52 protein-coding genes (2 of these 52 only partly in view) are annotated in these 56,947 nt (G+C 75.8%); 19 read left to right on the top strand and 33 right to left on the bottom strand.

Annotation, left to right across the window (positions count from 1 at the left end; all coding sequences use genetic code 11):
* Window positions 1-635, bottom strand: the 5' portion of a protein-coding gene (locus PGN05_RS07160) for a MerR family transcriptional regulator (RefSeq protein WP_419751847.1). The gene continues 121 nt to the left of window position 1, outside the view; the window shows 635 of its 756 coding nt (coding positions 1-635); its start codon is at window positions 633-635; the stop codon falls past the left edge of the window.
* Between the two features lie 91 nt (window positions 636-726).
* Here PGN05_RS07160 and PGN05_RS07165 point away from each other — a divergent pair, with 91 nt between their 5' ends.
* Window positions 727-1,323, top strand: coding sequence for a DinB family protein (locus PGN05_RS07165; protein WP_419751848.1), 597 nt, complete (start codon window positions 727-729; stop codon window positions 1,321-1,323).
* Between the two features lie 11 nt (window positions 1,324-1,334).
* Complete coding sequence (locus PGN05_RS07170; protein ID WP_419751849.1) at window positions 1,335-2,240, top strand: haloalkane dehalogenase; 906 nt, start codon at window positions 1,335-1,337, stop codon at window positions 2,238-2,240.
* Here the strand turns inward: PGN05_RS07170 and PGN05_RS07175 are convergent.
* Window positions 2,152-2,604, bottom strand: coding sequence for a hypothetical protein (locus tag PGN05_RS07175; protein ID WP_419751850.1), 453 nt, complete (start codon window positions 2,602-2,604; stop codon window positions 2,152-2,154). The genes PGN05_RS07170 and PGN05_RS07175 overlap by 89 nt on opposite strands.
* Before the next feature lie 68 nt (window positions 2,605-2,672).
* On the opposite strand from PGN05_RS07175, the gene PGN05_RS07180 reads away from it, so the two are divergent.
* Window positions 2,673-3,260, top strand: coding sequence for a TetR/AcrR family transcriptional regulator (locus PGN05_RS07180; RefSeq protein ID WP_419751851.1), 588 nt, complete (start codon window positions 2,673-2,675; stop codon window positions 3,258-3,260).
* On the opposite strand, the gene PGN05_RS07185 is transcribed toward PGN05_RS07180, so the two are convergent.
* Both PGN05_RS07185 and PGN05_RS07190 read right to left on the bottom strand, forming a co-directional pair.
* Window positions 3,237-4,703 carry a diguanylate cyclase domain-containing protein gene (locus PGN05_RS07185; RefSeq protein WP_419751852.1) on the bottom strand — a complete coding sequence of 489 codons (1,467 nt, stop codon included), beginning with the start codon at window positions 4,701-4,703 and terminating at the stop codon, window positions 3,237-3,239. The two genes, PGN05_RS07180 and PGN05_RS07185, sit on opposite strands and share 24 nt — an antisense overlap.
* Before the next feature lie 105 nt (window positions 4,704-4,808).
* Window positions 4,809-5,411 carry a TMEM165/GDT1 family protein gene (locus tag PGN05_RS07190; RefSeq protein ID WP_419751853.1) on the bottom strand — a complete coding sequence of 201 codons (603 nt, stop codon included), beginning with the start codon at window positions 5,409-5,411 and terminating at the stop codon, window positions 4,809-4,811.
* Window positions 5,412-5,621: 210 nt separating this feature from the next.
* On the opposite strand from PGN05_RS07190, the gene PGN05_RS07195 reads away from it, so the two are divergent.
* Complete coding sequence (locus PGN05_RS07195; RefSeq protein ID WP_419751854.1) at window positions 5,622-6,719, top strand: MFS transporter; 1,098 nt, start codon at window positions 5,622-5,624, stop codon at window positions 6,717-6,719.
* On the opposite strand, the gene larC is transcribed toward PGN05_RS07195, so the two are convergent.
* The 3 genes from larC to PGN05_RS07210 all read right to left on the bottom strand — a co-directional run bounded on the left by larC (window position 6,704) and on the right by PGN05_RS07210 (window position 12,468).
* Window positions 6,704-7,876 carry a nickel pincer cofactor biosynthesis protein LarC gene (gene larC / locus PGN05_RS07200; RefSeq protein ID WP_419751855.1) on the bottom strand — a complete coding sequence of 391 codons (1,173 nt, stop codon included), beginning with the start codon at window positions 7,874-7,876 and terminating at the stop codon, window positions 6,704-6,706. The two genes, PGN05_RS07195 and larC, sit on opposite strands and share 16 nt — an antisense overlap.
* 102 nt (window positions 7,877-7,978) lie before the next feature.
* Complete coding sequence (locus PGN05_RS07205) at window positions 7,979-10,681, bottom strand: diguanylate cyclase domain-containing protein (RefSeq protein ID WP_419751856.1); 2,703 nt, start codon at window positions 10,679-10,681, stop codon at window positions 7,979-7,981.
* Window positions 10,682-10,794: 113 nt separating this feature from the next.
* Entirely contained in the window at window positions 10,795-12,468 is a 1,674-nt protein-coding gene (locus tag PGN05_RS07210; RefSeq protein WP_419751857.1) for a diguanylate cyclase, read from the bottom strand.
* A gap of 116 nt (window positions 12,469-12,584) precedes the next feature.
* Here PGN05_RS07210 and pheA point away from each other — a divergent pair, with 116 nt between their 5' ends.
* Window positions 12,585-13,511: a prephenate dehydratase gene (gene pheA / locus PGN05_RS07215; protein WP_419751943.1), complete on the top strand. Its 927-nt coding sequence runs from the start codon at window positions 12,585-12,587 to the stop codon at window positions 13,509-13,511.
* Between the two features lie 3 nt (window positions 13,512-13,514).
* Here pheA and PGN05_RS07220 read toward each other — a convergent pair whose 3' ends face one another.
* Together PGN05_RS07220 and PGN05_RS07225 are read right to left on the bottom strand one after the other, a co-directional pair.
* Window positions 13,515-14,396: a ketopantoate reductase family protein gene (locus tag PGN05_RS07220; protein WP_419751858.1), complete on the bottom strand. Its 882-nt coding sequence runs from the start codon at window positions 14,394-14,396 to the stop codon at window positions 13,515-13,517.
* 15 nt (window positions 14,397-14,411) lie between these two features.
* A complete protein-coding gene (locus PGN05_RS07225; protein WP_419751859.1) occupies window positions 14,412-16,556 on the bottom strand; it encodes an MMPL family transporter in 2,145 nt (714 codons plus the stop codon).
* A gap of 82 nt (window positions 16,557-16,638) precedes the next feature.
* On the opposite strand from PGN05_RS07225, the gene PGN05_RS07230 reads away from it, so the two are divergent.
* Window positions 16,639-17,112 carry a MarR family transcriptional regulator gene (locus PGN05_RS07230; RefSeq protein WP_419751860.1) on the top strand — a complete coding sequence of 158 codons (474 nt, stop codon included), beginning with the start codon at window positions 16,639-16,641 and terminating at the stop codon, window positions 17,110-17,112.
* Window positions 17,113-17,187: 75 nt separating this feature from the next.
* On the opposite strand, the gene PGN05_RS07235 is transcribed toward PGN05_RS07230, so the two are convergent.
* The 9 genes from PGN05_RS07235 to PGN05_RS07275 all read right to left on the bottom strand — a co-directional run bounded on the left by PGN05_RS07235 (window position 17,188) and on the right by PGN05_RS07275 (window position 28,680).
* The gene (locus PGN05_RS07235; protein WP_419751861.1) at window positions 17,188-18,252 is read right to left on the bottom strand and encodes an alpha/beta hydrolase family protein; all 1,065 of its coding nucleotides are present in this window, start codon (window positions 18,250-18,252) and stop codon (window positions 17,188-17,190) included.
* Window positions 18,253-18,283: 31 nt separating this feature from the next.
* Window positions 18,284-19,513 (bottom strand): LVIVD repeat-containing protein, encoded by a 1,230-nt coding sequence (locus PGN05_RS07240; protein ID WP_419751862.1) that lies wholly within the window; start codon window positions 19,511-19,513, stop codon window positions 18,284-18,286.
* A 139-nt stretch (window positions 19,514-19,652) separates the two neighbouring features.
* On the bottom strand, window positions 19,653-21,266 hold the full coding sequence (locus PGN05_RS07245; protein WP_419751863.1) for a PucR family transcriptional regulator: 1,614 nt from the start codon (window positions 21,264-21,266) through the stop codon (window positions 19,653-19,655).
* Between the two features lie 46 nt (window positions 21,267-21,312).
* A complete protein-coding gene (cutA, locus tag PGN05_RS07250; RefSeq protein ID WP_419751864.1) occupies window positions 21,313-23,712 on the bottom strand; it encodes an aerobic carbon-monoxide dehydrogenase large subunit in 2,400 nt (799 codons plus the stop codon).
* 5 nt (window positions 23,713-23,717) lie between these two features.
* Entirely contained in the window at window positions 23,718-25,256 is a 1,539-nt protein-coding gene (locus PGN05_RS07255; RefSeq protein WP_419751865.1) for a uracil-xanthine permease family protein, read from the bottom strand.
* Window positions 25,253-26,308, bottom strand: a complete 1,056-nt coding sequence (locus PGN05_RS07260; protein ID WP_419751866.1) for an amidohydrolase family protein — start codon at window positions 26,306-26,308, stop codon at window positions 25,253-25,255. Before PGN05_RS07260 ends, PGN05_RS07255 begins: the two co-directional genes overlap by 4 nt.
* 177 nt (window positions 26,309-26,485) lie before the next feature.
* Window positions 26,486-26,815: a GroES family chaperonin gene (locus tag PGN05_RS07265; protein WP_419751867.1), complete on the bottom strand. Its 330-nt coding sequence runs from the start codon at window positions 26,813-26,815 to the stop codon at window positions 26,486-26,488.
* A 55-nt stretch (window positions 26,816-26,870) separates the two neighbouring features.
* Window positions 26,871-27,218: a metallopeptidase family protein gene (locus tag PGN05_RS07270; RefSeq protein ID WP_419751868.1), complete on the bottom strand. Its 348-nt coding sequence runs from the start codon at window positions 27,216-27,218 to the stop codon at window positions 26,871-26,873.
* Window positions 27,219-27,228: 10 nt separating this feature from the next.
* A complete protein-coding gene (locus tag PGN05_RS07275) occupies window positions 27,229-28,680 on the bottom strand; it encodes a GuaB1 family IMP dehydrogenase-related protein (RefSeq protein ID WP_419751869.1) in 1,452 nt (483 codons plus the stop codon).
* 134 nt (window positions 28,681-28,814) lie between these two features.
* Here PGN05_RS07275 and serS point away from each other — a divergent pair, with 134 nt between their 5' ends.
* The 4 genes from serS to PGN05_RS07295 all read left to right on the top strand — a co-directional run bounded on the left by serS (window position 28,815) and on the right by PGN05_RS07295 (window position 33,624).
* Complete coding sequence (serS, locus tag PGN05_RS07280) at window positions 28,815-30,110, top strand: serine--tRNA ligase (protein WP_419751870.1); 1,296 nt, start codon at window positions 28,815-28,817, stop codon at window positions 30,108-30,110.
* Window positions 30,107-31,033, top strand: coding sequence for an HAD family hydrolase (locus tag PGN05_RS07285; RefSeq protein ID WP_419751871.1), 927 nt, complete (start codon window positions 30,107-30,109; stop codon window positions 31,031-31,033). The genes serS and PGN05_RS07285 overlap by 4 nt, the downstream gene beginning before the upstream one ends.
* The gene (locus tag PGN05_RS07290; protein WP_419751872.1) at window positions 31,026-31,829 is read left to right on the top strand and encodes an HAD-IIB family hydrolase; all 804 of its coding nucleotides are present in this window, start codon (window positions 31,026-31,028) and stop codon (window positions 31,827-31,829) included. Before PGN05_RS07285 ends, PGN05_RS07290 begins: the two co-directional genes overlap by 8 nt.
* A 160-nt stretch (window positions 31,830-31,989) precedes the next feature.
* Complete coding sequence (locus PGN05_RS07295) at window positions 31,990-33,624, top strand: methyl-accepting chemotaxis protein (RefSeq protein WP_419751873.1); 1,635 nt, start codon at window positions 31,990-31,992, stop codon at window positions 33,622-33,624.
* A gap of 57 nt (window positions 33,625-33,681) precedes the next feature.
* Here PGN05_RS07295 and PGN05_RS07300 read toward each other — a convergent pair whose 3' ends face one another.
* Both PGN05_RS07300 and PGN05_RS07305 read right to left on the bottom strand, forming a co-directional pair.
* A complete protein-coding gene (locus PGN05_RS07300; RefSeq protein WP_419751874.1) occupies window positions 33,682-33,975 on the bottom strand; it encodes a hypothetical protein in 294 nt (97 codons plus the stop codon).
* Between the two features lie 119 nt (window positions 33,976-34,094).
* Window positions 34,095-34,658, bottom strand: a complete 564-nt coding sequence (locus tag PGN05_RS07305; protein ID WP_419751875.1) for a bacterial proteasome activator family protein — start codon at window positions 34,656-34,658, stop codon at window positions 34,095-34,097.
* Between the two features lie 110 nt (window positions 34,659-34,768).
* On the opposite strand from PGN05_RS07305, the gene PGN05_RS07310 reads away from it, so the two are divergent.
* The 5 genes from PGN05_RS07310 (at window position 34,769) to PGN05_RS07330 (ending at window position 38,214) form a co-directional block, all read left to right on the top strand.
* A complete protein-coding gene (locus tag PGN05_RS07310; protein WP_419751876.1) occupies window positions 34,769-35,971 on the top strand; it encodes a cysteine desulfurase-like protein in 1,203 nt (400 codons plus the stop codon).
* 96 nt (window positions 35,972-36,067) lie between these two features.
* The gene (locus PGN05_RS07315; RefSeq protein ID WP_419751877.1) at window positions 36,068-36,604 is read left to right on the top strand and encodes a hypothetical protein; all 537 of its coding nucleotides are present in this window, start codon (window positions 36,068-36,070) and stop codon (window positions 36,602-36,604) included.
* Window positions 36,605-36,629: 25 nt separating this feature from the next.
* Window positions 36,630-37,073, top strand: coding sequence for a hypothetical protein (locus PGN05_RS07320; protein ID WP_419751878.1), 444 nt, complete (start codon window positions 36,630-36,632; stop codon window positions 37,071-37,073).
* Window positions 37,073-37,597 carry a sigma-70 family RNA polymerase sigma factor gene (locus PGN05_RS07325; protein ID WP_419751879.1) on the top strand — a complete coding sequence of 175 codons (525 nt, stop codon included), beginning with the start codon at window positions 37,073-37,075 and terminating at the stop codon, window positions 37,595-37,597. The genes PGN05_RS07320 and PGN05_RS07325 overlap by 1 nt, the downstream gene beginning before the upstream one ends.
* Window positions 37,594-38,214 carry an anti-sigma factor family protein gene (locus PGN05_RS07330; RefSeq protein ID WP_419751880.1) on the top strand — a complete coding sequence of 207 codons (621 nt, stop codon included), beginning with the start codon at window positions 37,594-37,596 and terminating at the stop codon, window positions 38,212-38,214. Before PGN05_RS07325 ends, PGN05_RS07330 begins: the two co-directional genes overlap by 4 nt.
* A 5-nt stretch (window positions 38,215-38,219) precedes the next feature.
* Here the strand turns inward: PGN05_RS07330 and PGN05_RS07335 are convergent, their stop codons facing one another.
* Window positions 38,220-39,212: an NAD(P)H-quinone oxidoreductase gene (locus PGN05_RS07335; RefSeq protein WP_419751881.1), complete on the bottom strand. Its 993-nt coding sequence runs from the start codon at window positions 39,210-39,212 to the stop codon at window positions 38,220-38,222.
* Window positions 39,213-39,454: 242 nt separating this feature from the next.
* Window positions 39,455-40,174 carry a TioE family transcriptional regulator gene (locus tag PGN05_RS07340; protein WP_419751882.1) on the bottom strand — a complete coding sequence of 240 codons (720 nt, stop codon included), beginning with the start codon at window positions 40,172-40,174 and terminating at the stop codon, window positions 39,455-39,457.
* 59 nt (window positions 40,175-40,233) lie between these two features.
* Between PGN05_RS07340 and PGN05_RS07345 the strand changes: the two genes are divergently transcribed.
* A complete protein-coding gene (locus tag PGN05_RS07345) occupies window positions 40,234-41,457 on the top strand; it encodes an erythromycin esterase family protein (protein ID WP_419751883.1) in 1,224 nt (407 codons plus the stop codon).
* A gap of 37 nt (window positions 41,458-41,494) precedes the next feature.
* Here the strand turns inward: PGN05_RS07345 and PGN05_RS07350 are convergent, their stop codons facing one another.
* Entirely contained in the window at window positions 41,495-42,169 is a 675-nt protein-coding gene (locus PGN05_RS07350; protein ID WP_419751884.1) for an NAD(P)-dependent oxidoreductase, read from the bottom strand.
* A 151-nt stretch (window positions 42,170-42,320) separates the two neighbouring features.
* On the opposite strand from PGN05_RS07350, the gene PGN05_RS07355 reads away from it, so the two are divergent.
* A complete protein-coding gene (locus PGN05_RS07355; RefSeq protein WP_419751885.1) occupies window positions 42,321-43,319 on the top strand; it encodes an AraC family transcriptional regulator in 999 nt (332 codons plus the stop codon).
* 106 nt (window positions 43,320-43,425) lie between these two features.
* On the opposite strand, the gene PGN05_RS07360 is transcribed toward PGN05_RS07355, so the two are convergent.
* The 6 genes from PGN05_RS07360 to PGN05_RS07385 all read right to left on the bottom strand — a co-directional run bounded on the left by PGN05_RS07360 (window position 43,426) and on the right by PGN05_RS07385 (window position 48,650).
* Complete coding sequence (locus PGN05_RS07360; RefSeq protein WP_419751886.1) at window positions 43,426-45,024, bottom strand: 4-coumarate--CoA ligase family protein; 1,599 nt, start codon at window positions 45,022-45,024, stop codon at window positions 43,426-43,428.
* A gap of 97 nt (window positions 45,025-45,121) precedes the next feature.
* Window positions 45,122-45,547, bottom strand: a complete 426-nt coding sequence (locus PGN05_RS07365) for a PaaI family thioesterase (RefSeq protein WP_419751887.1) — start codon at window positions 45,545-45,547, stop codon at window positions 45,122-45,124.
* Between the two features lie 107 nt (window positions 45,548-45,654).
* Window positions 45,655-46,035 carry a VOC family protein gene (locus tag PGN05_RS07370; protein ID WP_419751888.1) on the bottom strand — a complete coding sequence of 127 codons (381 nt, stop codon included), beginning with the start codon at window positions 46,033-46,035 and terminating at the stop codon, window positions 45,655-45,657.
* Window positions 46,036-46,101: 66 nt separating this feature from the next.
* Complete coding sequence (gene folP / locus PGN05_RS07375; protein ID WP_419751889.1) at window positions 46,102-46,962, bottom strand: dihydropteroate synthase; 861 nt, start codon at window positions 46,960-46,962, stop codon at window positions 46,102-46,104.
* A gap of 31 nt (window positions 46,963-46,993) precedes the next feature.
* A complete protein-coding gene (locus PGN05_RS07380; protein WP_419751890.1) occupies window positions 46,994-48,250 on the bottom strand; it encodes a serine hydrolase domain-containing protein in 1,257 nt (418 codons plus the stop codon).
* Window positions 48,251-48,365: 115 nt separating this feature from the next.
* Window positions 48,366-48,650, bottom strand: a complete 285-nt coding sequence (locus tag PGN05_RS07385) for an HU family DNA-binding protein (protein ID WP_419751891.1) — start codon at window positions 48,648-48,650, stop codon at window positions 48,366-48,368.
* A gap of 185 nt (window positions 48,651-48,835) precedes the next feature.
* Between PGN05_RS07385 and PGN05_RS07390 the strand changes: the two genes are divergently transcribed.
* Entirely contained in the window at window positions 48,836-49,759 is a 924-nt protein-coding gene (locus tag PGN05_RS07390) for an aldo/keto reductase (RefSeq protein WP_419751892.1), read from the top strand.
* A 41-nt stretch (window positions 49,760-49,800) separates the two neighbouring features.
* On the opposite strand, the gene PGN05_RS07395 is transcribed toward PGN05_RS07390, so the two are convergent.
* Window positions 49,801-49,974, bottom strand: a complete 174-nt coding sequence (locus PGN05_RS07395; RefSeq protein WP_419751893.1) for a DUF1059 domain-containing protein — start codon at window positions 49,972-49,974, stop codon at window positions 49,801-49,803.
* Between the two features lie 64 nt (window positions 49,975-50,038).
* The gene (locus tag PGN05_RS07400; protein ID WP_419751894.1) at window positions 50,039-51,133 is read right to left on the bottom strand and encodes an EAL domain-containing protein; all 1,095 of its coding nucleotides are present in this window, start codon (window positions 51,131-51,133) and stop codon (window positions 50,039-50,041) included.
* Window positions 51,134-51,317: 184 nt separating this feature from the next.
* On the opposite strand from PGN05_RS07400, the gene PGN05_RS07405 reads away from it, so the two are divergent.
* The gene (locus PGN05_RS07405; protein ID WP_419751895.1) at window positions 51,318-54,152 is read left to right on the top strand and encodes a SpoIIE family protein phosphatase; all 2,835 of its coding nucleotides are present in this window, start codon (window positions 51,318-51,320) and stop codon (window positions 54,150-54,152) included.
* 1 nt (window position 54,153) lies between these two features.
* Here PGN05_RS07405 and PGN05_RS07410 read toward each other — a convergent pair whose 3' ends face one another.
* Entirely contained in the window at window positions 54,154-54,873 is a 720-nt protein-coding gene (locus PGN05_RS07410; protein ID WP_419751896.1) for a trimeric intracellular cation channel family protein, read from the bottom strand.
* 116 nt (window positions 54,874-54,989) lie between these two features.
* A protein-coding gene (locus tag PGN05_RS07415; RefSeq protein ID WP_419751897.1) for an acyl-CoA dehydrogenase crosses the window boundary here: on the bottom strand, window positions 54,990-56,947 show its 3' portion. It continues 70 nt past the right edge of the window; only the last 1,958 of its 2,028 coding nucleotides appear in the window; its start codon lies off the right edge, out of view; the stop codon is at window positions 54,990-54,992.

Here is a 56,947-nt window from a genome sequence, read left to right on the forward strand (position 1 = left end):
CCCGCGTGGATCTCGTACGAGCAGTCGTAGAAGTTCCGGCTGATCTGCTGCCGGTGCTCCTCGGCCAGGTCCATCGCCGCCGCCGAGTCGGCGGGGACGCCGTCGCGCAGGGCCGCGGCGAACCGCGACTCGACGTCCTCCCCCTCGGCCTTGATCCGGACCCAGTCGTCCTTGGTGTAGGCGCGGGTCCGCCGCTGCGACTGCGCCCACGCCTCCGTGTCGCCCCACTTCTGCTCGGCCTCGGCCTCGTACTCCTCGGGCAGCCAGTCGCCGAACAGCTCGAACTTCTCCTCAGGGGTCAGGTCGATCCCCATGGCTCTCGCCTCCATCTCCTTCTCGACGGCCGTGACCATGGCCGACGTCCGCTCCACCCGGTCGAGCAGCAGCCGGTGCTGCCGGCGCAGGTGCTCGGCCGGGTCGGCGGACGGGTCGTCCAGCAGGGTCGCGACCTCCTCGAGGGGGAAGCCGAGCTCGCGGTACACCAGCACCTGGTGCAGCCGGTCCAGGTCGGCCGGCGAGTACCGCCGGTAGCCCGCCGACGTCCGCCCGGACGGCGACAGCAGCCCGATCCGGTCGTAGTGGTGCAGCGTGCGCACCGTGACCCCGGCCAGGGCGGCCACCTCTCCCACGTTCACAGCTCCTCCTCTCTCTGACGGGGACGAGTGCACAGCCTGACGTTGCGTCAGGGTCAAGCGCGATCCCGGGCGCGTCCGGCAGGCTGCCCGCGTGGACACCAAGGCGACGCTGCACCGGTACCTCGCCCTGCGCCGGGACGACCTCCTGGCCAAGCTCGACGGGCTCGGGGAGTACGACCTGCACCGGCCGATGACGCCGACCGGCACCAGCCTGCTCGGCCTGGCCAAGCACGTCGCCTACGTGCAGCTGGGCTACCTCGGTGACGTCTTCGACCGCCCCGCCGGCCGGCCCTACCCGTGGGACGACGGTGAGGACGACGCCGACATGTGGGCGACCGCCGACGAGCGCGGCGCGGACGTCGTCGCGCTGTACCGGTTCTCCGCCGCGCACGCCGACGCGACCATCGAGGCCCTGCCGCTGGACGCCGTCGGCGAGGTGCCGTGGTGGCCGGAGGAGCGGCGCCACCCGACGCTGCACACCGTCCTGGTGCACCTGACGGTCGAGGTCGCCCGGCACGCGGGCCACGCCGATGTGGTGCGGGAGCTCGTCGACGGCTCGGTGGGCATGAACCGGGACAACCCCAACCTCCCCGAGCGCAGCGCCGAGGAGTGGCGGGCCTTCCGTGCGCGGATCGAGGGGGCGGCCCGGACGGCGGCCCGGGCGGGTGCCCCCGCGGCGGATGGGTGAGGATCGCTGGCATGACCGCCGCCGACGTCTCGCCCGAGGACCTCTTCGACCGCAAGCGCGTCCGGGTGGACCGGCGGGCCGACGGCACCGCGGAGATGGCCTACGTCGAGGTCGGCGAGGGGGACCCGATCGTCTTCCTGCACGGCAACCCGACGTCGTCCTACCTGTGGCGCAACGTCATCCCGCACGTCCGGCACCTCGGCCGCTGCCTCGCGCCGGACCTCATCGGGATGGGCCAGTCGGACAAGCTGCCGTCGCCGGGGCCGGGCACCTACTCGTTCGCGGCGCACTCCGGCTTCCTCGCGCGGTTCCTCGAGGAGGTGGGTGCCACGGAGCGGGTGACCTTCGTCGGGCACGACTGGGGGGCGGCCCTGGCCTTCGCCTGGGCCCACCGGCACCCCGGCGCGGTGCGCGGCGTGGCCTTCACCGAGGCGATCGTCACGCCGCTGACCTGGGCGGACTGGCCCGCCGAGGCGCGGCGCACCTTCCGCGCTCTGCGCGAGCCGGGCGGGGGGTCGGCCGTGCTGGAGGACAACGCGTTCGTCGAGCGGATCCTCCCGGCGTCGGTGGCCCGCGGGCTGAGCCCGGAGGCGCACGACCGCTACCGCCGGCCGTTCGGCACGCCGGAGTCCCGCTGGCCGACCCTCGAGTGGTCCCGGCAGATCCCGATCGAGAACGTGCCGCCGCGGGTCCGTGACGTGGTCTCCCGCTACGGGCAGTGGCTGCGCACCAGCGACGTCCCCAAGCTGTTCCTCAACGCCGACCCCGGATCGATCCTCGTCGGCCGCCAGCGGGCGTTCGTGCGCAAGTGGGCCGCGCTCACCGAGGTCACCGTGCCAGGGGCGCACGTGGTGCCCGAGGACTCGCCGCACGAGATCGGCCGGGCGCTGGCCGACTGGATCCCGACGCTGCGCTGAGCGCCGCGTCGACGGTCGGCGCGGTCCCGGCGGTGCCGGGCAGGGTCGTGTTGCTGAACGTGCGCAGCCGCGGGCGCCAGGCGCGCATCGCCCCGCGGTGCGGCTCGGCCCGCGCGAAGGCGGCGACGGCGGCCTCGTCGTCCCACGCCGAGACGGTGGTGAACGTGCGGGCCAGCGGCTGCGCCCGCAGCAGCAGGGACCGCGCCCCGGGCGACGCCGCCACCTGCCGGCGGATGGCCAGCGAGGTGCGGAGGAAGGCCGGCACGTCGCGCAGTCGCTCGAGCTCCAGCCGGGTGACGAGGACGACGCCGGCGCCGCTGCCGGGAGCGGCGGCGGTCCACGGCAGGTCGGGAATGTGGATCACGGGGACCTCCTGCTTAACGGGTGTAAAGCAGAGGGTAGGGCAACGGTAAACACGTGTAAAGTCCGGCTGTGTCCCCTCGCGCCCCTGGCCGCCTGCGCGCCGACCTCCTCGATGCGGCGGCCCGCCTGATCGAGACCACCGGCTCCGTCGAGGCGGTCACCCTGCGCGCGGTCGCCCGCGAGGCCGGGGTCACCGCACCGGCGGTGTACGGCCACTTCGCCGACCTGGACGCGCTGGTGGACGCCGTCCTCGAGGAGGGCTTCGCCGCGCTGCGCGGGTCGATCGCCGCGGCGGTGGCCGGGCTCGGCGACCCGGTCGACCGGCTGGTCGCCGGGTGTCGCGCCTACGTGCGCGCCGGCCTCGCCGCTCCGGCGCGCTACCGGGCGATGTTCCGGTCGCGGCGGGTGCCCGGCGGGCAGGCGGCGTTCGCGGTGCTCGTGGACGCCGTCGTCGCCTGTCAGGCGGCCGGGCGCGCCCCCGGCCGGGACGCCGACGGCGACGCCGTCCTGGTCTGGACGGCGCTGCACGGCGTGGTGACCCTGCGGAGCGGCGGGCCGGACGTCCCGTGGCCCGACGCCGACGAGCAGGTCCGCGCGCTGGTCACCCGGCTGGTGCGGCTGGACGCCGGGCCCTCAGGGGACGAGCTGCCGCGCTGAGCGTCGCTGCTCCTTGACGCGGTACATGGCGGCGTCGGCCGCGGCGAGGGCGCTGTCCGGGGTGTCCTCGGGCCGGCACAGGAGCACGCCGACGCTGACGCCCACGCGGTGGGCACCGCCGGAGCCGTCGAGGAACGGCGCGTCGAACGCCGCGGTCACCCGGTCGGCGACCGCCTGCGCGTCGGGCAGCGCGGGAACGCCCGGGCAGAGGACGACGAACTCGTCCCCGCCGATGCGCGCCACGGTGTCCCCGGGGCGCACCGCGGCCTGCACCCGCCGGACCGCCTGCACCAGGACCTCGTCGCCGGCCGCGTGGCCGGCGGCGTCGTTGACCGGCTTGAAGCCGTCGAGGTCGCAGAACAGGACGGCGGGGGCGTCGCCGGTGCGCCGGCCGGCGTGCAGGAACTGCGCGAGCCGGTCGACCAGCAGGCTGCGGTTCGGCAGGCCGGTGAGCGGGTCGTGGAGGGCGGCCGCGCGCAGCCGCGCCTCGAGCTCGCGCTGCTCGGTGATGTCGGCCATGGCCACGACGGCACCGAGCAGCTCGCCGTCCTCCCCCCGCACCTGGCACCCGGAGGTGCGGACCAGCCGGCTGGGGCCGCCGGCGGGGCCGATGCGGATCTCGGCGTCGGTGATGCGTCCCTCCCGGTGAGCGCGGGTGAGCGGGACCTCGTGCGGTCGCAGCGGCCGGCCGGCCGGATCGGTGAGGGAGAAGACCGAGGCGAGCTCCTGCGGCTCGATGTCGGGCCGGGCGTCCAGGCCGTGCCACTGCCGGCTGACGCGGTTGAAGAGCCGGGCGTGGCCGTCGGCGTCGGCGGCGACCACGCCCACCGGCAGCGCCTCGAGCAGTGCCCGCGTGAAGGCCTCGGATCGGGCCAGCTCGGCGGAGGCGGCCTCGGCCTGCCGCCGGGCCACCACCTCGGCGGCGGCCGCGTCGGCCAGCCGGCGCACGGCGCGGCGCCGCTCGAACACCCCGACGACGACGGCGGCGAGGTCGGCGAGCCGGTCGCAGGTGGCCCGGTCGAGCGGGTGCGGCCGGTCGTCGAGGACCGACAGCGTGCCGACGGTGGTGTCGTCGACGACCAGGTGCGCGCCGGCGTAGGCCCGCAGCCGGCCGCGCCGGCCGTCGACCCAGGGGTTGCCGGCCAGGCGCGGGTCCCGGCTGAGGTCCGCGACGGCGTGCACGCCGGGGGACCACTCGGCGACGACCGCGCTGATCGGGGACTCCGGTGGGGCCACGAGGGTGCTGACGCCGTGCGGGGAGAGCAGGCGGACCCCGCCGTCCAGCAGGTCGACGGCGGCGTAGGGCATCCCGGTCAGCGCGGCCGCGACCCGGACGACGCCCTCGAGCTCGGGGTCGGTGCGCACGCCGAGGACCTCGAACTCGTGCAGCAGGGCGGCGCGGCGTACGACGAGCTCCTCGGCCCGTCCGCTGGCGCTCCCCACGGCTCTCCGTCCTCCCGGTGGCGCGGCCACCCGGCCGCCCCGGGATCGCAACGGCCGGGAACCCGCTCCGGTTGAGTACCGAGACGGGGGAGTCCCCCGGAGGGGTCAGCCGGTGAGGGTGCGCACCGTCTCCACGGCCGCCAGCACGGCGAAGACGAGGAAGAGCCCGGCGGCCAGCCGCCGGATGAGCGCCACCGGCAGCCGGTCGGCGAGCCGCGACCCCAGGAACACCGCCAGCGCCGACACGGTGAGCAGGGCCGCCCAGGACCCGACGAAGACCGAGACGGGGTCGTCGAGGCGGGCGGCGAGGCCGGCCGTGGCCAGCTGGGACAGGTCGCCCCACTCGGCGGCGAACAGGACGCCGAAGCTGATCGCGGCCGCCCGCAGGAACGAGGTCTGCTCGCGGGCCGCCGCGGCCTCGCCGGCGTCCTCCGGGCCGCTGGCGGCGCTGCGCCACAGCAGCACCGCGCCGACGAGGAACAGGACGGCGACCACGCCGCTGACCAGCGCCTCGGGCAGCAGGGACAGCAGGCTGCCTGCGGTGACCGCGATGGCGACCTGGAGGCCGAACGCCGTCCCGACGCCGACGAAGACCGGCAGCGGCGCGAACCGCGTGGCCAGGACCAGGCTGGCGAACAGGGTCTTGTCGGGGAGCTCGACCGGCAGGACGAGCACGAACGCGCTCGCGACGACCGTCAGTGACAGCACAGGGGACTCTCCTCCGCTCGGCACTGCCGGACGGGGTGCGGGCAGTCCTCCGTAGTCCACGGTAACCGGCGAATCCGGGTGCGCCGGGAGGGCGGTCCCGGCTACGGTCCCGGCATGCCGTTCCGTTGACGCCCGTCCTCGGCTCCCCTCCCGCCCGCGGCCCGGCCCCTGGCCCGGCTGGCGGTCGGCTGGGCCGCGCTGTCGGAGCTGGTGCCCTACTACCCGCTCTACGCGCTGCTCTTCCTCGACACCGGGCTCTCCGGCGCCCAGGTGTCCCTCCTGTTCGCGTTGTGGTCGGTCACCGGGCTGGTCACCGAGGTGCCCGCCGGCGTCCTGGCCGACCGGTGGTCGCGGCGCGGCGTCGTCGTCCTCGCCGGCGTGCTGCAGGCCGCCGGCTTCGCCGTGTGGACGGCGGCCCCCGCCACCTGGAGCTTCGCGGCCGGCTTCGTCATCTGGGGCGCGTCCTCCGCGCTGGTGTCGGGCGCAGCGGAGGCGCTGGTCTACGACGGGCTGGCGGCGGTCGGCGCGGAGGCCGACTACACCCGGGTCAACGGCTGGATGACCGCCGCCGAGCTGCTGGTCCAGGTGCCGACGGCGTTCGCGGCCAGCGCGCTGTTCGCCGTGGGCGGGTATCCGGCGGTCGGCTGGGTCAGCGTCGCGGTGTGCCTCGCGGCCGCCGCGCTGGCACTGCGCTTCCCCGAGGTCCGGCACGTCGCCGGGGCCGAGGACGACGACGAGGAGGAGGTCCCGCTCCGGCAGGGGGTCCGCGAGGCGCTGCGCTCCCCGGGGCTGCGGCTGACCGTGCTCGCCGTCGCCCTGCTGGGCGGGCTGGACGCGGTCGAGGAGTACTTCCCGGTGCTCGCCGCGGACTGGGGCGTGGCGACCTCCGCCGTGCCGTTCGCGGTCCTGGCCACCGCCCTGGCGGGGGCCCTCGGCGGTGCGCTGGCCGGCCGCGCCGAGCGGCTGCCCGACCGGGCGCTGCCGGGGCTGCTCGTGCTCGCCGGGCTGCTGCTGCTCGTGGCCGCCGCCTGGGCCCGGCCTGCGGCGCTGGTCGCGCTGAGCGCCGCCTACGGCCTCTACATCGCGGTGCTCGTGGTCGGGGAGGCCCGCCTGCAGCAGCGGATCACCGGGCCGCACCGGGCGACGATCACCTCGGTCGCGGGGCTGGGCGTGGAGCTGGCGTCGCTGCCGGTGTTCGCCGCCTGGGCGTTCGGCGGGCTGGGCGGCATCGCGGCCGTCGTCCTGGTCGTCGTCCCGCTGGTGGCGGCCGGGCTGCGCAGCCGGCGGCCGGCTCAGGCCACGGGATAGGCGGCCGCGGCCGCGGCGGTGGCGGCCCGCAGCACCTCCTTCACGGGCAGCGCGAGCTCGGCGGCGAGGGCGGCGACGTCGTCGTACTCGACGCTGACGTTCACCAGCCGGCCCTCGAGGACGGCGAGCTTGACGCCCACCCGGCCGCCGAGGACCTCGACCGACGCCGCCGACCGCGCCAGCTCGACCTTGCCCACCGGCGTCGTCCGCAGCCCGATGGTGGACGTCGTGGCGAACACCGCCCGCTGCACCGCGGCGACCGCGTGCGGCGGGCACAGCGCCGACAGGGTGTGCGCCGGGCGGCCCTTCTTCATGAGGACGGGCGTCAGCCAGGCGTCCGAGGCGCCGGCGGCGAGCAGGGCCTCGAGGACCCCCGGCCACACGCGCGGGTCGAGGTCGTCGACGTTGGCCGCCAGCACGACGGGGGACGCCGGCGCCGGCCGCTCGGCCTCGCCCAGCACCAGCCGGACGACGTTGGGCAACTGCTCGGGATCGCGGGCGCCGGCGCCCACGCCCACCCGCTGCACCCGCATCGGCGGCAGCGTCGTCCACTCCTCCACCCGGGTGGCCAGCAGGGCGGCGCCGGTGGGCGTGCACGCCTCGGCCGGCACCGGACCGGCGTGCACCGGCACGCCGGCGAGCAGCTCCAGCACCGCCGGCGCGGGGACCGGCACGACGCCGTGGGCACTGCGGGCCGAGCCGCTGCCCAGGGCGACCGGGGACGCGGTGAGCCGGTCCAGCCGCAGGTGCTCGAACGCGGCGACCACGCCCACCACGTCGGCGAGCGCGTCGAGCGCCCCGACCTCGTGGAAGTGCACCTCCTCCGGGGCGACCCGGTGCACCCGCCCCTCGGCGCGCGCCAGCCGCTCGAACACCGCCAGGGCGCCGTCCTGCACCGCGGGCGCGAGGTCGGCCGCGGTCAGCAGCGCCCGGACGTCGGCCCAGGTGCGGTGCTCGGTCGACGGCGGTGCCTGCACGTGCACGCGGGTGGCGCCCAGGCCGTGCCGGCTGACCTGTTCGGGAACCAGCCGGACCGACTCGACCGGCAGCGCGGCGACCGCGGCGGCCGGCACGTCGAGGGGCACCCCGGCGTCCACCAGCGCGCCCAGCAGCAGGTCCCCGGACGCGCCCGCCGCGAGGTCCAGCCACCCGATCACGTGAGGATCATCCCCCGCGCCCCCGCCGAGTTGATCATCGGCGGGTGGCTGGTCGACACGCCGGAGCCGCCGACCACCTGACGATGATCGACTCGGGAGGGGTCAGCGCCTGGTGCGGCGGGCGATCCGCGCGGCGAAGGCGCCGGCGGCGTGGCCGTTGTCGATGTTGCTCACCACGACCCCGGGTGAGGCCGAGTTGAGCATGGTCAGCAGCGCGCTGAACCCGCCGAACGAGCCCGGCTGCCCGGTCGAGGTGGGGACGGCGACCACCGGGACGTCGGTCATCGCGCCGACCAGGCCCGCCAGCGACGCGTCCAGCCCGGCGACGACGACCAGGCAGTCGACGTCGTCCAGCAGCGTGCGGTCGGTCAGCAGAGGCCGGATGCGGGTGCCGCCGACGTCGTCCACCCGGACCACCTCGGTGCCGGAGACCCGCGCGGCGAACGCGGCCTCGGCGGCCACCGGCCGGTCCCCGCCGGCGCCGCACAGGACGCCGATCCGGCCGGCCGGCTCGGGCAGGGGCCCGACGGCCGCCGACATCGCCGCGGCGTCCACCGTCGTGTAGGCGTCGTGCTCGCTGGCCAGGGCCACCAGGGTCTCGGCGGTCGCCCGGACCACCACGGCCGGCCGGTCGGGGAACTGCCGGCGGGCCTCCCGGACCAGCGCCAGCACCTGCTCGGTGCTGCGGCCGGTGCCCCAGATGACGTCGGGCTCGGCCGGTCCCGGGACCGCCGGGGGCACCGGCGGCTCCGGCGTGGCGGGCGCCACCGGCACCGGGCCGAGCACGGGCTCGGCCGGGCTGCCCAGCCCCAGGGGCGGGTCGAGGAGGAGGGGGGCGAAACCGCCGGTCTCACCGGCCGGGTCGTCCAGCGGGGAAGGCTGCACGGCAGGGACCCTAGGTGCCGTGACGGCGCCGTCCGGGGACGCGGCGGAGGACGTGTCGTCCCCAGCGGACCCGTCCGTCCCAGCCGTCCCCGGCTCCGTCGGCGGCCCGAAGAGCGCGTCGAGCGGGTTGTCCCCGGCGCGGGTCTGGGTGACCGCCGAGAGCCGGACGACGCGGTTGCGGCCGCTGCGCTTGGCGTCGTAGAGCACGCCGTCGGCGGCGGCGAAGAGGGTGCGCCGGTCGTCGCCGCGGGTGGCCGAGGCGATGCCCACGCTGATCGTCACCGGCAGGTCGACGCCCAGCCCGGCCCAGTCGTGCTCGGCGACCGCCCGGCGGGTCCGCTCGAGCGCGCGCTCGGCCTGCTCGGCGGTGGTCTCGGGCAGCAGGATGACGAACTCGTCCCCGGCCCAGCGGCAGACCTCGTCGGTGTCGCGGACGCCGGCGATGAGCAGCTCGCCCACGGTGCGCAGGACGGTGTCGCCCGTGGGGTGGCCGGCGGAGTCGTTGACCTCCTTGAACCGGTCGACGTCCACCACGGCGAGGGCGGGGGCGGCGCCGGAGGACAGCAGGCCGTCCAGCCGGGCCTCGGCGTAGCGCCGGTTGGGGAGGTGGGTGAGCGGGTCCTCGTAGGCCTGCCGGCGCAGCTGCCCCGCGGCGCGCTCGGTCTCCAGCAGGCTCTTGCGCCGGCCGAACAGCTCCACCCAGCGGGTGCGCCGCTCGTCGACCCGGTCCAGCTCGTCGGCGAGGTAGGCCTGCAGGTAGGGGAGGGCGCGCCCGGCGTCGTCCAGCTCGGCGTGCAGCGTGCACAGCTCACGCAAGGCGGCCCGACGCAGGCGGGGCAGGCCGTGCTCGGTCGCCACCGCCAGCGCCGTGGCCAGCTGCTCGTCGGCGCCCCGGCCGTCGCCCTGGCGGCGCAGCGCGCGGCCGAGGGCGAGCAGCGCGGCGGCCAGCAGCATGCCGTCCCCGGTGCCCGAGGTGACCCGGACGGCGGCGCGCAGCGGGCCGGCCGCCGCGGCGTGCTCGCCCAGCCCGACGAGCGCCCAGCCGTGCACCACCTGGGCGGCGACCACGGCCTCCGCGGTGTCCGGGGGCAGCAGCTCCAGCGCCCGCTCGGCCAGCTCCCGGGCCTGCGCGAAGTGCGGCTGCGCCGCGTCGGGGACGCCGTCGTCGAGCAGGCCCTCGCCGAGCTCCGCGCACAGCTCCCCGAGGCGGGTGGCGGTGCGCGCGACCACGACGTCGGGGACGCCGTCGCCGGCGGACAGCGCGCCGGAGGTGGCCGCCGCCGCGAGGGCGGTCTCGTGGGCGCGCCGCTGGTAGTCCAGGGCCAGCGGCATGAGCTCCAGGTCGGCCAGCACCCCGGCCAGCGTGCCCAGGGTGTCCACGAGCAGGGCCGAGGGCGGCAGCTCCGGGTCCAGCAGGCTGGCCGCCTCGACCGCCTCGTCCATCGCGGCGTCGATGCGGCGCGAGAGCAGCTCGATGCGGGCGTGGCGGGCCAGCCCGGCGGCGCGCTGGAGGTCGTCGTCCGTGGCGTCGAACGCGGCCTTGGCCGAGCGGACCAGGGCGATGGCCAGGGCCGCCCGCGAGGCCGAGTCCGAGCGGCCGTCGCCGTCCTCGGCGCCGTCGATCAGCTCGGCCACGCCGGCGTGCAGGTCGAGGGCCGGCCGGGAGCCGACCCCGTGCGGGGGCTCCACCGGATCGCCGACCAGCGTGAACCCGGCCTTGCGCAGCCGGCGCACCAGCAGCTCGGCGCGCAGCGTGTCGGCCCAGGCCCGGCCGAGGTCGGCGGGGGCCTCGCCGGCGTCCTCGCGGCCGGCGTAGGGCGAGGGGTCGTCCTCGACGTCGGCGAGCAGCTCCTCGGCGTCGTCGAGCCGCCAGTTCGCGAGGGCGGAGGTCACCCGTCGGTGCAGGGCTCCGGGTGGCACGAGCGCACTGTGCACGGCGTCCGGCCCGGAGTCGAGCACCGGGACGGGGGCACGCCGCGGCGGTGGACCGGCGTCGCCCGTTTCGTCACAGCCGCCCCACCCGGCATGCGCCCTCACAGCCCGGCCTCGTTCGCCGCCGCGTCGCTCGGCGCCCGGCCGCCGGGGGCGCGGACCCGGTTGCGGCCGCTCCGCTTGGCCGAGAACAGGTAGAGGTCGGCGGTGTCGAACAGCGAACGCCAGCCGTCGGGCTCGGCCTCGGCGGGCGCGGTCGCGGTGGCGACGCCGATGCTCACGGTGACCGGCTCGGGCAGCTGCAGGTCCCCCCAGTCGGCGTCGGCGACGGCGGCGCGCAGCCGGTCCATGGCGGCCAGCGCCTGGGTCTCGGTGGCCGTGGGCAGGACGACGAGGAACTCGTCCCCGGCCCACCGGTACACCTCGTCCCCGGTGCGGCAGTGCTCGATGAGCAGGCGGGCCACCCGGCGCAGCACCTCGTCGCCGTGCGAGTGGGAGGTGTCGTCGTTGACCTCCTTGAACCGGTCGATGTCGACGACGGCCAGCGACACCGGCTGCTCGCCCGGCTGCATGCTGCCCAGCCGGCGCTCGGCGCTGCGCCGGTTGCCCAGCCCGGTGAGGGGGTCCTCGAGCGCGTGCCGGCGCAGGACGGCGGCCTGCCGCTCGGCCTCCCGCAGCCGGCTGCGCCGGACGAACATCTCCGCCCACAGCTCGCGGCCCCGGCTGTGCGCCCGCCCGGTGTCGGCGCGGTAGGCCTCGAGCCAGTGCAGGGCCTCGGCCGGGCGGCCCATGGCCGCGGTGCTCTGGCCCAGCTCCAGCAGGCACTGGCGGTAGCGCCGCCGGTCGCCGCTGGCGGCGAAGGCCCCGGCCGCGTCGACCAGCAGGTCGGTGGCCTCGGCGTCGTGCCCGCCGCCGGCGTGGGCCTGGGCGAGCCGGGTCAGCAGCCGGGCCAGCACCAGGTCGGCGTAGCCGCGCAGCCAGACGCCGCCGTCGCGGTGGACCCGGCGGTGCGCGCGGCGCATCGGCCCGACGGCGTCGTCCGGATCGCCGGCGCAGGTCATGCCCCACGCCTGGACGACGTCGAGGAGGTCCTGCTCGGCCGGCTCGGGTTCCCAGCCCAGCGCCCGGGCCTCCTGCGCGTACTCGACGGCGGTCGCGGCCAGCTCGTGCGCGCGCTCGGTGGAGCCGCGGCGGTGCAGGGTCTGCGCCAGCTCGGCGTGCTGCTGGGCGCACAGCAGCAGCAGCCGCCACTGCTCGGCCGGACCGGCCACGGCCGCGGCGATCCGGTGGCCCTCCAGCGCGGAGGCGACCGCGAGCTCCTCCAGGTCGAGGGCCGACAGGGTCAGCGACAGCCACAGGTGCGCCTGGTGCAGGGCCCGCGACGGCTCGCCCGTGCCCGGCGCCTCGGTCAGCAGGCTGGCGTCGACGGCCAGCAGCATCGCGGCGTCGAAGTGGTCCGCGGTGACCTCGACGTGAGCCAGGTAGGCCAGCGTGAGGGCGGTCTGCGCCCCGGGCCGGCAGCGGCCGAGCGCCTCGCGGGCGCCGGCCACCCCGGCCGCGGCCGCCTCGGGGTCCCCGTCGAGCAGGCTCCGGCGGGCGGCGAGCGCGTGCCGCCAGGCGGTCCAGCGCGCGTCGGCCGCGGCGGCGAAGGCGCGCCCGGCCCGGTCGTGCTCGGTCACGAACGCCGTCGGGTCGTCCCGGTCGCTGGCGGCGAGCAGCCGCCAGAGCGCCTCCTCGAGGTCCCCCTCGGGAGTGCGGTCCGGGCCCGGGGTCACGCATCCTCCATCGACGGTGGTCGGCCGGCGCGAGCCGCCTGCTCCGAGGGGCGCACGCCGGCCCCGGCCGGAGGGGGAGCTCCGACCCGACCGCATACCCTCGTCGCGTGCCAGCGATGCCTTCGATGCGGTTCGCCTATCTCGGCCCCGAGGGTACCTTCGCCGAAGCGGCCCTGAGCAGGCTCGTTGCCCCGGACGGGGGAACCCGCCGCCCCGCCGCGAGCGTGCCCGCGGCCCTGGCCGCCGTGCGGTCCGGCGAGGCCGACGCCGCGCTGGTGCCCCTGGAGAACTCCGTCGAGGGATCGGTCCCCGCGACGATGGACGGCCTGGCCGACGGCGCTCCGCTGCACATCGCCCGCGAGGTGTTCCTGCCGGTCGCCTTCGTGCTCGCCGTCCGGCCGGGCACCGCGCTGGACGGCGTGCGGTCGGTGGGCAGCCACCCCCACGCGCTGGCCCAGACCGCCCGCCGCCTGGCCGAGCTGCTGCCCGGGGTCCCCCCGCTGCCGGCGACCTCCACCGCGGGCGCCGCGCGGCAGGTGGCCGAGGGGGAGCTCGACGCCGCCGTCTGCGCCCGGATCGCGGCCGAGCGGTACGGGCTCACCGCGCTGGTCGAGGACCTCGCCGACCACCCGGGCGCAGAGACCCGGTTCGTGCTGGTCACCCCGCCCGGGCCGCTGCCCGAGCCGACCGGCGACGACAAGACGTCGCTGGTGGCGGTCGTGAGCGACCGCACCGGCGCGCTGCTGGAGGTGCTGCGCGAGTTCTCCGTGCGCGGCATCAGCCTGACCCGCATCGAGTCCCGGCCGACCCGGGAGCGGCTCGGCGTCTACTCCTTCGCCCTCGACTGCGAGGGGCACGCCGCCGACGCCCGGGTGGGGGAGGCGCTGGCCGCGCTGCACCGGGTCTGCGACGACGTCCGGTTCCTCGGGTCCTATCCGCGGGCCGACGGGCGCGGCGGTAAGGCCGTGCCGGAGACGGCGACCGACGCGGCCTTCGCCGAGGCCGCCGAGTGGCTGCAGCGGGTGCGGGCCGGCCGGGCCTGACTCTCAGCTGCGCACGCGGGTGCGCAGGTCGCCGACGATCCGGCGGGTCACCGGGACGTCGACCCCGTGCCGCTCGGCCGCCCGCAGCACCGCGCCGCCGATCGCCTCCAGCTCGGTGACGGTGCCGGCCGCGGCGTCCCGCTGCATCGAGGACGTCATGCCCGCGGGCACGGTCGCCATGAACGCCATGGTGGCCGCGGCGTCCGCCCGGGCGCCGTCGGCCCGCGCCACGGCCGCGACCTCCTCGACGAGGGCGCGGAGGTCCTCGCCGCGCCGCTCCCGGACCACGCCCAGCGGCGCGTCGAGCGTGGTGGTCAGCAGGGCGACCGGAGCCAGGAAGCACAGCTTGTCCCACAGCACGCCGGCCTCGTCGGGGCGGACGGTGACGTCGAGCCCGGCCGCGGTCAGCGCGTCGGCCAGCGCCTCGGCGCCGGGGGCCAGCTGGACGGCGGCGAGCGTGCCCTCGTGCCGGACCACGCCCGGCGCCGTCCGGCTGGCCACCACCCGGATCGCGCCGGCGACGACGCGGGCGTCGGGGTAGCGCTCGCGGAGCAGGGCCATGTGCTCGAGCCCGTTGAGGAGCGGCACCACCAGCGCCGCGCCCAGCACCTCGGGCGGCACCCGGTCCAGCGCCGGCTCCAGCTGCGTCGCCTTGGGCGTGACCAGGCAGACGTCCACCGGCTCGGACAGCCGTTCGGCGCCGTGCGCGGGTGCGGTCAGCTCGCCGTAGCGGTCGCTGACCAGCCGCAGGCCGTGCCGCTCCACCGCGGCGGCGGTCTCGGGCCGGGCCAGGCAGGTGACGGGGTGCCCCTGTCGCGCCAGCAGCATGCCGATCAGGCCGCCCACCCCGCCGGGGCCGAGGACCGCGATGCGCAGCGACTCCACCCGTCCACCCTGCCGCTAGTCGACCATCGTCGGGTGGCTGCCCGCACCGGCGTGTCCAGCGACCAGCGGGCGGTGATCGACCGCGTCCGGGCCCTTCGCGAGCCGGCTCGGCCACCAGGTGCGGTCCCCCAGGACGTGGACCGCGGAGGGGACCACCAGCGACCGGACGACGAAGGTGTCCAGCAGGACGCCGAAACCCACCAGGAACGACAGCTGCGTGAGGAACAGCAGCGGCAGCACCGACAGGGCGCCGAAGGTCGCGGCGAGCACCAGACCGGCGCTGGTGATGACCCCGCCGGTGACCGCGAGCGCCCGCAGCACGCCGTCCCGCGTGCCGTGCCGGTGTGACTCCTCCCGGGCCCGGGTCATGAGGAAGATGTTGTAGTCGATCCCCAGGGCGACGAGGAACACGAACCCGATGAGCAGGATGCCGGGGTCACTGCCGGGGAAGCCGAACACGGAGTCGAAGAGGAGCGCAGCCACGCCCACGGTCGCCGCCACGCTGAGGACCACCGTGCCGATGAGCAGCAGCGGAGCCACCAGCGACCGCAGCAGCAGGGCCAGGACGAGGGTGATGACGACGAGCACACTCGGCACGATCACCCGCAGGTCGCGGGCCGCGGTCTCCCGGGCGTCGAGGTTGCTGGCCGTGTCCCCGCCGACCAGCGCCGCGCTGTCGGCGTCGTCGAGGGACGTGCGCAGGTCCTGGACGACGTCGATGGCCTCGACGCTGTCCGCCGGGACGGCGAGGGTCGCGTCGAGCCGGACCAGCCCGTCGACCACCACGGGTGCCGCCCCCGGCTGCGGCGGCCCGCCGGCGCCGGCGAACGGCACCACGGCGGCCACGCCGTCGGTGGCCGCGGCCGCCTCCGCGACCTGCGGCCAGGTCGCCTCGGGGGTGACGATCACGGTGGGGCTGCCGGAGCCGGCGTCGAAGTGGCGGGCCAGCGCCTCCTGGCCGTCGACGCCGTTGGACTCCCCCCGGATGGCGTCGGAGAAGGTGATGCCGGACGCGTCGTAGGTCGGGGCGAACACCGCCGCCGCGACGAGGGCGAGTGTGCTGACCGCCAGCACCCGACGCGGCCGACGCCCGACCAGGGCGGCCACCCGCTGCCAGCCGCGGCCCTCCCGCGGCGCGACCCCGAACTGGGGCCGGAACGGCCAGAAGGCGGCCCGGCCGAGCAGCACCAGCGCCGCGGGCAGGAAGGTCATCGCGGCGACGACCGAGAGACTGACGCTCACCGCCGAGATCGGCCCGAGGCCGCGGTTGGACGCGAGGTCGGAGAACAGGAGGCACAGCACGCCCAGGACGACCGTCGCGCCCGAGGCCACGATCGGCTCCCAGGACCGGCGCAGGGCGGTGCGCATCGCGGCGTACGGCGACTCCTCCCGCCGCAGCTCCTCGCGGAAGCGCGAGGCCAGCAGGAGGCCGTAGTCGGTCGCGGCGCCGACCACCAGGATCGCCGCGATGCCCTGGCTCTGGCCGTTGACGGTGATGACGCCCGCGTCGGCCAGCAGGTAGGCGACGGCGTTGGCCGCGGTCAGGGCCAGGCCCGCCGTCCCGATGACCAGGAAGGGCAGCAGGGGGCTGCGGTAGACGACGAGCAGGATGAGCAGGACGACGCCGAACGCGGCCGCCAGCAGCAGCCCGTCGATCCCGGCGAACCCGTTGGCGAAGTCGGCGAAGATGCCGCCCGGGCCGGTGACGAAGGAGTCGGTGCCGTCGACCGCGATGACCTCGCGCAGGTCCCCGACCACGTCCACGATCTCGTCACCCAGCTCCGGCGTGAGCGGCAGGAGGACCTGGACCGCCTCGCCGTCCGCCGACGGGATCGGCGGCGACGGCTGCCCGGCCAGGGCGCCGGCCTCCTCCGCCGCACCGGCCGCCTCCTCGACCCGCTCGGCGACCGTGGCCAGCGTCGCCGGCTCGAGCGGGCCTGCGGTGCTCTCCCAGAGCAGGATGGCCGGGATCGACGAGGTCGGCGAGAAACCCTGCTGGAGCTCGGCGACGCGGGTGGACTCCGCGCTGTCGGGGAGGAAGGCGGCGGTGTCGTTCTCCTGCAGCGAGGTCAGCCGCCCGCTGAGGCTGCCGAGCGGGCCGGCACCGCCGAGCCAGACGAGGAGGACGAGAGCGGGGAGGAGCCAGCGCAGGCGGGACATGACATCGTCTCTCGATAAGCGATAATCTCGACGATCGAGAGATTAGGACGATGCGGAGGCACGGCGCAACCAGGGAGGTGGCATGGCAGACACGGGTGCGGCGCGTCAGGAGATCGCGCTCCTGCTGCGTCGGCTGACCGTCGAGCTCGACGCCGTCGGCCAGCGCTTCGCCGGGATGCACGGGCTCGGCCGCACCGACGTCCGCGCCCTGGTGACCATCATGGACGCCGCCCGGCGGGGTGAGCTCCTCACCGCGGGCGCCCTGGGGTCGGCGGTGGAGCTCAGCTCGGCGTCGGTGACCGCGCTGCTCGACCGGCTGGAGCGGGTGGGGCACGTGCACCGGGTCCGGGACGACGACGACCGCCGCCGCGTGGTGCTGGAGCTGTCCGAGTCGGCGATGGCCGCGGGCGCGCAGTTCTTCGGCGGGCTCAACCGCGACCTCACCGCGGCGATGGCCGGCTACGACGACGCGGAGCTGGCCGTCGTCCGGCGCTTCCTGGAGGACATGACCGGGGTGATCACCCGGCACGCCCGCGGCGGCCCACCGGAGGCATAGGAGGCTCTGCCTGCGTTCCGGGCGCCGCGAACGCAGGCAGGGGATCCGATACCGCGCCGGGGCCGCGCCGGGGCCCTACCGCAGCACGTCCGCCAGCCAGTCGGCCATCCGCGGGCGCACGAGGTGGTGCAGGTCGTGGCAGCAGTGGTTGCCCTCCGGCGGGATGTCCCAGGTCACGTCGACGTCGGGCGACAGCGCCTCGCGGAGCCGGTCGACCTGGGCGACGGGGATGAGGTCGTCGGACCCGCCGTGCAGGACGTAGGTGGGGCAGCGCAGGGCGCCCGCGACGTCCGAGAGGTCGATCGTCCGCTGCAGCACGTCGCGGGCCGCTCCCGGATCGGGATGGCCGGACACGTAGGCGAAGCCCGCTGCGGCGCTCGGGGACAGGTCGTCGAAGAAGGACAGGTCGAAGAAGGCCCCCCACACGCCGCAGGCGCGCAGCCGGGGGTCGCTCGCGGCCGAGCGGACCGCGTAGTAGCCGCCGAGGCTGCGGCCCAGCACGCCGATGCGGTCCCCGCGGACGGCCGGGTGGTCCTCGAGGACGTCGACGACGGCGGAGGTGAACCGCTCGAAGTCGGGCCGCAGCGGGCTCTGCTCGAGGAACTCGCCCTGACCGGGGCCGTCGAAGGCGCACGTGGCCACGCCGCGCTCGAGGCAGAGCTGCTCGAACAGCAGGCTCTCCTCCTTGGTGCTCTCCAGCCCGCCCAGCAGGATCACGCAGGGGTGCGGGCCCGGCCCGTCCGGCACGCGCAGGAAACCGGGGACCCGCAGGCCCTCGACGGCGACCTCGAAGGGCCGGGCCGGCGGGCTCAGGAGCGGCGCGGCGCGGCGGTAGAGCCGGACCTTCTCCTCCTGGCCCGCGGTCTTCCGCACCGGGTCGTGCCACCACAGGAACTGGGCGTAGTGGTACGACAGCGATCCCGACCAGAGCAGCCGCCCGGCCGTGAGGTCGTGCCCCGCGGCCAGCGCCTCGTCCGCCAGCCGCTCGTACGCCGCGCCCCGGTCGGCCCAGAAGCCGAACCAGTCGTCCCAGCGCTCCAGCTCCCGCTCGGCGGCCTGCACGTCGGGCACGGGCACCCCGTCGCCGACCAGGCGACCGGCGTGGATCCGGAGGACCTGGGTGAGCTTCTCGTCGGGCACGGGACTCCTCGGGGCAGGGGTGCGGACCGGGTCAGCGCAGGCCCGGCGCGTAGCGCAGGACGAAGACGCCGTGGTTCTTGTCGGTGCAGTAGACGTAGCCGCGCGCGTCGACGACGACGTCCTCGAACTGGGTGGCGAGCTCGGTGGGCAGCACGCCCCGGCGTTCGGCCGGGTCCTCGGGGACGAACCAGCCGACCTCGCGCGGTTCGCGGGCGTCGCTGATGTCGAACAGCCGCAGACCGGCGTTGAAGTACGTCATCAGCACGTGCTCGCGCAGGCGGAAGTGCGCCGGGTTGCCCTGGTGGTGGTGCTGGTTGTGCGGGCCGAACCGGCCGCCCTTGTCGTAGTAGCTGGGGTAGGGGAGTCCGGGGCCGGGCCGGGGGACGGGCAGCGAGCTGAGCACTCGCGGGCGGCTCGGGTCGGCGACGTCCACGACGAACGCGTAGTTCAGCGCCTCCCGCCCGTGCTCCTCGATCGCCTCGCTGTTGACGACCAGGAGGTCCCGTTCCGGGATGGGCACCGCCGAGTGCAGGCCGAGGAAGCTCCCCAGGTCCCCGAACCCCAGGACGCTGACCAGGCGGGGGGAGCGGACGTCCGAGACGTCGAGGACCACCAGCCCGACCCGGCCGTAGGGCAGGTACGCGAGGTCGCCCGACACGTAGGCCGGGCCGTGCAGGTAGGCCAGCGGCGGCTCGCCGGTCCCCGCGAGCTGGTCGGGCCACGCCCAGCGGGACACCTCCCTCGGTGCCGCGGGATCGGAGACGTCGAGGATGACCAGGCACTGGCCCACGACGTCGGGGCCGGCCGCCGTGAGGTAGGCGTGGCGTCCGCCGGCGTAGAAGTTGCGGTGCGTTCCGTACGAGCCGGTCCGCCACTCGCCGACCAACTCAGGCTCGGCCGGGTCCCCGGTGAGGTCCCAGAGCAGGACCCCCTCGGAGTACGGCGCGCCCTCGGGGACGCCCCAGCCGGGCACCGGCCGCTCCAGCGCGGTGACGAGCAGGCCGTCCGCCGCCTGGACCTGGATGGTCCACGTGGTCTCCGGCCCGGCCATCGTGTGGACCACCCGGGGGGCCGCGGGGTCGGTCACGTCCACCACCGACCAGCCGCTCTCCCAGAGGTGCCCGGTGTAGAGGAACCAGCGACCGTCGCGCTCGGTCAGTGCCAGCTTGAACCCGGGGCGCTTCCCCAGGTCGCAGTAACCGACCAGCTCGAAGCCCTCGCACTCGAGGACCCCGGGCGCGCGGTCCGGCGCCATCGTCATCGACGTCCCCTCGCGGTCCTCGGCCCGCGGTGTCGGCGTGCCCGTGCCACGACGCTAGGAGGGGCGGCCGGACGGCGGGAAGGTGCAGGACACACCGCGGCGAGCCGTCCGGGTGTCGAGGTTCGACATCGCCCGCGGGTCAGCCGCGCTCGGCGCCGAACTCCTGCAGCCGGAGGGCCAGCGCGAGGTTCAGGCGCAGGTCGGCATCGGCGGAGAACGGACCCAGCAGCTCCTCGAGGCGGCGGGCCCGGTGGCGGACGGTGTTGTAGTGGCAGTGCAGCGCCCGGGCGACGTCGGCCAGGGTCATGTTGTCGACGACGAGCGCGCGCAGGGTGGTCAGCAGGCCGTTCGCCTCCCGTGCCGGGAGCGCGTCCAGCGGTGCGAGGACGTCGGTGGCCAGCTGGGGGGCGTCCTCGTCGGACGAGGCGGCCAGCACCATGCCCAGGGCGCCCAGCTCCGAGAAGGCGCACGGTCGAGCCGGTCCGGGCCGGCGCCGCGCCGCGCGGGCCGCCACCTGCGCCTGGCGCAGCGCCCGCGGGGCGTCCAGCAGCTCCCGGCACTCGACGCTCAGCCCCGCGCTGATGCCGTGCCGCAGGTCCTCGGCGGGACGGCGGTGGAAGCCGTCGATCACCCGCTGGAGCGCTCCGGTGAGGCGGGCCGTCTCCGTGGCCGGGACGACGACGGCGAGCTGGTCGGCGACCGTTCCGCTGGCCCCCGTGCTGCCCGGGCCCTGCAGGGACTCGCGGAGCAGCGCCAGCCCGGTGGAGCGCAGCCACAGCGCGGCGCGCGGACCCCGCTGCCGGCCGCCCTCCGACGGCCACACCGCGATCGACGCGACGACCAGCGGGCAGTCCAGGCGCCAGCCGAGCTCGCTGAAGCGGGCCGCGGCGGCGTCGGCGTCGTCGAACTCGCCGCGCAGGAGCCGGCCGAGGATCTCGCTCTGGAAGTGCGACTCGACGTCCCGGACGGCGGCCTGCTGCGCGAGCGCCAGCGCTGCGACGGCCGCGGACCGCTCCAGTGCCCGCACCTCGGCCGAGCTGAACGGACGCCCGCGGCGCCGCGCGGTGAGGTAGCCGAGCAGGTCGACGGGCCCGCCGAGGCGCAGCACGACCGACTCCACGGGTTCGGTCCCCGTGCGCGGGTCCCGGGCCGACGACTCCAGCACCCGCCAGTCGGCCGCCGGCGCGGTGGACTGCGGCGCGGGCGGGGCGATCGGCACGCCGGTGGCGTCGAGCAGGGCCACCTCGGCCGAGAACAGCCGGGCGGCCTCGCTGGCCACGCGGACGGCGGTCCCACCGCTCATCACGATGTCGGCCAGGACGGCGTGCACCCGCTCGGCCAGGTCCAGGTCGGCGACCAGACCGGCGTTGATGCGCCGGAGGACGTCGATGAGGATGTCGTCGAACGCGAAGGAGTCGGTGAGCCGGATGACCGGCAGCCGCAGCTCCTCCGCGGTCTCCAGCAGGCCGGGCGGGAAGTCGTCGAGGTACCGGCCGAGCCGGATGGCGATGCAGGCCACCGATCGCTCGTCCAGCTCCCGGATGACCTGCGGCATGTCGGCCTGGTGCTCGCGGAGCGGGTGGCCGGTGGAGAACAGGGCCGCCCGCGGCTTGACCCACTGGGTGATCTCCGAGCCGGCCACGACACTGACGTTGCGCACCGGCCGGTCCAGCCCCGCCGCCCCGGCGACCACGCTGGTGCCGGCCAGGGTCGGCAGGTCGAGGAGGTCGGCGACCACCACCTCGTTGTTCATCGCGCCTCGCTTCCGGCCGGGGGCACCTGCGCGCATCCTCCCCGGGTCAGGCCCGCCCTCGGCGCACGGGCTCGGTCTCCCCGGCCGCGCGGCGCTGCCGGAGACCGAACAGCTCGGTGGGGCTCAGCGGCATCGCGTCGATGCGCAGCCCCTCGGCGTCCTCGATCGCGGCGGCGATGGCCGCGGCCGATGGGATGACGCCGGCCTCCCCGGCGCCCTTGAGGCCGAGCGGATTCAGCGGTGAGGGGCTCTCCAGGTGGTCGATCTCGATCTCCGCCGGGACCTCGGAGGCGTAGGGCATGAGGAAGTCCATGAACGAGGCGTTGAGCAGCTGCCCGTCCGCGTCGTACGCCATCCGCTCGTAGAGCGCGCCGCCGACGCCCTGCGCCACGCCCCCGTGGATCTGGCCCTCGACGATCAGCGGGTTGATGACCCGGCCGCAGTCGTGCACGACGCAGTACCGCAGGATCCGGATCTCCGCCGTCGCCGGGTCGGTCTCGACGACGACGGCGTGCATCCCGTAGGCGAAGGTCGGACGGACCGGCGAGTGGACGCCGACCGCCTCCAGGCCGGGCGGGGACCCGTCCGCGATGGGCGCGACGTCCTCGTCCAGCGGGTGCGCGAAGGGCGCCGCCCGGCGCGCCTCCCCGTCGAAGGCGGAGCGGAGCGGGTTGGTGAGCACGGCGACGGTGGCCAGCGGCACGGCCGTCCCGGGGGAGCCCTTCACGCGCACGGCGCCGTCGGCCACCTCCAGGTCGACCGGATCGACCTCGAGCGCCTCCGCGGCCACGCGGATCGCCTTGTCGCGGACCTGCCGGGCGGCGTGCGCGACGGCGTTGCCGGCCAGCACGGCCCCCCGCGAGGCGTAGGTGCCGACGCCGAACCGGACGGCACGGGTGTCGCCGGTCGTCACCTCGATGTCGGCCAGGTCGACGCCCAGCTCGGCGGCGACCACCTGGGCCAGCGCCGTCCGGTGCCCCTGCCCCTGGCTGGTGATGCCGGTCGCCACGGTGACGCGGCCGCTGGGGTGCACCTGCAGGGACGCCGTCTCGTAGGGGCCCAGCCCGGTGTTCTCCACGTAGGCGGCCATCCCGATGCCGACTGTGCGCCCCTCCGCGCGGGCCCGGTCCCGGACGCACCCGAAGTCGTCCCAGCCGACGAGCTCCTTCAGCGTCCGCAGCGCCCGGGCGTAGTCCCCGGAGTCGTAGACGACCTCCCGGCCGTCCTGGCCGCGGAACCCGTGGCGGTAGGGCAGCCGGTCGGCGGGGATCAGGTTGACCTCGCGCACCGCGGCCCGGTCCAGGCCGAGGTGGTCGGCGACCCGGTCCATCATCCGCTCCACGGCGAAGGTGGCCTCGGGCCGGCCGGCTCCGCGGTAGGGGGCCACCATCACCAGGTTCGTGTACAGGGCCGTGACCGTCGCCCGCTTGGCCGGGACGGCGTAGGGGCCGAGCAGGTGGGAGGAGGTGTTCTGCGAGACGACCAGCCCGTACTGGGAGTAGGCGCCGATGTCGTGCCAGATGTCGATCTCGTAGCCCAGGACCCGGCCGGTGTCGTCGAACCCCACCCGCACGTGCTGCTGCTGGGCCCGTTCCTGCGCGCTGGCGATGAAGTTCTCCCGCCGGTCCTCCACCCACTTCACCGGCCGGCCCAGGAGCCGGGCGGCCAGGGGCACGAGGACCTCCTCCGGCCACGGGCGCACGCCCTTGAGGCCGAAGCCCCCGCCCACGTCCGGGGTGACCACGTCGACGGCGGTCTGCGGCAGCTCCAGCAGGTGGGCCACGACCGCGCGCACCGCGTGGGCGACCTGGGTGGAGGTGTGGACCACGAGGCGCCCGTCCTCGGGGCCGGGCCGGGCGAGGACCCCGCGGCCCTCGAGGGGAGCGGCGAGGCTGCGCTCCACGGTGAGGTCGAACTCCAGGACGTGCGGAGCGCGCGCCAGCGCCTCCTCGACGTCCCCGCACTGCTGGTGGATCACGCCCGCGACGTTGTCGGGCACGTCCGGGTGCACGGTCCGGGCCGCGGCGCGGGCCGCGTCCACGCCGACCACGGGCGGGAGTGGCTCGTAGGTGACCTCGATCCGCGCCGCGGCGTCCTCGGCGAGGTACCGGTCCCGGGCGACGACCATCACGACCGGCTCCCCGAGGTGGTTGACCTCGTCCCTGGCCAGCGCGAACCCGGTCCGGGGCGCCGTCAGTCCCGGGTGCGGCAGGCTCACCGGGATGGGCTGCGCGGCCCGGCCCGGGAGGTCCTCCCAGGTGTAGACGGCCGCCAGGCCGTCGACGTCCAGGGCTGCGTCGACGTCGATGGCGAGGATCCGCGCGTGCGCATGCGGACTGCGGACGAAGGCCACCGCGAGGGCGTCGTTCCCCAGGTCGTCGAGGAACCGCCCCTGGCCCGTGACCAGGGGCAGGTCCTCGACGCGGGGGGACGCTGAACCCAGCACCCCTGCTACCTGTGGTCCCCGGTGGGCGTGCCGTCCTCGGAGCCGGCCCGCGCGGGCGGGGGCAGGGTGCCGTGCCCGTTGGACGCCGGGCGCTCGGCGTCCACGGCCGGCGCCTGCCCGGCGGGCACCGCCGGCGACTCTGCCGCCGTGGAGAGGTCCGCCTCGGCCGGCTCCCGGCGTCGCCCGGGGAGGACGAACTGGGCGACGAGGACCATGAGCAGGCCCGCGACCATGGGGTCCGACAGCAGCGGGCGGATCACCTCGGGCAGCTGCTGGAGCAGGTCCGGCGAGATGGCGTGCAGGCCGACCGCCGGTGCCAGGCCGAGGGTGAGCACGGTGGCGTTGCGCGGGGCGGCCATGCTCGCGGCGAGCCGGCGGACGCCCTCACTGGCGATCATGCCGAAGGTCATGATCAGTCCGGCGCCGAGGACCGGGGCGGGCATCGCCGCGATGAGCGCGGCGAACTTGGGCACCAGCCCGAAGAGGACCATGATCGCGCCGCCTGTGGCCACGGCGTACCGGCTGCCGATCCCGGTGAGGCGGATCAGGCCGACGTTCTGGCCGTACGTGGTCATGGGCAGGCCGCTGGTCACGCCCGCGAGCGGGCCGCCGAGCCCGTCGACGATCAGGGCCCCGCGCAGCTGACGGGAGGTCACCCGCTTGTTGAGGATCGTGGCGACGGCCGTGGAGTCCCCGAGCGTCTCGATGAAGGTCGCCAGGTAGACGACGGTCATCGCGACCACCACCGCGACCCCGGGCCACGACGGCGTGCCGAGCTCGAAGGGCGTCACGAAGCCGAACCACGGGGCGTCGCGGACGCCGTCGAAGTCCACCAGGCCGACGACGGCCGCCAGGGCGTAGCCCACCGCGAAGCCGAGGAGCACCGAGATCGGGCGCAGGAGCTTCGAGCCGAGGCAGCCGAGCGCCGCGATGACGACCAGGGTCACCGCGCCGACCAGCAGGGCGCTGCCCGAGCCCTCGTAGGGCCGGCCCACCGAGAGGAAGTTGCGGAGGCCGATCGGCATCAGGCTCACGCCGATGACGACGAGGAAGCAGCCGATGAGGAACGGGGTGAACAGCCGCCGGAGGAAGCCGGCGAAGAAGCCGAGGAACGACGTGATCAGGCCGCTGATGAGCGCGGCCCCGTAGAGCGCCGGGAACCCGCCGGCCTTGTAGGCGACCAGCATCGGCCCGATGAACTTGAACGTGGCGGCGTTGACGATGGGCAGCCGGGCGCCGAGCGGCCCGATGCCCAGGGACTGGACGAACGTCGCGATCCCGGCCGCGATGAGCACGCCGGAGACCAGGACCCGCTCCTCGGTGGGGTCCAGCCCGACGGCCGCGGCGAAGGTCAGGGGGACGCCGATCATCGCCGCGAAGGCCACGATGACGTGCTGGAACCCGAACAGGACCAGCTTCGGCGGCGACGGGCGGTCGTCGACGTCGTAGAGGATCGAGACGGCGTCGTCGGCGGGGGCCGGCGGCTGCCCGTCCGCCGCCGGGGACGGCTCCGGCGGCTCGGCCGGCTGCTTCTTCCTGGTCATGACCCATCTCCTCTGGGAACGGCGGCGGAGGTGCACTCGACGTCGGTGGGCTGCTCGAGCGACAGCCCGAAGAGCTCGACGGCATTGCGACTGGCGACCCGCTCGTAGTCCTCGCCGCCGACGGCGTCGGCGAGGTCGATGGCCGAGCCCCGCGGGTCGGCGATCGGGAACGGGTGGTCGGTGCCGAAGAGCACCCGATCGGTCCCCAGGACGTCAGCGCAGAGCCGCAGGCTCACCGGGGAGAAGAGGATGGAGTCGACGTAGAGGCCGGGAGCCCGCTCCGGCAGGCTCCGGACGACGGACTGGTCGCCCGGCTGCTCGGCCTCCAGCGCCCGCCGGAGGCGTCCGGCCAGGAAGGGCAGCGCACCGCCACCGTGGGCGGCCACGACGCGCAGGCCGGGGGAGCGTTCGAACACGCCGGCGAGCACCAGCCGGGCCACGGCGACCGTCGTCTCGAAGGGGAAGGCCAGCGACAGGGTGAGGGCCTGACCGAACCCCCGCGTCGCCTCGGGCGCCAGCCCGGCCCCCGGGTGGACGAACACCGGGAGCCGCACCTCGGCCGCGGCCGCCCAGAACTCGCCGAGCGCGGGGGCGTCGAGCGGGTGCCCGCAGATGCTGGTGCCCACCATGACGCCGACCGTCTCCGGCAGCGCCGCCAGGTCCGCCAGCGTGGCGATCGCCGACGCCACCGTGGAGTTGGGCAGCAGGCCCATCGCCCAGACCCGGTCCGGCGCGGAGCGCGCCATCTCGGCGAGCTCGGCGTTGACCTCCCGGGCCAGCTCGACGCTCGCGGCGCCGGGGTGCAGGTCCAGCCACGGGTTCCCGGGGGACAGGACCGCGTGGGTGATGCCGGCGTCGGCCATGAAGGCGAGCTTGGCGTCGAGGTCGGTGAACTCCGGCGTCATGAGGACGCCCCGGTCGCCGGGGAACAGGCAGAACCGCGGGGCGCCGTCGACGTCGCGGATGAACGGCGGCTCCGCGCGCCCGCGCAGGTAGCGGACCAGCGCCGGCGGGTAGATGTGGCTGTGGACGTCGATCAGGGCGTCGGTCACCGGTCGTCTCGAATCCCCGCGCTGCGCATGCGAGGACTGTGACAGTCGTCTCCGGCCCGGTCATTGGCTGGGATGCACGCTGGGACACGGTCCGGTTGTCGATGAGCGACAACGGTCCCCACGCATCCCGCCGGCGGCGCCGCGGGTCAGGGCGCGCTCGGCGGCGCGCCGTCGGCCTCAGAGGTAGAGGCCGGTGGACTCCTCGATGCGCTCGGCGGCGACGGCGTGCACGTCCCGCTCGCGGAGGATGATCAGCTCCTCGCCGTGCACCTCGACCTCGTGCTGGTCCTCGGGGGAGAACAGCACCTGGTCGCCGACCTTCACCTGCCGCACGCTGGCGCCGACACCGCGCGCCTCGCCCCACACCAGCCGCTTGGCGACCTGGGCGGTGGCCGGGATGAGGATGCCGCCGGTCGACCGCCGCTCGCCGTCCTCCTTGCGCAGCGCGACCAGGACGCGGTCGTGCAGCATCTTGATCGGCAGCCCCGAGCCCCTGACGTCAGCCACGTCGGCCGAGGTTACGCGAGGCCCATCCCGGCGGTTGTCACGGAAACCGCCGGCTTCAGCCCCAGCCGAGCTCGTGGAGGCGGTCCTCCTCGATGCCGAAGTGGTGCGCGATCTCGTGGACGACGGTGATCGTGACCTCCTCCCTGACCTCCTCGGCCGTGGAGCAGATGTCGCAGATCGCCTCGCGGTAGATCATGATCCGGTCCGGCAGCGCCCCGCCGTAGTGCCAGCCGCGCTCGGTCAGCGCGTAGCCGTCGTAGAGCCCGAGCAGCTCAGGCTCCTCGGCGTTGCGGTCCTCGACGAGGACGACGACGTTGTCGAGGAGCTCCATCAGCTCGGCCGGGACCTCGTCGAGCGCCTCGGCGACCAGCTGCTCGAAGACCGGCTGCGGCAGCGGCCTCACCGGCGCCGCCTCACCAGCTCGTCGGCAGCGGCCGGCCCTCCTCGTAGCCGGCCGCGCTCTGCACCCCCAGCACCGCGCGCTCGTGCAGCTCGTCGACGGTGCGGGCGCCGGCGTAGGTGCACGACGAGCGCACCCCGGCGACGATCTGGTCGACGAGGTCCTCGACGCCGGGGCGGGCCGGGTCGAGGTACATCCGCGAGGAGCTGATGCCCTCCTCGAACAGCCCGGCGCGGGCCCGCTCGAAGCCGCTCTGCGCCGCAGTCCGGGCCTTGACCGCCCGCGCGGAGGCCATGCCGAACGACTCCTTGTACAGCCGGCCGGAGCCGTCGTCGTGGATGTCGCCGGCGCTCTCGTAGGTGCCGGCGAACCAGGAGCCGACCATCACGTTGGCCGCGCCGGCGGCCAGCGCCAGCGCCACGTCGCGGGGGTGGCGGACACCGCCGTCGGCCCACACGTGCCGGCCCAGCTCCCGGGCGGCGGCCGCGCACTCCTCGACGGCGGAGAACTGCGGCCGGCCGACGCCGGTCATCATCCGGGTGGTGCACATGGCGCCGGGGCCGACGCCCACCTTGACGACGTCCGCCCCGGCCTCGATCAGGTCGCGGGTGCCCTCGGCGGTGACCACGTTGCCGGCCACGACCGGCGCGGACCCGGCGACCGACCGCACCGCCCGCACCGCCTCCACCGCCTTCTCCTGGTGCCCGTGCGCGGTGTCGACCACCAGCACGTCGACCCCGGCGGCCAGCAGCGACCCGGCCTTGCCGGCCACGTCCCCGTTGATCCCGACGGCGGCGGACGTGAGCAGCCGGCCGTCGGCGTCGACCGCGGGCAGGTAGATCGCCGAGCGCAGGGCGCCCTTGCGCGTGACGATGCCGACCAGCCGGTCGCCCTCGGTCACCGGCGCGGCGTTGACCCGCTCGTCGGAGAGGACGTCGAAGACCTTGGGCAGGTCGGTGCCGGCAGGGATGGTCAGCGGCTCGGTCATCACCTGCACCAGCTGGCTGAACCGGTCCACGCCCTGGCAGGCGCCGTCGGTGACGACCCCGAGCGGGCGGTGCGCGTCGTCGACCACGACCACGACGCCGTGCGCGCGCTTGTGCATGAGCGCGAGCGCCTCGGCCACCGTCGAGGTCGGCGACAGCGTGATCGGGGTGTCGTAGACCGGGTGCCGGGTCTTCACCCACGAGACGACCTCGCCGACGACGTCCGTGGGGATGTCCTGCGGCAGCACCGCGAGGCCGCCGCGCCGCGCGACGGTCTCGGCCATCCGGCGGCCGGAGATCGCGGTCATGTTGGCGACGACGACCGGGATCGTCGTCCCCACCCGGTCGGGCGTGGTCAGGTCCACCTCGAGCCGGGAGCCCACCGTCGAGTGGTTGGGCACCATGAAGACGTCCGCGTAGGTGAGGTCGGTCGCCGGGCGGGTGCCGCCGAGGAAGCGCATGAGCCCAGTGTCCCGCATCCCCCCTCCCGGCGAGATCGCCGATCTCGCACGCCCCGGCGCCCGCAACCGTGCGACATCGGCGATCTCGCCCGAGGGGGTGGCGCGCCCCGCGTGGCCGAGGCCGCGTCCGCCCGGCCACCTACGATCGGTGCGTGATCGACCTGCGGCAGCTGCGTGAGCACCCCGACCTCGTCAAGGCCAGCCAGCGCGCCCGCGGGGCCGACGAGTCCCGGGTCGACGACCTCCTCGCCGCCGACGCCGCGCGCCGCGAGGCGGTCAAGCGCGCCGACGACCTGCGCGCCGAGCAGAAGACCGCCTCGCAGGCGGTCAAGAAGGCCACGCCCGAGGAGCGGCCCGCCGTCCTGGAGCGCGCCCAGGCCCTCGCCGCGCAGGTGAAGCAGGCCGAGGAGGCGCTGCGCACCGCCGACGCCGCGCTGCGCGCGGCCCACCTGCGCATCGCCAACGTCGTCCACGACGGGGTCCCGCCCGGCGGTGAGGACGACGCGGTCACCCTGCGCACGGTCGGCGAGGTGCCCGCCTACGACTTCCCGGTCCGCGACCACGTGGAGATCGGCGAGCTGCTCGGGGCCATCGACATCGAGCGCGGCGCCAAGGTCTCCGGCGCCCGCTTCTACTTCCTCACCGGGCCCGGCGCGCTGCTGGAGTTCGCGCTGGTCCAGCTGGCCATCACCCGCGCCGTCGCGGCCGGGTTCACCCCCGTCGTCGCGCCGGCCCTGGTGCGGCCGGAGGCCATGGAGGGCACCGGCTTCCTCGGCGAGCACGACGAGGAGGTCTACCGCGTCGAGCGCGACGACCTGTACCTGGTCGGCACCTCCGAGGTGGCGCTGGCCGGGATGCACAAGGACGAGGTGCTCGACCTGGCCGGCGGCCCCCGCCGCTACGCCGGCTGGTCCTCCTGCTTCCGCCGCGAGGCCGGGTCCTACGGCAAGGACACCCGCGGCATCATCCGCGTGCACTGGTTCGACAAGGTCGAGATGTTCAGCTTCTGCCGGCCCGAGGAGGCCGCCGCGGAGCACCTGCGGCTGCTGGCGTGGGAGGAGGAGTTCCTCCAGGCGCTGGAGCTGCCCTACCGCGTGGTGGACATCGCCGCCGGCGACCTGGGCACCAGCGCCGCCCGCAAGTACGACATCGAGGCGTGGTTCCCCACCCAGAACACCTACCGGGAGCTGACCAGCACCTCGGACTGCACGACGTTCCAGGCCCGGCGGCTGAACATCCGCTACAAGGACGAGGCCGGGCGCAACCAGGTCGCGGCGACGCTCAACGGCACGCTGTGCGCCATCGCCCGCACCATCGCCTGCCTGCTCGAGGTGCACCAGCGCGCCGACGGCTCGGTGCACGTGCCGGTGGCGCTGCGGCCCTGGCTGGGTGGCCACGAGCTCCTCACCCCGGGCATGTCGCTGGCGGCTCCGGCGCCGGTCGCATGAGCGCTGACCGACCCGCGGTGCTGCCGGCGTTCGGCGGCTCCGCGGGGTCCGACGTCGTCGTCGACCTGGGCGACCTCGGTCCGTGGCGGCCGAAGCTGGTGGCCAGCGACCTCGACGGCACGCTGCTGACCTCCGGCGGCGAGGTCAGCCCGCGCACCCGGGCGGCGCTCACCGCCTGCTGGGACGCCGGGATCCCGGTCGTCGGCGTCACCGGCCGCGGTCCCCGGCTGCTGGACAGCGTGCGCGGCGCGCTGGACGGGCGCGGCATCGCCGTTCTCGCGCAGGGCGGGTTCGTCGTCGACCTGGAGCGCAACGAGGTGCTGCGCACCGTGGGGCTGCCGCGCGCGCAGGCCACCGCGGTCATCGAGCGGATCGAGGCGGTCGCCGGCGAGCTGATCGTCGCCGTCGAGGACGCCGCCGAGCAGAGCGAGGCCCGCTCCCCGCTGCGGGTGCAGCACGGCTTCGAGTGGCCCTATCCCGAGCCGGCGCACCTGCTGCCCCGCCACCAGGTGCTGCCCGCCGGCGCCGTGCTCAAGGTGTTCCTGCGCTCGTCGACCCTCGGCCAGGACGAGCTGCTGGCCCGCGCCCGCGACGTGGTCGACCCGGTCGACGCCGAGGTGACCCACGCCGGCCTCGGCTTCATCGAGGTGCTGCCCCCGGGGATCACCAAGGCCACCGGGCTGGCCATCGCGCTGGAGCGCTACGGGGTGGGGTTCGGCGACGTCCTCGTCTTCGGCGACATGCCCAACGACCTGCCGATGCTGCAGGCCGTCCGCGATGCCGGCGGGCGGGCGGTGGCGGTCGCCAACGCGCACCCCGACGTCCGGGCCACCACGCCGCTGGTCACCAGCGGGCACGACGCCGACGGGGTCGCCCGCTACCTGGAGGCGCTGGTCCTCGACGGGGAGGCTCCGGGTGTCTGACTGGCGACCGCGGCTCATCGCCAGCGACATGGACGGCACGCTGCTGCGCGGGGACGACACGGTCAGCGCGGCGACCGTGGCCGAGTTGGAGCGCTGGCGGGCCGACGGCGTCCCGGTCGTGCTGGCGACCGGGCGGCCGCCGCGCTGGATGACCCGCATCCGCGAGGTGCTCGGCCACGGCACCGCCGTGTGCTGCAACGGCGCCGTCCTGCTCGACCTGGCGAGCTTCGAGATCCTGGACGAGGACGCCCTGGCACCCGAGGTGCTGCAGGAGGTGACCGCCGGGCTGCGGCGCCACCAGCCCGACACCTGGTTCGCCGTCGAGTACGGCCTCGAGTTCCGGCACGAGCCGGTCTACCAGCCCCGGTGGGACGTCGACGCGCCGGGCGTGGGCGTCGCCACCCTGGCGGAGATGGTCGCCGCCCCGGTGGCCAAGCTGCTGGCCCGCCACGAGACGCTGGGCCGGGACGAGTTCGTCGCGCTGGTCGAGTCCGTCGTCGGCGACCGGGCCACCGTCACGAACTCCTCCAGCGACGCCCTGGCCGAGATCTCGGCGCTCGGCGTCACCAAGGCCACCGGCCTGGCCAAGGTCGCGGCGGCGCACGGGGTCGGACCCGAGGACGTCGTCGTGTTCGGTGACATGCCCAACGACATCGCCGCCTTCGACTGGGTCCGCGAGGCCGGCGGGCGCGCGGTGGCCATGGAGCACGCACACCCCGACCTGCTGGCGGCGGCGACCGACGTGACCGGCGGCAACGACGACGACGGGGTCGCGGCCTTCCTCGCCGCCCTCTGAGTCCGGACGCGGCGCGCGGGGACCGCCTCCCCCGCACCACGTGTCCCCAGCCACACCACATCCGGGTTACGGCTCAAGAGCGAGCGGATCCCGCCGACAGTCCCCGCGGGACCGGCACCACGGGACCGGCCAGCTCGCTCGACACCCCAGGAGACCCGGCATGGACGCCGCACGCCACCAGGTACCCCCCTCCGCAGTGGAGGGGAGCTCCACCCCGTTCGCCCGCGTCGGCCTGCGCGGCCGGCTGCTCGGCGCGATCCTCGTCGTCGCCCTCACCACTCTGACCGTCGGGGTCATCGGCGTGCAGCGCATGGGCGTGCTCAGCGACAGCGCCGAGCGGGTGTACGCCGAGGGCACCGTCCCGCTCGAGGCGCTGGAGGAGCTGCAGGTCGCCTGGTGGACGCACGAGGCGTTCTCGGCGCGCTCCCTCATCGTCAGCGCCGGCCCGGAGGTCAACGCGATCGACCGTGGCTTCGCCACGGACGCGCAGGAGGCCCTCGAGGCGCAGGGCGACGTCGTCGCGCAGCAGCCGCTGGCCCCGGGTGTGGCCGAGCACGTCGCCGCCTACCGGGCGGCCGCGACCGAGTACTTCCGGCTGCAGGGCGAGCTGCAGGGCCACCTCGGCCGCGCGGACATGGCGGCCGCGGCGGCCACCATCGGCACGATGAAGGGGTTCGAGGGCACGGCCGTCGAGGCCTTCCGCGCGGCCACCGAGGCGCAGGCCGCGGTCGCGGCGGACACGGCCGCGGCGGCCCGGGCGGACTACACGACCGCCCGCACGCTGACCGTCGTCCTCGTCGTCCTCGGGCTGCTCGTCTCCGTCGTCCTCGCCCTGCTGCTGGTCCGCTCGGTGACCCGGCCCGTGCAGCGGGTCCGCGAGGTCCTCGACCAGGTGGCCGCCGGCGACCTGAGCACCCGCGTCGGGGAGACCGGCGGCGGCGAGATCGGCGAGGTGGCCCGCTCCCTGGACCGCACCCTCGACTCCATCGGCGGCGTCCTGACCCTGGTCGGGGACTCGGCGCAGCGGCTGGGCAGCGCCTCGCAGAAGCTCACCGCCGCGGCCGACGCGATCGCCGACAACGCGCGGACGGCGGCCGGTCAGGCCGGCGTGGTCGTGGCGTCGGCCGGTGAGGTGGCCTCGAGCGTGGACACGGTCGCCACCGGCTCCTCCCAGATGGAGACCGCGATCCGGGAGATCGCGCAGAACGCGACGGCGGCCGCGCGGGTGGCCGGTCAGGCCGTCGGCGTCGCCGAGAACACCACGCGCACGGTCGGCAAGCTCGGGGACTCCTCGCAGGAGATCGCCACCGTGGTGAAGCTGATCAACGGGATCGCGGAGCAGACGAACCTCCTGGCGCTCAACGCCACCATCGAGGCCGCCCGCGCCGGCGAGGCGGGCAAGGGCTTCGCGGTCGTCGCCTCCGAGGTCAAGGAGCTGGCGCAGGAGACGGCGCGGGCCACCGAGGACATCAGCCGCCGGGTGGAGGCCATCCAGGCCGACACCGCCGGTGCGGTCGAGGCGATCGGTCAGATCTCGTCGGTCATCGGGGAGATCAACGACTTCCAGGCCACCATCGCCGCGGCGGTCGAGGAGCAGACCGCCACCACCAACGAGATGAACCGCAACGTGGCCGAGGCCGCCGGCGGCTCCCGGGACATCGCCACGGCGATCACCGGGCTCGCGGCGGGCACGGAGGAGACCAACCAGCGGGTCGCCGACGCGCAGCGCGCGGCCGCCGAGCTGGCCCGGATGAGCGGGGAGCTGGAGGGCGCCGTCCGCGGCTTCCGCGTCTGAGGGAGGCCGCACGCGAACGGCGCCGTCCCCAGCGGGGACGGCGCCGTTCGTGCGTCCTCAGGTGAGCGACGCGGTGACCGCCCACACGACGACGACCGCGGCGACCACCGCCAGCACGCCGAGCACCACGCCCGCCGTCGCCAGGCCGGTGGGGGTGCCGCGCCGCCGGCCCTGCGAGACGCCGACGCCGCCGAGCACGATGCCCAGCACGCCGAGGATGATCCCGACGAGGGGGACCACCCAGGACAGGGCCAGCCCCACGAGCCCCGTCACGAACCCGCCCACGCCCATGCCGTTGGTGGTGCCGCCCCGCCGCGTCGTCGCGGTCGTCGCCTGCTGCTCCGTGGTCACTGTTCCTCCGGTCGTCCTGGCCGGCGCTCCCGGCCGCGGACGCCGGGAGTGACCCGGCTGCGGCCGGTCACGCTCCGCAGCGCACGGGGGTCACCCGATGGTGCGACGGGAGCCACCCGTCAGAGGTACTGACCCCCGCCCGGGCGCAGGTCGGGCGGCTGCGGTCCGGACGCGGACGGGCCCCCGGGCAGCGCGCGCCGGCGCATCTCCTCCAGCTGCGCGCGGGCGGCCATCTGCTGGGCGAACAGCGCGGTCTGGATGCCGTGGAAGACGCCCTCCAGCCAGCCGACCAGCTGCGCCTGGGCGATCCGCAGCTCGGCGTCCGACGGGGTCTCGCCCTCGCTGAACGGCAGCGTGATCCGCTCCAGCTCGTCCCGCAGCTCGGGCGCCAGGCCCTCCTCCAGCTCGCGGATGGACTTCGCGTGGATGTCGCGCAACCGGTTGCGGCTGGCGTCGTCCAGCGGCGCCGCGCGGACCTCCTCGAGCAGCTGCTTGATCATCGTGCCGATCCTCATCACCTTGGCCGGCTGCTCCACCATGTCGCCGATGGTGGCCTCGCCGTCGGTGCCGGCGCCGCCTCCGTCGGGTGCCTGCGGCAGGGGCATCGTGCCCACCGGCCGGCCGTCGGGGCCGACGACGACCACCTGCTGCGCGCGTTCACTCCCGTGTCCCGGTGCGGTCATGTCCCCATCCTCCCCCGTCGCGGCGCGAGCCCGCCGGGTGCCCGGGAGCGGTGCTCCGCCCCCTGGGTCAGCGTCTAGGGTCGAAGGCCATGGGACCGGGGGATGGGCGGTTGGACGTCGCCCGTGTCCGCGGGCTGTTCCCGGGCCTGTCCGACGGGCTGGTGCACGCCGACGGGCCGGCCGGCGCGCTGGTGCCGGAGAGCGTCGTGCTCGCGGTGGCGCAGGCCATGCGCGTCCCGGTCGCCGACCGGGGCGGGGTCTTCCCGTCGTCGGCCCGCGCGGAGGGCCTGGTCGCCAGCGCCCGCGCCGCCGTCGCCGACCTCGTCGGCGGGGTCTCCACCGGCGTCGTCCTCGGCGCCAGCACGACCGCGCTCACCTACACGATGGCCCGGGCGCTGGCCCGCACCTGGCACCCCGGCGACGAGATCGTGGTCAGCCGGCTCGACCACGACGCCAACATCCGCCCCTGGGTGCAGCTGGCCGCCGGCCGCAACGTGCTGGTCCGCTGGGCCGAGGTGGACATCGAGACCGGCGAGCTCCCGGACTGGCAGTACGACGAGCTGGTCGGCCCGCGCACCCGGCTGGTCGCCGTCACGGCCGCGAGCAGCGCCCTGGGCACCCGGCCCGACGTCGCGGCCATCGCCCGGCGGGCGCACGAGGTCGGTGCCCTGGTGTTCGTGGACGGCGTCCACGCCGCTCCGCACGGGCTGCTGGACCAGGCGGCGCTCGGCGCGGACTTCCTGGCCGTCGCCGCCGACCGCTGGTGCGGGCCGCGCGTGGGCGCGGTGGTCGCCGACCCCGGGCTGCTGGCCGAGCTGCGCCCCGAGAAGCTGCTGCCCGTGCCGGACCGGGTACCCGACCGCTTCGAGAGCGGGATGGTGGCCTTCGAGCTGCTCGCCGGGGTCACCGCGGCCGTCGAGCACCTGGCCGGGCTGAGCGAGGAGGGCACCGGCTCGCGCCGCGACCGGCTGCGCACCTCGATGGCCGCGGTCACCGCCTACGAGAGCGGCCTGTTCGAGTGGCTGGACCAGGCGCTGCGCGCCATGCGCCACGTGCAGGTGCTCGGCCCGGCCACGCAGACCACGCCGACGCTGTCGTTCACGGTCGCCGGCATGCGCCCGCGCCAGGTCGCCGTCGAGCTCAACCGCCGCGGCATCTGCGCCTGGGACGGCGACTTCTACGCGCGCGAGCTGTTCGACGCCCTCGGCGTGAACGAGGAGGGCGGGGCGGTGCAGCTGGGGCTCATGCACTACAACACCGCCGAGGAGGTCGGGTACCTCGTGGACTCGGTGGCCGAGCTGCGCCCGCGCTGAGGTCGCGGCGGGCCCGGTGAACCGATCCGCCCCCGGAGCCGTGCTCCCTGGTGTCGGCCCCCGTCGCGGCGGGTCGCCCAGCGGAGGGAGCCCCCCATGCGGAGATCGTCCGTCCTCCCCCGCATCCTGACCGTCGGCGTCCTCGTGCTCGCCGGCTGCGGATCCGACGACGGCGGCACGGCCGGCGCCGCGGGGTCCTCGGCCGGAGCGTCGTCCGAGGCGTCGTCCGCGGCCGCCGAGCCCGCCGCGGACGCCCTCCTCGCGACCGCGGACACCGACCTGGGCACCGTCGTCGTCGACGGCCAGGGGATGACCGTCTACGTCTTCGACAGGGACACCCCCGGCTCCGGGACCAGCAGCTGCTCCGGCCCGTGCCTGCAGGCCTGGCCCGCGGTGGTCGCCGAGTCCGACAGTCCGGCCGTGGACGGCGTCACCGGCGCGATCGGCACGATCACCCGGGACGACGGCACGCGGCAGGTGACCCTGGAGGGCTGGCCGCTCTACCACTGGCAGGGCGACGCCGCCCCCGGCGACACGACCGGCCAGGGCGTGCAGGGCGTCTGGTGGGTCGTGACCCCCGACGGCACCAAGGTCACCGAGACGGCCGCACCGGCCGCGCTGCCCGCATACTGACCGCCCGCTCCGGAAGGAGTGCGCCATGAGCCGTCCCCGCCCGGCGGTGCCGGGGCCGCTGCTCGTCGCCGGCCGGGTGGCCGGCGCCGCGTTGCTCGGTGCGACCGCCGGCATCCACCTGTACCTGTGGGACGCCGGCTACGGCTCGATCCCCTGGATCGGACCGCTGTTCCTGCTCCAGGCGATCGCCGCGACCTTCGTCGGCATCGCCGTGCTGGCCGCCCCGGCGCGCTGGCTCCCGCTCGCCGCCGGCCTGGGCGCCCTGCTCCAGCTCGGCACCCTGGGCGGGCTGGTGCTGTCGGTCCGGGTGGGCCTCCTCGGGTTCCACGAGTCGAGCGAGGCGACGCTGTTCTGGCCCAGCGTGTGGGTGGAGGCCGTGGGCGCGGCGGTGCTGGTCTGCGTCGCCGTCGTCCGGGCCCGGGAGCGGACCCTCCGGCGGACCGGCCGCGGGCCGGTCCGCACCGGCTGATGCGGGCGCGCGGGGCGGAGACGCGCGAGCGCACCCTGCGCGCGCTCTACGACGCGCACGCGCCCGCCCTGCTGGCCTACGCGCTGCGGCTGTGCGGCGGGGACCGCGCCCGGGCCGAGGACGTCGTCCAGGAGACCCTCGTGCGGGCCTGGCGGCACCTCGACGAGCTGGACCCCGAGGCCTCACCGGTCCGGCCGTGGCTGTTCACCGTGGCCCACCACGTGGCCATCGACGCCCACCGCGCCCGGCGGGCCCGCCCGGCCGAGGTCTCCGAGGCCGAGCTGGCCTCCGTCCCCGCGCTGGACGACCTGGCCGGGGCGCTGGACCGGATCGTGGTGACCGACGCGCTCGGCTCGCTGTCCCCGGAACACCGGGCGGTGATCGTGGAGACCTACTACCGCGGGCGCAGCGTGACCGAGGCAGCCGCCGTCCTCGGCATCCCGCCGGGCACGGTGAAGTCCCGCTGCTACTACGCGCTGCGGGCGCTCAAGCTGGCCCTGATCGAGCGGGGGGTGACGACGTGACGTGCCGTGCCGCCGTGCCCGACCTGGGCGCCTATCTGCTCGGCGCGCTGGAGGAGGACGAGCGACGGGCCGTCCAGGACCACCTGCGCGGGTGCGAGGACTGCCACGCCGAGCTCGCCGAGCTCGCGCAGCTGCCCGGCCTGCTCGCCCTCGTCGACCCCCGCGACCTGCAGAGCCCGCCCGTCGCGCCGTCCCCGGACCTGTTCGCCCGGGTGGCCGCCGCCGCCCGGCGACCACGTCGGGCCCGCCGGCTGCTGCTCGTCGCGGCGGCGTTCCTGCTGCTCGCCGGCGGTGTCTGGGCCGGCGTCACGCTGTGGCCGCATCCCGACGCCACCACGGTGACCGCGACCAACGGGGGTGTCGAGCTGGCCGTCACCGCCACCGCCGGAGGCGGCGGCACCGTCCTCGACATCGCGGTCACCGGGCTGGCGCCGCAGGACGAGTGCCGGCTGGTCGCCGTCGACCGGGACGGCCGCGAGCACCCGGCCGGGCAGTGGGGGGTCGACGACGCCGGCGGCGGCACCTGGCGCGGTTGGGCCGACGTGGACGCGGCGACGGTCACCGACGTGGTGCTGCTGGACGGCAGCGGAGCGGAGCTGGTGCGGGCGCCGCTCTGACCCGCTCAGCTCTCCGTGATCAGCAGCACCTTGCCGATGTGCTCGCTCGCGTCGACCACGCGGTGGGCCTCGGCCGCCCGCGACATCGGCAGCCGGCGGTCCACGATCGGCCGGACGACGCCGCGCTCGACGTCGGGCCAGACGTCGTGCCGGACGGCGGCGACGATGTCGGCCTTGCCGCCGGGGCCGGTCGCCGGGCGGGCGCGCAGCGTCGTCGCGTGCACCGAGGCCCGCTTGCGCATGAGCGCGCCCAGGTCGATCTCGGCCCTGGTGCCGCCCTGCATGCCGATGCACAGCAGCCGCCCGCCGGTGGCCAGCACGGCGAGGTTGCGGGCCAGGTACTTCGCACCCATGTTGTCGAGGACGACGTCGACCCCCTCGCCCTCGGTCTCCTCCAGCACGCACTCGACGAAGTCCTCGTCGCGGTAGTTGATGACCACCTCGGCGCCCAGCTCCCGGCAGACGTCGAGCTTGGCGGCGCTGCCGGCGGTGGTGAACACGCGCGCCCCGGCGCGGGCGGCCAGCTGGATGGCCATCGTCCCGATGCCGCTGGACCCGCCGTGCACCAGGAAGGAGTCGCCGCGCCGCAGGCCGCCCAGCATGAACACGTTCGACCAGACGGTGCAGACGACCTCCGGCAGCGCGGCGGCGGTGGCCAGCTCGACCCCGGCGGGACGCGGCAGCAGCTGCCCGGCCGGGACGGCGACCCGCTCGGCGTAGCCGCCGCCGGACAGCAGCGCACACACCTCGTCGCCGACCGACCACCCGGTGACGCCCTCGCCGACCTCGCTGACGATCCCGCTGCACTCGAGGCCGAGGACGTCGCTGGCGCCGGGCGGCGGCGGGTAGTTCCCGGCGCGCTGCAGCAGGTCGGCGCGATTCACCGCGGTGGCGACGACGTCGACGATCACCTCACCCGGCCGCAGTTCCGGGTCGGGGACCTCGCCCCAGCCCATGACCTCGGGACCGCCCACTCCGCTGAGAGTCACCGCGCGCATGGTGCGACCCTAGAAGGACCCCGTCCTCCCCACCCTTCGCGAGCTCAGGGCGGGACCCGGAACGGGGCCAAGTGCCGAGAGGTGACCCCGTCCTCCCCACCCTTCGCACGCTCAGGGCGGGACCCGGGACGGGGCCAAGTGCCGAGAGGTGACCCCGTCCTCCCCACCCTTCGCGAGCTCAGGGCGGGACCCGGAACGGGGCCTGCCGAGAGGTGACCCCGTCCTCCCCACCCCTCGCACGCTCAGGGCTCGGGCAGTCGGCTGGTCAGGTAGGCGTCGAGTGCGGCCGCGCCGGTGAGCAGGGCTCGGCTCCTGGCCGACAGGCGCGCCCGCCAGTCGCGCAGCACGGACTCGAGCGGCGCGACGCCTCCGGCGCCACGGACCTGCGCGAGGACCGGGGCGATCTGCTCCAGCAGGTAGCCGCCGCGCCGGAGCTGGGCGGCGAGGAGGACGTCGCGCACGTCGGCCGGGCGGTAGACGCGATAGCCCGTCTGCGGATCGCGGTGCGGCTGGACCAGGCCGGCGCGTTCCCACTTGCGCAGGGTGGCGGGGCGGACGCCGAGCCGCCTCGCCAGCGGACCGACGAACGTGTCGCCCCGCTCCGGCGGGAGGGGGGCGAGGTCGCCGACCGCGGCCTCGACCGCCTGGAGGGTGCGCCGGTCCGCGACGAGCTGGGCATGGCTCTCGTCGACGAGCCGGAGCGCGTCCTCGGCGGCGTCCCGGTTGACCGCCTGCATGATCGCCGCGGCCGTGCGGTGGCCGTGCCCCGGCAGGAGAGCGAGGAACGCGCGGAGGGCCTGCGCGTGCCGCGGCGTGTAGGTGCGGTAGCCGTGCGGTGTGCGCGCAGCGGGCGGGAGGATCCCGGCCGCCTCGTAGTTGCGGACAGCCTGGGTGGACAGCCCGTGCGCGCGCGCCAGGTCGACCGGCCGGAGATGACCACTACTTTGAGGGTTCCGCCGCACTGTCCTCGCCGTTGTCGACGCGAAGTCTCCACCGTCGGTTCAACGATACCGTTCAGGGAATGACTGCTGGGATCTCGGCCGCCGTCCACGACGTCGACGCGGCCACCGTCATGGGGCTGCTCCCGGCCCGGCCGCGGCTGCTCGCCCTGGGCGAGCCCACCCACGGCGAGGGCGACCTGCTCGAGCTGCGGAACGACCTCTTCCGGCAACTCGTCGAGCAGGAGGGCTACCGGACGATCGCGATGGAGAGCGACTGCCTGAGGGGCCTGGTCGTGGACGACCACGTCACCTCGGGCACCGGCACCCTCGACGACGTCGTGGAGCGCGGCCTCAGCCACGAGTGGGGCGCCTTCCCGGGCAACCGCGAGCTGGTGCGGTGGATGCGCGCGTACAACGAGGGCCGGCCCGCGTCGGAGCGGCTGCGCTTCGCCGGTGTCGACGGCCCGCTGGAGATCACCGGCGCCGAGAGCCCCCGGCAGGCCCTCACCGCGCTCCACGGCCACCTCGCCGCCCGCGTCGACGCCGACCTCCTCCCGTGCACCGCCGACACGCTCGACCGCCTGCTCGGCGCCGACGACCGGTGGACCGAACCCGCCGCGATGAGGGACCCGTCCCGGTCCGTGGGACAGACGCCCGAGGCCGACCGGCTGCGGCTGCTCGCCGACGACCTGGTCGCCCTGCTCGACGCGCAGACGCCCGCCCTGGTCGCGACGTCCGCACCGGAGGACCGGGACCGGGCACGCCTGTACGCGCGCACCGCCACCGGGCTGCTGCGCTACCACCACTGGATGGCCGACGCCTCGCCCGGGCGGCTGGCGCGGCTGGTGGGCCTGCGGGACTCGATGATGGCCGCCAACCTGCTCGCGCTCGCCGAACGGGGTCCGACGCTGGTGCACGCGCACAACGGCCACCTGCAGCGGAACCAGAGCCAGATGTGGATGGGCGGCCGGCCGCTGGAGTGGTGGAGCGCCGGCGCGATCGTCGGCACCCACCTGGGCGAGGGGTACGCCTTCCTCGCCACGGCCCTCGGCACGATCGGCCACCAGGGGGTCGACGTCCCGCCTCCCGACACCCTCGAGGGGCTGCTGTACGCGCTCCCGCAGGAGCGCTCCCTCGTCGACGTCCGCCGGCTGGCCACCGCCCTCGCCGGCGGGACGCCCCCTGCTCGGGAGTCCTCCTGGTTCGGTTACTCCCCGCTCGATCCGGCCCACGTGGCCGGCACCGACGGGATCGTGTTCGTCAAGGACGCCCGGCGGGACCCCGTCCGGGGCGGCGCCCGCTGACCGCTGTTCCCGGGCACCCGCCGGGCGCCCGGAGCGGTCAGCCCGCCGCCGCCGGGGCCCGGACCGCGCCCGACACCGCCACGCTGCGGCCCAGCCACCCGTCGGCCGCCACCGCGTCGGCGAGGACGGTGCCGACGGCCCGGCGGGAGACCCGCCAGCCCTCGATCGTGCCGTCGACCGCGGGAGCGGCGGGCTCCTCGCCGTCGGTGAGGTACACCGGCTGCAGGAGGACCCAGTCCAGGCCGCTGTCGCGGACCAGTCGCTCCTGGCGCTCGTGGTCGGCGATCTGCGGCCGCAGCAGCAGCGCGAAGACCAGGCGGCTGGACAGCGGCAGGCGCGCCCGCGTCTCCCCGACCCCGTAGGACGACTGCACGACCAGCCGCCGGACCCCACCGGCGCGCATGGCCTCGACGACCGTCCGCGTGCCGCGCGACCGCACGTCGAGCGGGGTGCTCCGGCTGCCGAGCAGCCGCACCCGCAGCGGGTGCTCCGCGATGCCGAGGGTGACGACGACGGCGTCCTGCCCGCGCACCGCCCGCTCGACGTCCGCCGGGACGGTGACGTCCCCGTCGACCGCCCGCACCCCCGGCGTGGCCCCGAGCCCGCCGCTCGCCCGCCGGGCGAACGCGGTGACCTCGTGCCCCCGGGCGGCGAGGGCCGCCACCGCGGCCCGGCCCGACCCGCCCGTTGCCCCCACGACCAGCACCCGCATCGCCTGCTCCTCTCCCTCGGACCGGCCGCTGTGACCGGCATCCCGATCCTCGGGACGGACGGGGGCGCGGAGAACGGCCGGCCGTCCGGAGTGCATGACCGGGCGTCCAGGACAGCTGGACCGGCGGTCGGGGTGCGGTCAGGGTGGAGCCGTGACCGCCGACCCTGCTGCACCGTGGACCCCGGTCGACCCGCTGGGCGGGGTGCTGTTCGACCTGCGCGTCCGGGGCACCTTCTACTGCCGGGCGGAGGGCACCGCGCCGTGGGGCGTGGAGATGCCCGCGCTCGACGGCTGCGTGAGCTTCCACGTGGTCACCGAGGGGGAGTGCCTGCTCGAGGTCGACGGTGCGGGGCAGGTCCTCCGCGCCGGTGACCTGGCCCTGGTGGCACACGGCCGCGGGCACGTCCTGCGCAGCGGCCCCGGCGCCCGCGTCGCCGGCCGCGCCGACCGGCTCCCGCAGGAGTACCTGGGCGAGCACTACTCGGTGCTGCGGCTCGACGGCGGAGGAGCCCGTGCGGCGCTGGTCTGCGGAGTGCTCGAGGTCGACCGGCCCGGCGCCGCCCACCTGCTCGACCTGCTGCCCCCGGTGCTGCACGTCGAGGGGCGGGAGGCGGCCCGCAACGGCTGGCTGCCGGTCCTGCTCGGGCTGCTCGGGGAGGAGGTCCGCCACGACCGGCCGGGCGCCGAGGCGGTCGTGACCCGGCTCGCCGACGTCGTCGTCATCCAGGCCGTCCGGGGGTGGCTGGAGGACGGCAGCACCCGGCCCGGCTGGCTGCGGGCGCTGCGGGACCCCCAGGTCGGCCGGGTGGTGGCGCTCGTGCACCGGGACCCGGGCGCGGACTGGACGCTGGACCGGCTGGCGAGGGAGGCCCGGATGTCGCGGTCGGCCTTCGCCGCCCGCTTCACCGAGCTGGCCGGGGAGCCACCGCTGCACTACGTGACCCGCTGGCGCATGCACCTGGCCACGGTCGCCCTGGGCCGCGGCGCGCGCGTCGTCGAGCTGGCCCGGCGCCTCGGCTACGGCTCGGAGGCCGCGTTCTCGCGGGCGTTCCGGCGGGTCGTCGGCGTTCCGCCCGCGGCCGCGCGGAGCGCCGCCGTCCGGCCACCGGCACGTGAGCGGCACGTGGCGGGCCCCACCCTGCCGGCATGACGACGCACACCCTGCGGCTGCCCTTCCCGGTCACCCCCCGCCGCCCTGGCCGGCCGGAGGCCGACCTCACCGCCTCCGGGCTGATCCACCGCGACGGGGTCCTCGCTCAGCCGGCGGCCCGGAGGTCCTTGCGGAGGATCTTGCCGGCGGCGGACTTCGGCACCTGCTCGATGAACTCGACCACGCGGATCTTCTTGTGCGGGGCCACCTTGCCGGCCATGTACTCCATGACCGCGTCCGCCGTGAGGCCGGAGCCGGGCGCGCGGACGACGAACGCCTTGGGCAGCTCCTCGCCGCTGTCCCGGTCGAGGACGCCGATGACCGCGGCGTCGGCGATCTCCGGGTGGCCGATCAGCACGGCCTCGAGCTCGGCCGGGGCGACCTGGTAGCCCTTGTACTTGATCAGCTCCTTGACCCGGTCGACGACGGTGTAGCGGCCCTCGTCGTCGACCACGGCCACGTCCCCGGTGTGCAGCCAGCCCTCGGTGTCCAGGGTGTCCGCGGTGGCCTGCGGGTTGTTGAGGTAGCCGGTCATCACCTGCGGGCCGCGCACCCACAGCTCGCCCCGCTGGCCCGCGCCGACGTCCTCACCGGTGGCGGGGTCGACCAGCCGGCACTCGGTGTTGGGCAGCGCGAAGCCCACCGAGCCCTTGGGCACCGCCGCGCCGCTGCCCGGCGGCTCGGCGCCGAGGTCGGGCGTCGTGTGGGACACCGGGGACAGCTCGGTCATGCCGTAGCCCTGGGCCACCGTGACGCCGCTGTCGGCGCCCTTGCGCAGCCGCCGCTCGGCGGCCAGCGCGAGCTGTTCGTCGAGGGGGGCGGCGCCGGAGGTGATCGAGGTGAGCGACGACAGGTCGTACTGGTCGACGATCGGGTGCTTGGCCAGGGCCAGCACGATCGGCGGCGCGACGAACGCCCGGGTGATCTGGTGGTCCTGGATGGTGCGGAGGAAGTCCTCGAGGTCGAAGCGCGGCAGCGTGACCACCGCGCCGCCCCAGGCCAGGCCCTGGTTCATCAGCACGGTCAGGCCGTAGATGTGGAAGAACGGCAGGACGGCGATGATCCGCTCCTCTTGCCCCAGCTGGATGAGCGGTTTGCACTGCGCCACGTTGGCCACCAGGTTGCGGTGGGTCAGCATGACGCCCTTCGGCAGCCCGGTGGTGCCGCTGGAGTAGGGCAGGGTGACCAGGTCGGTGGCCGGGTCGATGTCGACCTGTGGCGACGGGGCGTCGGTGCTGAGCAGGTCCAGCAGCGAGGCGTGCCCCTCCGCGCCGTCCATGACGACGACCTCGTCGACCGGCGCCTGCTCGACCGCGGCCCGCGCCCGGTCGAGGAACGGCGAGACGGTGACCAGCACCTTCGTGCCGGAGTCGCGCAGCTGGAAGGCGATCTCGTCGGGCGTGTAGAGGGAGTTGATCGGCGACATCACGCACCCGGCGGCGGCGATGCCGTGGAAGACGACGGGGAACCACGGGGTGTTGGGGCAGAAGACGGCGACGACGTCGCCCTTGCGCAGGCCGCGGGCGTGCAGCGCCGCCGCGACCCGGTCCACGTAGGCGGCCAGCGTGCCGTGCGTGATCGTGTCTCCGGTCAGCCCGTCGACGAGCGCCGGGGCCTCCGGCCGCTCCCGGCCGGCCGCCAGGACGAACGCGGGGACGGAGACGTCGGGGATCTCGACGTCGGGGTAGAGGCTGGCCAGCGCCACGGAGGAGCTCCTCTTCTCGGTTCCGGTGTGGCGCCAGTCTCACATCCGGAGTGGCGTGCGCCACAAGGGGGACACCCGCCGGACCGCCGTCCGCAGGTCAGCGCGGCCAGAGCACCGACTGCGTGCAGCGGAACAGCGCGATCGTCTTGCCGCTGCCCTCGGCCGTCACGACGGCGTCCCACACCTGCGTCGTCCGGCCGGCGTGGGCGTTGGTCGCCACCGCGCTGACCCGGCCCTCGCGCACGGTGCCCAGGAAGTTGCTCTTCAGCTCGATCGTGGTGAAGCCGCTCGCGCCCTCGGGCAGCAGGGCCCGGGTGGCCAGCCCGCACGAGGTGTCGGCCAGCCCGACGACCGTGGCCGCGTGCAGGTACCCGTTGGGCGCCAGCAGGTCCGGGCGGACGTCGAGCGCCGCCGCCAGCCGGCCCGGCTCGTGCGCGGTGATGGTCAGCCCCAGCAGGCCCGGCAGCGTGCCCGGCAGCAGCGCGTTGAGCTCGTCGGCGGTGTGGAACCCGGTGGCGGCCATGCCCGGCAACCTAGCGAGGGCCGGGTCGAGGTGTTGGAGGCTCTACCTGCGTCGCGGGCGCCGACACGTGGGTAGAGCCTCCCATGCCTGCCTCGTGGGGGCGATGATCAGCCGGCGGTCTCCCACAGGCCGACGACGTTGCCCTCGGAGTCCCGCACGTACGCGGCGAAGCCCATGTCGCCCACGGGCACCTTCGGCGCCACCGTGCTCCCGCCCAGCTCCCCGATCCGCTCCAGGGCGACGTCGATGCTCTCCACGTCGACGACGATCACCGGCGCGGTCGCGGGGCCGCTCTCGCGGGCCATCATCCCGCCGTTGACGAAGCCGGGTTCGGTCGGTCCCTGCTCACCGCTGGGGCCGGTCATCACCAGCGTGTAGCCCATGTCCGGCATCTCCTGGACCTGCCAGCCGAAGGCCTCCTTGTAGAAGCTGCGCGCCCGGTCCCCGTCCTCGAACGGGATCTCGAAGTGCACGACCCTGCCGCTCATCCCGCCACCTCCTGGCCACTGGGTGCGGCGCAGGCTAGACCCTCGGCCCCCTCCCCACCAGGGCCCTCAGGCCAGGCCGCGGGTGGTGCGCAGCGGGGCCCGGTCGCCCCGGACCGCGGCCACCATGTCCAGCGTCTGCCGGGTCGCGGCGACGTCGTGCGCCCGGAACACCGTCGCGCCCAGCCACGCGCTCACCGCGGTGGCCGCGAGGGTGCCGGTGAGCCGCCCCTCCAGCGGGACGTCGAGCGTCTCACCGACGAAGTCCTTGTTGGACAGCGCGACGAGCACCGGCCAGCCGGTCGCGACCAGCTCGTCCAGCCGCCGGGTCACCTCCAGCGAGTGGCGGGTGTTCTTGCCGAAGTCGTGCCCGGGGTCGACCAGCACCCGGTCGCGGTCCACGCCGGCGGCGACGGCGGCCTCGGCCAGCGCCGTGGTGCGCGCCACGACGTCGGCGACCACGTCGTCGTAGGCGACCCGGTGCGGCCGGGTGCGCGGCGGCAGGCCACCGGCGTGGGTGCACACCAGACCCGCACCGGCCTCGGCCGCGACGCCGGCGAGCTCCGGGTCGACCCCGCCCCACGCGTCGTTGACGACGTCGGCACCGGCGGCCAGCGCCTCCCGCGCCACCTCCGCCCGCCAGGTGTCGATCGAGATGGGCAGCGCGGGGTGGGCCGCGCGGATCGCCGCGACCAGGTCGACGGTGCGCCGGATCTCCTCGGCGGCGTCGACCTCCGCGCCGGGCGCCGCCTTGACCCCGCCGACGTCGACCATGTCCGCCCCGTCGGCGACCACGCGGCTCACCCGGTCGACGGCCGCGGCCAGCTCGTAGGTGGCGCCGCGGTCGTAGAAGGAGTCGGGGGTGCGGTTGACGATCGCCATGACCACCAGCCGCCCGGGTGGCACGTCCAGGGCTCCCAGGCGCAGCACGTCGCCACCCAACCAGACGGCCGGCCGGTCCTCACTCCACGAGGGCCTGGTTGACCAGCGCGCGCAGGTGGCTCCGGATGGGCAGCGTGCTCGAGGGCAGCAGCTGGGCGTAGAAGCCGACGGTGAGGTCCTCCACCGGGTCCACGTAGAAGGCGGTGGACGCCGCGCCGCCCCAGCCGTAGTCCCCGGCGCTGGCCACCACGCCGTAGCGCACCGGGTCGAGGACCATCGAGAAGCCCAGCCCGAAGCCCACCCCCCGCAGCGGGGTCTCGGCGAACAGCGGCCGGCCGAAGGTCTCCAGGTCCACGTTCCCGGGCAGGTGGTTGCGGGTCATGTGCCGGATGGTCCGCGAGCCCAGCAGCCGGCCGCCGTCGTAGGCGCCGCCGCGGCGGAGCAGCTCGGTGAAGCGCAGGTAGTCGGCCGCGGTGGAGATCAGCCCGCCGCCCCCGGAGCAGAAGGCCGGCCGGCTCAGCGCCAGCGCGCCCATCGAGTCGAGCGGGGCGTAGGTCGTGGCCGGCCCGCCGGACGGCCCCGGGACGGCGGAGTACAGCCGGGCCAGGGACTCCGGGTCCTCGCCCTCGCGCAGCCAGAAGGCGGTGTCGCGCATGCCCATCGGGGCGAAGACGCGCTGCTCGAAGAACTCGTCCAGCGGCTGGCCGGAGAGCACCTCCACCAGCCGGCCCAGGACGTCGGTCGAGACGCCGTAGTTCCACTCCGACCCCGGCTGGAAGACCAGCGGGGCCGCGGCCCACTGCCGGCACACCTCGGCGGAGTCGGCGCCGGCGGGGGTGGTCCACTCGTGCCCGGCGGCCCGGTACACCGAGTCGACCGGATGGGCGTGGTGGAAGCCGTAGGTCAGCCCGGAGGTGTGGGTGAGCAGGTGCCACACGCGGATGGGCTCCATCTGCGGGGCGGTCACCGGTTTGGTGGCGGAGCCCGCGACGTAGACGCGGGTCTCGGCGAACTCGGGCAGCCACCTCGCGATGGGGTCGGTGAGCTCGAAGGCCCCCTCCTCGTACAGCATCATCGCCGCGACCGAGGTGACCGGTTTGGTCATCGAGTAGATGCGCCAGCGGGTGCCGGTCTCGACCGGCAGGCCCTCCTCGACGTTGCGCGCGCCGTACCGGCCGACGTGGACCAGCCGGCCGTGCCGGGCCACGGTGACGAGGAAGCCGGGCAGCCGGCCCTCGTCCACCCAGCGGGCCAGCCGCCGGTCGATGCGGGCCAGCCGGGCGGCGTCGAAGCCCACCTCGGCCGGGTCGGTGTCCACCTGCAGCGCCGTCGTCACGAGTCCTCCGTTCCGCGGCGCCGTCCCCCGTCGGGCGGCGCCTGCCCCGCATCCTGACCCACGGCGTTGTGGACCAGGTCACACGGGGGGGCCGCCCGACGAGCCGGGGAGCGGCTCAGACGGGCACGTTGCTGGCGGCCTTCTTCAGGTTGGAGCCGGCCGTGACCTTCACGGTGTTGGCCGCGGGGATGTCGATCGACTCGCCGGTCTGCGGGTTGCGGCCGGTGCGGGCTGACCGCTGGGTGCGCTCGACGGTCAGCAGGCCCGAGACGGCGACCTTCTCCCCGCGGGTGATGGCGTCGACGAGCTCCTCCTGGAGCCCGGCGAGCACCGAGTCGACGGTGGTGGTGGGCACGTCGGCCCGCTTCGCGATGGCGGAGACCAGTTCTGCCTTGTTCACGGAGGTCCTCTCTTCGGATGACGGTCGGGTGCCCGACCTCGGCGGATGCGCCGGAGTCGAGCCGGTGGGCACGGTGCCATGCCGGTCTGACACCGCGCCACCGAGGGGGGCGAACTGGTCCCCCACGTCCCAGCGGCCCCAGCGGCCGGACGGCGGGCCCGCGGGGCCGGCCATAGCGTGGGGACGTGCCGCAGATCCCCGGGACCGACCTGACCGTGAGCGACCTGTGCCTGGGCGGCAACGTCTTCGGGTGGACGGCGGACGAGCCGACGTCCTCCGCCCTGCTGGACCGCTTCGTGGACGCCACGCCCGGCCCCCAGGCGCCGTTCGTGGACACCGCCGAGTCCTACGGGAAGGGCCGGTCGGAGGAGATCCTGGGCGGCTGGATGGCGGCGCGCGGCATCCGCGACCGGGTGGTCGTGGCGACCAAGGCCTCGCCGCTGGACAAGGAGCACCCGCTGTCGGCGGCGGAGATCCGGACGGCCGCGGAGGGCTCTCTGCGCCGGCTGCGGACCGACCGCATCGACCTCTACTACGCGCACTACGACGACGAGTCGACGCCGCTGGAGGAGACGCTGCAGGCGTTCGACGAGCTGGTGCAGGCGGGCAAGGTCCGGTACGCCGCGGCGTCCAACTACTCGGCGGCGCGGCTGACCGAGGCGCTGGACACCGCGGAACGGCTCGGGGTGACCCGCTACGCGGCCCTGCAGCCGCACTACAACCTCATGGAGCGGCCGGCCTACGAGGCGGAGCTGCGCGACGTCGTCGCCGCGCGGGACCTGGGCGTGCTGCCCTACTTCGCCCTGGCCAGGGGCTTCCTGACCGGCAAGTACCGGGCCGGCGAGCAGGTCGACTCGCCGCGGGCCAAGGGCGCGGCGGCCTACGTGGGGGAGCGCGGCGACCGCGTGCTCGCCGCGCTGCAGGAGGTGGCGCAGGCCCACGGCGTGACCGGGGCGGCCGTCGCGCTGCGCTGGCTGGCCGACCAGCCGACCGTGGTCGCGCCGATCGCCAGCGGCCGCTCGGTGGACCAGCTGGCCGACCTGCTGCCGATGCAGGACCTCGTGCTGTCCGACGAGCAGCGCCGGCTGCTGGACGAGGCGTCGTCCTGAGCGGCGGCGCCCGGGGGCCGGAGCTCCCGGGCGCCCCCGGCTCAGACGGCGTGGATGTGCTGGCGGACGGCCGCGACCAGCTCGGGCGGGACGTCGGGGACGCCGTGGTCGGCGGCCGCGTGGCCGGCGACCAGGGCGAGGATGCCGCCCTCGTCGGCGGCCGAGAAGTGCGCGCTGCACCCGGGGATGACGTCGCCGCAGGCGAAGGTCTTCATGGGGGACTCCTGTCGTCGCAGTGGGGGTGGTGCGGGCCGCGCCGTCCGGCGGACGGTCCGGCGGTCAGGGGGCCGGGCGTGCCGCGGCGAGGTCCTCGACGCGGAGCAGGCCGAGCACCGCGCCGGCGGGGTCGGTGCAGACGACGGGGTCGAAGCGGTGCGCGGCCGGCCGGGTCAGCGCCCGCTGCAGCGCGTCGCCGACCCCGGTGGTCGGGTGCACCCGGAGCGAGACGGGGGCGGTGAAGTGCTCCCCGGTTCGCGGGTCGGCCAGCAGCAGCCCGACCGGCTCGCTCCGCGGCCCGACGAGGACGGCGGGCGGGACGCCGGGGAGCGACTGACCGACCGCGCACTGCCGCACCGGGCGCAGCAGGCTGGCCACGCTGTCGGTCAGCCGGGTGCGGGCCACCTGGGTGCGGAGCAGGTCGACGACGTCCGGCGCCAGCGGAGCGAAGGACGGCGCCGGGCGGCCGAGCACCCAGCCCTGGCCGAGCGGGATGCCGAGCCGGAGGAAGGCGGCCAGCTCGCCGGGGGTCTCGATGCCCTCGGCCAGCAGCCAGGCGTCGATGCGGCCGGCGAACTCCCCGACCATCTCGGCCAGCGCCAGGCGCACGGGGTCGGTGTCCACGCCGGTGACCAGAGCGCGGTCGAGCTTGACCAGCTGCGGGCGCAGCGCGGCCATCTGGTGCAGCCCCGAGTACCCCGCGCCGGCGTCGTCCAGGGCGATGACGGCTCCGCGGGCGCGCAGCGCGTCGGCCTGCCGGCGCAGCGTGGCGAGGTCGTCCACGGGGGCGTGCTCGGTCAGCTCGACGACCACCCGGTGCAGGTCCGGCCGCCCGGCCAGCGCGTCCTGCACCGGGGCGCTGCCGAGCAGGTGCGGGCTGACGTTGACCGTCAGGAAGGTGTTCTCCGGCAGCGCGGGCACGGCGTCGAGGGCCTTGGTGACCGCCAGCGCCTCCAACTCGGCGGCGACCCCGCACTCCGCCGCCGCGGCGAACCACACGTCGGGCCCGGCCGTGCCCGGGAACCGCGACAGGGCCTCGTACCCCGCGATGCGGGCAGCGGCGAGGTCGACGATCGGCTGGAAGACGAGGGTGAGGTCGTCGGGGTGGCCGAGCAGCGGCCGGCAGTCCGGCAGGCTGCGCAGCGGGGTCCGCGACATGCGACCCCATCGGCACCCGCCGTCCCGGTCTTGACCGGGGTCCGGCGGGGCTCACCCGTGCGGGGGAGCGACGCGGGTCCCGGCCCGGAGGACGATGCGCAGGCGCCGGGACGCGGCGTGTCAGCATGGTGTCCTCGTGGCGAACGCAGGGTCCGCTGCGGCGGCGGAAGAGGGTGCGGCCACGGTGCTGTCTGCGTCCCCGCCGCCGCCGTCGGACGTCCTGCGCGACCCGCACCGCATCGCCGCGGCCCGCCGGCTGCTCGTCGAGGTCCCCGGCCCGGCCGCCTTCGACCGGCTCTCCGGCCTGGCCGCCCGGCTGCTGGGCACCGGCCACGCCAAGGTCACCCTGTTCACCGACCAGGACACCGTCGTCGGCGGCTCCGGCCTGCCGCCGGGGGTCGTCGGCGGGCCGGCGCTGCTGACCGGTGCCATCTCCGCGATCACCGTCCGCCGGGGCGCCTCGGTGGTCCTGCCCGACGCCGCCGCGGAACCGGACGTGGCCGACCTGCCGGCGGTCACCTCGGGGCAGGTCGGGTCCTACCTCGGCTCGCCGCTCGTGGCCGACTCCGGGCACGTCGTCGGGGTGCTCGCGGTCTACGACCCGGTGCCGCGGGCCTGGTCGGACGACGACGCGGCGCTGCTCGAGCAGCTGGCCGACTCGGTGATCGCGGAGCTGGAGCTGGCGGCCGCGCGGTCGGCGATCGGCGCCTCGCTGGCCCGCCTGGACGTCGCCCTGGAGGCCAGCTCCATCGGCATCTGGGAGCGGGACCTGCGCACCGGCGCCGTGTACTGGGACGAGCGCTGCGCGGCGATCTTCGGCCTCGAGGGGGCCGTGGAGATCACCTCGGTCGAGCAGATGCTCACCGAGCGCATCCACCCGGACGACCGGGCCGCCGTCGCCGAGGCGATGCGCGAGGCGCTGGCCACCACCGGGGAGTACCTCGTGGAGTCCCGCGTGGTCCGGGTCGACGGCACGGTGCGCTGGACGGTCTTCCGCGGGCGGGTGATCACCGACTCCGCGGGCCGGCCGGTGCGGGTGCTGGGCACCGCGGTCGACGTCACCGCGGCCCGCGAGCAGGCGGAGCGGCGGATCTCCGCGGTGCAGCGGGCCGCCGCCATCGCCGAGGTGGCCGCGCAGCTGGCCAACGCCACCCGCATCTCCCAGCTGGCCGAGATCGCGCTGCGCGGCGCCGGCGTGCTCGGGGCGGAGTCCATCGGGCTGGCCGTCTTCGACCCGCAGGACCACAAGCTCTACCTGCACCTGACCCGGCGGATCGTCGACGCGGTCGCCTCCGAGGTCGACGTCGAACTGCCGACCGGGGGTGTGGAGACCCCGCTCGACGACGAGCTGCCCACCCAGTACGTCGCCCGGCGCGGGGAGCGGCTGCTCTTCGCCGACGCCGCCGAGGCCGAGGAGCGCTTCCCGCGGATGGCCGCGATCAACGCCGTCCTCGGCACCCGGGCGCTGGCCGCCCTGCCGCTCCGGGTGGAGGGGCGGCTGCTGGGCAGCTTCATCGTGGTCTGGACGACGGAGCACGCCTTCACCGAGAGCGACGTCGAGCTGCTGGAGGCGCTGACCGCGCAGATCGCGCTGACCGCCTCGCGGCTGCAGGCCGACGCGGTGCGCCACGCGGCGGTCACCGCGATGACCGAGGCCAACGAGCGGCTGCAGCTGCTCGCCGACACCGGCCGGGTGCTCTCGGGCAGCCTGGACATCACCCAGCAGATCGGGCAGCTCGCCGACCTCGTCGTCCCCACCCTGGGCGACTGGTGCTGGCTGGTGGTCACCGACGAGCAGGGCCGGCTGCACGAGCTGGCCTCCGCCCACCGGGACCCGGCGCTGCGGGCCCAGCTGGAGCTGTACGTGCACTCGATGGTGGCGGTGATGACCGACCACGCCGCCGCGACGGTGGTCACCCGCACCGGCCGCCCGCTCGTGCTGCCCGCGATCGACGCCGACCGCGTGCAGCGGGCCATCCCGGAGGCCGCCACCCGCGAGCTGCTCGGGAAGATGGGCCTGCAGGCCGGCGTGATCGTGCCGCTGGTCGCCCGCGGCCAGACGCTCGGCGCCCTCGGCCTGTTCAACGACGCCGCCCGGGGCGCGCACACCCCGGCCGAGATCGAGACGGCGGTGGAGGTCGGCCGCCGGGCGGGGCTCGCCCTGCACCACGCCCGCCTGTACGGCCAGCAGCGGGTGCTCGCCGACGCGCTGCAGCACAGCATGCTCACGGCGCCGCCGGAGCCCGACCACTGCCAGATCGTCGTCCGGTACGTGCCGGCGGCGGCGGGCGCGGAGATCGGCGGCGACTGGTACGACGCGTTCCTGGAGGCCGGCGGGGCCACCGTGCTGGCCATCGGCGACGTCGTCGGTCACGACAGCCGGGCGGCCGCCGCGATGGGCCAGCTGCGCGGGCTGCTCCGGGGCATCAGCTACTCCAGCGGAGCCACGCCCGCCCAGGTGCTCACCGAGCTCGACCGCGCCATCCGGGGGCTGGCCCTCGACACGATGGCGACGGCGCTGGTGGCCCGCCTGGAGCAGGACGTGGCCGACGTGCGGCGCGAGCGCACGCACCTGCGTTGGTCGAGCGCCGGCCACCCGCCGCCGGTGGTGGTGACCCCGGACGGCGAGGCGCGGGTCCTCGCCGGACGGCCGGCCGACCTCCTGCTCGGCGTGGCGCCGGAGACCTCCCGCAGCGACCGGGTCGAGGTGCTGCCCTCCGGGAGCACGGTCTTCCTCTACACCGACGGCCTGGTGGAGCGCCGTGACCGGGACCTCGACCACGGCACCGCGCAGCTGGTCGAGGTGCTGCGCCGGTCGGCCGGGCTGACCCTCCACGCGCTGTGCGACGAGGTCCTGGAGCGGCTGTTCCTGCCCGATGCGGAGGACGACGTCGCGCTGCTCGCCGTCCGGCTGCACCCGCAGTCCGAGCCGCGCCCGGCCGAGGCCGGCCCCCAGCAGCTGCCGCCGGACATCGAGCCGGCTCCCGACGTCCACCCGCAGGCCGGCGCCGACCTCTGAGTCACTGCCGGTCGCGGCGCCGCCAGCGGGTGCCCCGGGGCGCGCGCACGCGGCGCAGCCGGCTGCGGGCCCGCTGCGGCAGGTCCACGGCGACCGGCGCCTCCCAGCCGCGCCACACCGACAGCACCCGCAGGGCCGCGACCAGGGTGATGACCAGGGCCGCGACCGGGAGCGGGTCCAGGCCGGCCGGGCCCGCGAGCAGGGTCAGCGCGGCGGCGCCGAGCAGCGCCGCGACGGCGTTGTAGGGCCCCGGCTGCACGATGTCGGCGCGCTGGGCGAGCAGCACGTCGCGGATGAGCGCGCCGCCGACCGCCGTCAGGGTGCCGATGAACACGACCGAGGCGCTCGGCAGGCCGGCCAGCTGGGCCTTCTGCGCGCCGATGACGGTGAAGAACCCCAGCGTGACGGCGTCCAGCACCACCAGCAGGCCGGTCAGCCGGGACAGCCAGCCGGAGAAGAAGAAGGTGACCGCGGCGGCTCCTGCCACCGTCGGCAGGTAGGCCGGGTTGGTGAGCGCCACCGGCGGCCCCTCGGCCAGCAGCACGTCGCGGATCAACCCGCCCCCGAGCCCGCCGCTCACCGCCAGCAGCAGCACCCCGGAGACGGCGAACCCCTCCCGCGCCGCGAGCAGGCCGCCGGTGAGGGCACCGATGACGATCGCGGCGAGGTCCACCGCGGCCGGGACGCGCAGGGTCTCGGCCGCCGCCGCGAGGATCTCCACGGGTGGCGATTCTCCCCGGCCCCGCCGCTGTTGATCATCGGCGGGTGGCACCCCGACACGCCGCCGGGGGCCACCGCCCGACGATGACCAACGTGGCCGCCGGATGGGTCCCGCGACTACTGCCCGGGCGGGATCTCCAGCGACGTCGCCGTCCCCCGGCGCACCTGCGCGTCGGCGGCGGCCATCTCCTCCTGCCGGCCGGGCTCCTCGCGCAGGATGGCGGCGCCCTTCCAGTCCTCGGGGATGGCGAAGGCGTCGACGAGGGTGACCAGGTGCGGGCGCAGCTCCCCGAGCAGCGCGTTCACCGTCGCGGTGAGCGCCTTCGACCGGGTCGGGGTGAGCCACCCGTGCTCGAGGAACCAGGCGCGGTCGGCCTCGATGGTCGCCAGCGCGTGCAGGTCGCAGACCCGCTCCAGCAGCGCCCGCGCGGCGCCGTCCGCCGTCCGCTCGATGCCGGCGACGAAGGCCTCCAGCACGATGCGGTCGATGTGCGCCCGCGCCGCCTGCAGCGCGTGGTCCTGGACCTGGTTGAACACGTCGAACGGATCGGCGTCCGGGCTGGCCGCGCCCCGGCGGAGCCGGCGGATGGCGCTCCCGAGCAGGTGCTTCTCGCGGTCCTCCAGCAGGGACAGCTGCCAGCCGCGGTCGAGGACCGGCACGTCGTCGTCCCGGCCGGGGACGGCGTCCACCAGGCGGGCGATCAGCCCGCGGGCCGCCGTCCGCTCCAGCACCGTCTCCCGGACCTGGTCGGCGATGAACCCCACCCGACCCCAGCTGTCGAGCGAGCCGAAGGTCTCGCGGTAGCCGGTGAGCAGCCCCTTGGCGACCAGCTGCAGGAGGACGGTGTTGTCGCCCTCGAAGGTGGTGAAGACGTCGGTGTCGGCCTTGAGGTGCGGCAGGCGGTTCTCCTGCAGGTAGCCGGCGCCGCCGCAGGCCTCCCGGCAGGCCTGGATGGTGCGGGTGGCGTGCCAGGTCTGGACGGCCTTGAGCCCCGCGGCGCGTGACTCGAGCTCGCGCTGCGCCCGCTCGTCGGGCTCCGCCGCCGCCTGGACGTCGTGCATCGTGGCCACCAGCTCCTCCTGCGCGAAGTGCAGCGCGTAGGTGGCGGCCAGGGCCGGCAGCAGGGTGCGCTGGTGCACGAGGTAGTCGTTGACCACCGTCTCCCGGTCGGCACCCGGCGCGGAGAACTGGCGGCGGGCCTCGCCGTAGCGGACGGCGATGTCGAGGGCGAGCTCGGTGGCCGACGACGCCGAGCCCCCGACGCTCACCCGCCCCCGCACCAGGGTGCCGAGCATGGTGAAGAAGCGACGGGTCGGGTTCTCGATGGGGCTGCGGTAGGTGCCGTCGGCCGCGACCGACCCGTAGCGGTCCAGCAACATCTCCCGCGGCACGCGCACGTGGTCGAAGGACAGCCGGCCGTTGTCCACGCCGAGCAGGCCCGCCTTGGGCCCGTCGTCCCCGATGGTGACGCCGGGCAGCGGGGTGCCCGCGGCGTCGCGGATCGGCACCAGCCACGCGTGCACCCCGTGCTGCTCCCCGCGGGTGACCAGCTGCGCGAACACCACGGCCATGCGGCCGTCCCGCGCGGCGTTGCCGATGTAGTCCTTGCGGGCGGCCTCGTGCGGCGTGTGCAGGTCGAAGGTCTGCGTCGCCGGGTCGTAGGTGCACGTGGTGCGCAGCTGCTGGACGTCGGAGCCGTGCCCGGTCTCGGTCATCGCGAAGCAGCCGGGCAGCGCGAAGGACATCACGTCGCGCAGGTACGCGTCGTGGTGCCGCCGGGTGCCCAGCGCCTGGACGGCGCCGCCGAACAGCCCCCACTGGACGCCGGCCTTCACCATGACCGACAGGTCGAGGAAGGCCAGCATCTCCACCGAGACGACCGAGCCGCCGGCGTCGCCCTCCCCGCCGTACTCCGCCGGGAAGCCGCGCACCACCGAGCCCGTCCCCGCCAGCTGCCGCGCCGCGCGGGTCACCCGCTCCCGGGCGGCGTCCACCGACTCCCCGGGGACGGGCAGCAGGTCGGGGTGGTGCAGGCGCTCGCGGGCGTCGCGCCGGACGTGCGCCCACCGCCCGT

It is taken from the genome of Geodermatophilus sp. CPCC 206100 (assembly GCF_048569675.1).
GTDB lineage: Bacteria > Actinomycetota > Actinomycetes > Mycobacteriales > Geodermatophilaceae > Geodermatophilus.

Bases quoted from the DNA above. Each gene is read 5' to 3' on its own strand.
- PGN05_RS07170 (WP_419751849.1), top strand. From the start codon at position 1,335: ATGACCGCCGCCGACGTCTCGCCCGAGGACCTCTTCGACCGCAAGCGC.
- pheA (WP_419751943.1), top strand. From the start codon at position 12,585: ATGCCTTCGATGCGGTTCGCCTATCTCGGCCCCGAGGGTACCTTCGCC.
- PGN05_RS07225 (WP_419751859.1), bottom strand. From the start codon at position 16,556: ATGTCCCGCCTGCGCTGGCTCCTCCCCGCTCTCGTCCTCCTCGTCTGG.
- PGN05_RS07230 (WP_419751860.1), top strand. From the start codon at position 16,639: ATGGCAGACACGGGTGCGGCGCGTCAGGAGATCGCGCTCCTGCTGCGT.
- PGN05_RS07240 (WP_419751862.1), bottom strand. From the start codon at position 19,513: ATGACGATGGCGCCGGACCGCGCGCCCGGGGTCCTCGAGTGCGAGGGC.
- PGN05_RS07245 (WP_419751863.1), bottom strand. From the start codon at position 21,266: ATGAACAACGAGGTGGTGGTCGCCGACCTCCTCGACCTGCCGACCCTG.
- PGN05_RS07255 (WP_419751865.1), bottom strand. From the start codon at position 25,256: ATGACCAGGAAGAAGCAGCCGGCCGAGCCGCCGGAGCCGTCCCCGGCG.
- PGN05_RS07275 (WP_419751869.1), bottom strand. From the start codon at position 28,680: ATGCGGGACACTGGGCTCATGCGCTTCCTCGGCGGCACCCGCCCGGCG.
- PGN05_RS07285 (WP_419751871.1), top strand. From the start codon at position 30,107: ATGAGCGCTGACCGACCCGCGGTGCTGCCGGCGTTCGGCGGCTCCGCG.
- PGN05_RS07295 (WP_419751873.1), top strand. From the start codon at position 31,990: ATGGACGCCGCACGCCACCAGGTACCCCCCTCCGCAGTGGAGGGGAGC.
- PGN05_RS07305 (WP_419751875.1), bottom strand. From the start codon at position 34,658: ATGACCGCACCGGGACACGGGAGTGAACGCGCGCAGCAGGTGGTCGTC.
- PGN05_RS07315 (WP_419751877.1), top strand. From the start codon at position 36,068: ATGCGGAGATCGTCCGTCCTCCCCCGCATCCTGACCGTCGGCGTCCTC.
- PGN05_RS07320 (WP_419751878.1), top strand. From the start codon at position 36,630: ATGAGCCGTCCCCGCCCGGCGGTGCCGGGGCCGCTGCTCGTCGCCGGC.
- PGN05_RS07325 (WP_419751879.1), top strand. From the start codon at position 37,073: ATGCGGGCGCGCGGGGCGGAGACGCGCGAGCGCACCCTGCGCGCGCTC.
- PGN05_RS07335 (WP_419751881.1), bottom strand. From the start codon at position 39,212: ATGCGCGCGGTGACTCTCAGCGGAGTGGGCGGTCCCGAGGTCATGGGC.
- PGN05_RS07345 (WP_419751883.1), top strand. From the start codon at position 40,234: ATGACTGCTGGGATCTCGGCCGCCGTCCACGACGTCGACGCGGCCACC.
- PGN05_RS07350 (WP_419751884.1), bottom strand. From the start codon at position 42,169: ATGCGGGTGCTGGTCGTGGGGGCAACGGGCGGGTCGGGCCGGGCCGCG.
- PGN05_RS07365 (WP_419751887.1), bottom strand. From the start codon at position 45,547: ATGGCCGCCACCGGGTTCCACACCGCCGACGAGCTCAACGCGCTGCTG.
- PGN05_RS07370 (WP_419751888.1), bottom strand. From the start codon at position 46,035: ATGAGCGGCAGGGTCGTGCACTTCGAGATCCCGTTCGAGGACGGGGAC.
- PGN05_RS07395 (WP_419751893.1), bottom strand. From the start codon at position 49,974: ATGAAGACCTTCGCCTGCGGCGACGTCATCCCCGGGTGCAGCGCGCAC.
- PGN05_RS07400 (WP_419751894.1), bottom strand. From the start codon at position 51,133: ATGTCGCGGACCCCGCTGCGCAGCCTGCCGGACTGCCGGCCGCTGCTC.